Origin of the sequence: Marivita sp. (genome assembly GCF_965656765.1) — a bacterium.
Classification (GTDB): Bacteria; Pseudomonadota; Alphaproteobacteria; order Rhodobacterales; family Rhodobacteraceae; genus Marivita.
Window position 1 is genome coordinate 1 of the sequence record NZ_CBFHLV010000015.1, and the last position, 54,778, is coordinate 54,778.

Below are 54,778 nucleotides of genomic sequence, written 5' to 3' on the forward strand. Positions count from 1 at the left end.
CATTTGCGAAGCAATCAAAACGAAACCAAGCGATCTCCTGCCGCTGCATTCAGGTTATCCAGATAAGTCTTGAGCAAGGGCACCCGGTCAGGACGGAATGAACGGTCTGTAACGGTCAGCTCCGTCATGCGGTCCAACCGGAACGCCCGATACGCATCGCGCATCAGACACCACGACAGCAAGCAATGCGATTGGTCGAACAGCATGATGCTAAGTGGTTTGACCTCGCGCCATGTCGAAGTACCGTGTTTATCGGTATAGGCGAAATTAACGATCCGTTCTTGCCAGCACGCCTCTCTGAGCACGCCTGAATCGATGGTGGGCGGAGCTGGCGGGTTGAACCGATGGGCCACGAGAACCGAATGGCGCAGACGATGCGCCTGCCTTTCGGGTAGGCGTGCACGCAGCTTCATAAGTGCGCTGCGGGCGGCATCAGACAAGGCAGGGTCGCCGACAGCAGCCACCTCACGCAGACCCAGAACCAGCGCTTCAAGCTCGTCTTCCTGGAAGCCAAGCGGGGGCAAATGTACGTCTTCGATCAAGGTATACCCGAACCCTGCTTCACCATCGATCACTGCCCCCAATTCGCGCAGCGTGTCGATGTCCCGATACAGCGTGCGAGGTGACACGCTTGTCGCGTCGGCCAGCTGCGTAGCCGTTGCGGGCGCTGGCAAAGTGCGTAGCGCTTGCATCAAGTGAAAAAGGCGATGGGTGCGGCTCATGTCCCAATTGTCTTAAACAATGCTGACAAAAAGTGACAGTAGCTTGCGCTACGCAGACCTCAGCGTTCTTTGGAGGCAAATATGCTCACTCTTATCACCTATCCCGAAGGCTTTGACGAACCAAGCCTCAGCCCATTCTGCGTCAAGACCATGATCCAGTTGGACATGGCAGGCGAAGACTGGCAGCCTGATTATGCAAGCACCCCTTCCGCCACACCCTTGAGCCGTCTTCCGGCGTTGCAAACGCCCGACGGACTGATTCCGGAAAGCGGGTTCATTCAGTCCTATTTGGAAGAGCGTGGCGCCGATTTCTATCCCGGTTTGGCGACCAAAGACCGCGTGCACGGCCATGCCATCATCCGCATGATCGAGGAACACCTGCGTGTGGCACTTGCGCATGACCGTTGGTTGGTGGATGCCTGTTGGGCCAAGTTGATGCCAATTGCCTTTGGCACCGTCCCAGCCGCGGTGCGGCCCGTATTGGCCAATATGGTGCGGCGGCAGGTGCGCAATGGTCTAAAAGGTCAAGGGTTCGCTCGCATGTCCGAGGCGCAGAGGATGCAATGCCTGACACCGGATCTTGATTGCCTGACGGACATGCTGTGGGACAAACCCTTTCTACTGGCCGATCACCCAACCGCCCCGGATACGATCGCGGTGCCGGTTCTCAGCATGCTTGCCAGTTTGCCCGCAGATACGGCGATCCGCCGTGCGGTGCGCGGAAACGAAACACTGATGGGATATATCCAGCGTGGACGGGCCGCGCTTTATCCAAACCTCAGCCGTTCCGCCGCCGTCGCGTGACCTTGCGCTTGGTCTTGGCGTCTTTCTTTTTCGCCTTAGCCGCTTTGCGTTTAGGTCCGCCCTTGCCCTTGGGGCGTGTCCCGCGCCCCATACGGCCTTTGCCCGAACCGGCGGGCAGTTCCGCGTCTTGGAGCGTCAATAGCTCAAGGCCGATGCCCCCTGTGACGGGCGCTGCGTCAATCAATTTGACGGTTACGCGCTGGCCCAGGCTGATGATAATACCAGTGTCAGACCCCATCAACGTCGCTGCATCAGCATCAAAATGAAAGTATTCGTTGCCAAGTGATCGGATCGGGATCAGCCCGTCAGCACCTGTTTCGTCCAGCTTTACGAACACACCAAAGCGCGCGATGCCACTGATGCGCCCGCCGAATTCTGCTCCGATGCGGTCCGACAGGAATGACGCCAGATAGCGATCCGTTGTGTCGCGCTCTGCCATCATCGACCTGCGTTCCGTGTCGCTGATATGCTGCGCGGTTGCCTCCAACTTATCGATGTCTTCGGGCGACAATCCATCTTTGCCCCACCCATGCGCCTTGATCAGCGCCCGGTGCACGGTCAGATCAGAATAGCGCCGGATCGGTGATGTGAAATGCGCGTAATTCTGAAGGGCGAGGCCGAAATGGCCAAAATTCTCAGGGTTGTAATAGGCCTGCGTCATCGACCGCAGTGTGGCGATGTTAATCAGCTCGGCCTCGTCCGATCCGGCAGCATCGTTCAGAAGACGGTTCAACTGCGCAGTTTTGAGAACCTGTCCCTTGGCCAATGATAGGCCGGCCGCTTCGGCGGTTTCGCGCAGCGACTCCAGTTTCTCGGGCGGTGGTTCCTCGTGCACACGGAACAAGAGCGGCGTGCGTTTGGCGATCAGGGTTTCGGCAGCGGCGACATTGGCCAGCACCATAAATTCTTCGATCAGTTTATGGGCATCCAAACGGTCTGCAAAATTGACTGACTTTACCGTGCCATCCTCAGCCAGCACGATCTTGCGTTCTGGCAGGTCAAGGTTCAACGGCTGACGGCGTTTGCGCGCTTCAACCAAGGCGGCATAGGCAGCGTAAAGCGGACGGATTACATCGTCCATCATTGGCGCGACCTTGTCGTTCGGCGCGCCATCTATCCCGGCCTGAACCTCTTGATAATTCAAAGATGCGGGCGACCGCATCAAACCACGCACAAAACTGTGGCTGATCTTTTCACCATGCGCGTCAATCACCATCCGCACTGCGATACAGGCCCGTGGCACGCCTTCGTGCAGCGAACACAGATCGCCGGACAACCGGTCTGGCAACATTGGCACAACCCGGTCAGGGAAGTAGCTGGAGTTGCCCCGCTTGCGCGCCTCTTGGTCAAGCGCAGACCCCGGCGTTACGTAGTGAGACACATCCGCGATAGCGACCCAGATCACATGACCGCTGGCGTTCTTGGGGTCGTCGTCGGGATGCGCGTAGCATGCATCGTCGTGGTCGCGCGCATCACTTGGGTCGATGGTGATCAGTGGCATGTCACGCAGGTCTTCGCGTCCCTTGAGACCTGCTGGCTTCATCGCGTCCGCTTCGGCGATCACATCATCGGGGAAGCTGTCAGGGATGCCGTGTTGGTGGATCGCAATCAAGGACACCGCGCGCGGCGCAGACGGATCGCCAAGTCGTTCGGTGATCCGCGCCCGTGGCAGGCCCATGCGCCCTGCAGGTCCAGCCTGTTCTGCCTCGACCAACTCGCCGTCTTTCGCCCCGCCGATAGCATCGGCTGCGACCATCCATTCCTTGTCTGACCCTTTGTCGATTGGTTTGATCCGCCCGCCTTCAGACACCTTGGCAAAAATCCCGACCACCTTGCGCGGGTTCGATCCAATCCGGCGGATCAGGCGCGCTTCGTAATTGTGATCTTCTTCATGCACCACCTGCAGCCGGGCAAGAATGCGGTCGCCTTCACCCAAAGCCGGATCAGAGGCGCGGGGGATCACGAGGATGATGGGCTCCACCCCTTCGCCATGCCATTCCAACGCACGGGCAAACAGGTCGCCATCGGGGGTCGGTTCTTTAACCTGCAACACGCTTACAGGCGGAAGGCGATCAGGGTCGCGGTAAGTCTTCTTGCGCTTCTCAAGGTGACCCTCATGCTCAAGTTCCTTGAGCAGTCGTTTCAAGTCGATCCGCGCTGCGCCTTTGATGCCAAAGGCCTTGGCGATGTCACGCTTCGCGGTGAGGGTCGGGTTGGCGGCGATCCAGTCAAGGATGTCCGCCTTTGTCGGCAGTTTGCTCATGCGACTCAGGTAGCACGCGCATGGGAGCACGTCATGGCGAAAGTCACGCTATTCGTCGAAGCAGAGCTCCATCATGCGGTGATCGATCCCGGCATCGTCAAAGATGTCGCCATAAGCGGCAAAGCCCAGCTTTTCGTAAAACCCCAAAGCATCGATCTGCGCCCCAAGCGCGGCGCGGGTAATGCCGGGCGTTTTACGTAGGATCATCAAGGCCTCGCGGATCAGCGCAGCCCCAAGGCCGGTACCCCGCATTTCATGCAAAACACACACCCGGCCAATTTTGCCGATCTCGTCTTTCAGCACGATGCGCGCAGCACCAACAGGTTTGCCGGACGCCGTGGCAAGCAAATGGATTGCCGTCGCGTCCAATTCGTCGCGTTCCAGTTCCACGGGGACCTTTTGTTCGTCAACAAACACGTGATGCCGGACGGTAAAGCAGTCAATCGGATCCTCGACCCGTGAAATGATCGGTCTCATTGCGCGAAATAGTCCTGAAGGATGCGTGTGTAGATCGCCTTTAGCTGATGGATCTGCTCAACCTCGACACGTTCATCCACCGCATGCATCGTCTTGCCGACCAGCCCGAATTCGACAACCGGACAGTGGTTCTTGACGAACCGTGCATCCGACGTGCCGCCGCTTGTTGAGAGCTCGGGTGTTACACCTGTTTCCGTCTCAACCGCTTTGCCGATCAGATCGGACAAGGGCCCCGGAGGTGTCAAGAACGCCTCGCCTGAAATCTTGATCTTGAGGTCAGTCTTGGTTCCAAATTCGGCATCGACCTTGGCTGCCTCATCGCGGAGCCAGTAGGAAAGACCTTCGCCGGTGTGGATGTCGTTGAACCGGATGTTGATACAGGCGCGGGTTTCTGCCGGGATCACATTGGTTGCGGCATTGCCAGTGTCGATGGTCACCACTGCAAGTGTTGATGCATCAAAATGGTCCGTGCCCTGATCAAGCTCATGCGACGATAGCTTGTCCATCAGCCGTGCCATCGCGGGCATCGGGTTCAGGGCGCGATGCGGGTAGGCCGAATGCCCCTGTTTGCCGGTCAGCGTGAACCAGGCATTCATAGATCCGCGCCGCCCGATCTTCATCATCTCGCCCATGTGGTTGGGGCTGGTGGGCTCACCGACCAGACAAACGCTCATCTGTTCTTCATTGATTTCCATCCAATCCAGCAGTGCCATTGTTCCGTTAATGGCATCCCCTTCTTCGTCGCCGGTGATCGACAGGATCACGGCCCCATCAGGCGGCGTGTTTTGGACAAAATCCATCGCGGCGGCGGCAAAGGCCGCGACGCCTGATTTCATGTCAGTTGACCCGCGCCCATACATCATTCCGTCTTTGATTTCAGCTCCGAAGGGCGGCATGGACCAGTCGTCGGGATTGCCCAAAGGCACCACATCCGTGTGACCGTTGAACCCAAATGTCCGGGCGTGCCCTTTGTCACCCCAGCGGGCAAAAAGGTTGGAAACGTCGTCACGATCAACGCGGATGCAGATGAACCCGGCCTTTTCAAGCAGGCTTTGCAATAAAATTAGCGCGCCACCTTCCTCAGGTGTAACAGAGGGGCAGCGGACAAGCGCTGCGGTCAGGTCAACGGGATCAGTGTTCGACATCGGTTTGGCCCCTTATTCAGCATTTGGTCTTGGCTATCGCCAAGTTCCGCCAGAGGCAAATGTGGCGAAAAGGACGCAATTGGCTGATACCATCAAGCCAGCCTGTTCTCGCCGTGGATGACAGAAGGTGCTTTGCCGTGTTATCCGTTTGTTAACAATAATAAATGGCTTGAGGCAGAGCAGCGATCCTTTGACGGGCGTGATACGGTGAAAACACCGGTCGGGCATTTTAGCGTCAAGGATATGTGCCTCGCGTCAGTTTGAGGCAAAAATGGCGACAGGCGCAGAGCTTACATACACCACCAATGCCAGCGCTTTGGCGATGGCACAGGAAATATTCGGAAGCGGCGTTTCCGTGGTCGGGGCAAGCTATACGGGTGATAACAGGGCGTCCGCAATTTTCAGTGACGGTGATGCCTTGGCGCCGGGTGTGACACCCAGCGATACCGGCGTAATCTTGTCGACCGGTCGCGTGGACCGCTTTACGCAGTCAAGCGGTGATCCCAACCAAAGCGCGTCAACCACGTCAGGAAGCAGCGGCCCCAATAACAACAGCACGTTCAACAGTGCGGCGGGCAACAATACTTACGACGCGTCATTCCTCGATATCGACTTCATTCCTGACGAAGATCTCATGACCATGCGTTTCGTGTTTTCCTCTGAGGAATTTCCCGAATTTACGAACTCGGTCTTTCAGGATTTTGTTGGCGTCTGGGTCAACGGTCAACAGGTTGATATTCAAGCGGGCAATGGGGACGTCGATCCAGCCAACCTCAACACAACAGAAAACATCAACCTGTTCCGCGATAACACGGGTGATGACTACAACACCGAAATGGATGGTTTTACCGTAAGTCTGACGATGACCATGCAGGTGATCCCAGATCAGGTTAACTCCATCCGTATCGGCATCGCGGATGTGGGGGACAATCAATACGATTCCAACCTGCTCATTGCAGCAGATTCGGTTCAAACGGATCTTGTGGCGCAGTCTGACGCTCTGACGACAGTTGCCAACAAGACCAAGACGCTTGATGTGCTCGCCAATGACGTCAACAATTCCGGCGGCACGATGACCATCACTCACATAAATGGTGTGGCTGTCGTGGCTGGTGACAGCGTGACGCTTACAACTGGTCAAGTTGTGACTTTGAACGCGGATGGCACGTTCTCTGTCACGACGGATTCCGACCTTGAAACCGTGAACTTCACATATGAAGTCGAAAGCTCCACCGGCGAAACCGATGTTGGCTTTGTCACGTTGGCAACCGTACCCTGTTTCGTTGCTGGAACGCTGATCAACACGGAACTTGGAAAACGACGTGTCGAAGACTTGCGCCCAGGCGATTTGATCTGCACCTTGGATCGCGGTCTGCAACCCTTACGCTGGATCGGACAACGTAGCGTGGCCGCCGTTGGGGCCTTTGCCCCAGTTCGCGTGGCAGCTGGCACGTTCGGAGATCACACGACCCTGATGCTGTCTCCACAACACCGTATTCTGGTGCGTGATCCACTGGCGGATTTGGTGTTTGGCACGCCAGAGGTTCTGATTGCCGCAAAACATCTGATCAACGGCCGCACTGTTGAAACCGTCGAAGGCGGCAGCGTGACCTATGTTCACCTGCTTTTTGATCAGCACGAGATCGTCATGTCGAACGGTCTGGCCACTGAGAGCTTTTTGCCTGGCCCAATGACGATGGATGCCTTCGAGGATGATGTGGTCGATGAGATCGCCAGCCTCTTTCCGGATCTCGATTTGGAAACCGGCGAAGGCTACGGCACCGCAGCACGTCAGATCCTTAAAAAGCACGAAGCCAAGATGCTGTTTGGAACCGCGGCATGAGTTGGTTCGCGTTGCTGGACTGCGCGACCCGCGACCCGTGGGTTCGGGATGAAGTCGAGGATATTTTGGGCCGCCGCCCGCGTGCCTGCGTACCCCGCGGTTCGGTGGTTCTGGAAACCCGCCTTTCGCCGGATGGACGACCTCAGACGCTGCTCAGTTACAAACAGGATGGTACAGCACCCACAAGTTTTTCTCTGATGTCCACACCGCATGGCAGCGTTGTTCTGGTGATCGCTCAGGGTGATGACGTCGTGCACGAAGTCGTCGAACGCGGTCGTGAGGCTCGGACCGATACGTTGCAGGTGACGATCAGCTGGGATGTGACCAAGCAATTAGGGCGACTTGTCGTTGCCCGTCCGGAAACCGAGCATGTTCTGATCCGACACTTCGCCATGACACGCGCACCGCTTTTGGCTGATCTGACGGCCTTGGCCCGGCCGCAAGGCCTGACCGACATCGACCCGGATGTGATCTTTGTCGCCCTGTCCACCGACATCGAACCGGTCGGGCCGATGCCGACTCTGTCCCCTTCGGTCCGGGTGGACACAGCGCAAGGTCTGCGTTTTGCGAAATCGTTGCGCCAGGGCGATGTCGTGCGCGCTGCCAGCGGCAAGCTGGTGCCTGTTCTGCACACCATCGCCCGCGAGGTGCCGAGCCTTGGATCATTCCGCTCTGTTCGTCTTCGGGCACCTTACTTTGGCCTGACGCAGGATGTTGTGGTATCGCGCCACCAACGGCTTTTGGTCAGCGGCCCCGAGGTTGAATACCTGTTCGGCCGCGAAGAGGTGCTTATCCCCGCCTCGGCCTTGGTCAACGGATACGCTGGACATTATGAACCTGCTCCGCGTTTTGTGACATATCACCAACTGCTCTTGCCGCATCATGACGCGGTTCGCATTCCAGATGCGGCGCTTGAATCGCTCTATATTGGTCGCATGCGGCGCGATAAGACACTGCTCGACGCCTCTGTCCTAAACGACCTGCCCCGCGCACTTTTGCCCGAACATCACCGGGCCGGGTATCAGGTATTGCGCGCGTTCGAAGCGATCACACTGGCCGAGGCCCGCGCGGCCTAACCTTTGTCCTTGTCGCCGAAATAAGGTGTTACCTGCGCGACGATCACTGCGTTTTCATCTAGCGCCTTTTGCATCAGCGCGATCTCGTCGGCCTCGATGTCGTGACCCTGTTCTTTGCGCTCTTCCAATGTGCCGTAGCCGGTCACGTCCAAGGGTGCCATGTCCGCCTGTTTGAGGATCGCCACAGTTTCACGCACCGCTTCAGCCTCATCAACGCCGGACGCATAACACATCAGCCCAGCACCGGTGGCTCCTTTGGGCAGGCCATCGCCTGTCTTGCGGCCCACCTCGACCACAAGAGTATAAACCGAATGCGGTTTCTTCGGTTTTTTGGGGCTGTCGGTCATGAAACTGCCTGTCAGTAAGGGTGCGCGCTGCATGTGCCACGAAACCCGCCTCGCGTCGAGGGTTGTTGCCGCCGCCCTGCTGCGCATACTGCGGGCAAAACCGGGAGGAATGATATGAAATCCGTAAAAGACATGGTGGCTGCCGCCAATGAAGTCGTCGCACATGCACCAGCATCCGAAATAATGGGTCTACACGGTCAGGATGGAGTGACCTTTGTCGATCTGCGCGATCCTCGAGAATTGGAACGGGAAGGGATGATCCCCGGCGCATTCCACTGCCCGCGCGGTATGTTGGAATTTTGGATCGACCCAGAGAGTCCTTACGCCAAGCCGCAGTTTCAAACTGGCAACCGGTTTGTGTTCTACTGTGCGTCGGGCTGGCGATCAGCTCTGTCCGCGCAAGTGGCGCAAGACATGGGATTGGAAAATGTCAGCCACATCAATGACGGCTTTGGCGGCTGGAAAAAGGCGGGCGGCCCGGTTGGTGAGAAGCCCGCCAAAAAGGGATAAGGCGCGTGCTCGCACGCACCGCTTGGATCAATCGCGCAATAGTTCGTTGATACCCGTCTTGGAGCGTGTCCGCTCGTCAACTCGCTTTACGATGACCGCGCAATAGAGGTTGATGTTGTTCTTGGACGGCATCGACCCGGCGACGACAACAGAATAGGGCGGCACTTCGCCGTACATCACTTCTCCGGTTTCGCGATCGACGATCTTGGTCGATTGACCGATGAATACGCCCATCCCAAGAACGGACCCTTCGCGAACAATACAGCCTTCGACCACTTCGGAACGTGCGCCGATAAAACAATTGTCCTCGATGATGGTCGGACCTGCCTGCATCGGCTCAAGCACGCCACCAATGCCGACACCGCCGGACAGGTGCACGTTCTTGCCGATCTGTGCGCAGGAACCCACCGTTGCCCAAGTGTCGACCATCGTGCCTTCGTCAACATATGCACCAAGGTTCACAAACGACGGCATCAAAACCACGCCCGGCGCAATGAACGCCGATTTGCGTACAATGCAGTTCGGCACGGCGCGGAATCCTGCGGCTTTCCACTGGTTGTCGCCCCAGCCTTTGAACTTGCTGTCGACCTTGTCCCACCAACCGCCGCCTTGCGGGCCGTTATCGTGCTGTTCCATGTCCTTGATACGAAAGCCAAGAAGCACGGCCTTCTTAGCCCACTGGTTCACATGCCAGACGCCGTTGTCTTGACGTTCGGCCACGCGCAGTTGACCGCTGTCGAGTGCGTTCAGAGTATCTTCGATCGCCTCACGGGTTTCCCCACCGGTTGACGATGTGATCGTATCGCGCGCGTCCCACGCGGCCTCGATGGCGGTTTCAAGCTGTGCGTTGGACATGGATACGCTCCTCACGTGGTAATCCCCGAAATCGCCTTGCCTATAAGCTGCAAGAGGTGGACGCGCAATGTATGTGCGTGTTGGCCTAGCGGAAAATGCGATCTTGGCCTTGGTGAAAAGGGCTCAACTGCTGATCGGATCAGGCGCGATATTGCCGCCGCATACCAGAATGGCAACGCGTTCTCCGGGCGCCGGTGCATATGCGCCTGACATCATTGCTGCCAAAGCGGCTGCCCCGGCGGGTTCCACCAATAACCGATGCGCCTGCCACAAAGCTGTCTGCGCTTCGACAATCGCGCCGTCTGAGACAAGCACGCTTTCGACTCCGACCGCTTTGGCCAAATCGAAACAAATGCTCCCAATCTGGCGCGCACCAAGCGCATTTGCAGCCACGCCGGATACGGCAACATCCACAGGGCCATCCGCTTCCAGAGCGGCATGCAACGCGCAAGATGTCATCGGCTCGACCGCAACAACTTTGCGTCGGCCGCCAAGCCACGCCAACGCCCCTGCGATTAGACCGCCGCCACCCACAGCAATCAGAACCGTATCTGCTTCAAGCCCCTGCCGGTCCCATTCCCGCAATACCGTCCCCTGACCTGCGACGGTTGGCTGCGCGTCATAGGCATGAATCTGCATCGCGCCGCTTTCCGCCGCTTCGCGTTCGGCAAGCTCGAGAGCATTGGCATATTCGCCAGGCACCACAGTCAATTCCGCGCCAGTGCGTTCGATCAGCCCAATCTTTGACGCGCCGGCGATCTCTGGAACAAAAATGCGTGCCCGATGGCCAAGCTTTTGCGCTGCATAAGCCACCGCCGCTCCATGATTTCCACCCGAGGCGGCGACAACCCCCGACACTGGCACGTCCGACGCCAAAAGCGTGTTGAACGCGCCGCGTGTTTTAAAGCTGCCGGTGTGCTGCATCTGCTCTAGCTTGAGGTCGATAGGACGTCCAAAGACGGTACTGCGCAGCACAGGTGTTTCCACAACATGCCCAGCGATCCGTTCCGCCGCCGCAGTGATACTGTCCTGCCAATCCATAATTGCGTCTCTCTGGTCACTTTGGTGCGGACGCTATAGGTCTGACGCCAGTCGAACAAGGAGCCGATCCCTATGAATGATCACCGCAACAGCCCCTTCCGTGACGCTGGACTTGACCGCAGCACGGCAAGCCATGTGCCGGATACGCCGCAGACGCGATCGCCGGCCTATCGGCTGGCATTTGCCGATGATGAATTCATGTGTCGCGAAGAACTGCGCCCGGTCCGGCTCCAGCTTGAATTGCTAAAGCCACAGCTGATGCTTGATGAACACCAGATCGAGAGCACCATCGTTCTGTTCGGCGGAGCCCGCATTCCGCGCCCGTCTGAGGCTGACAAAGCGCGGACCAAGACGCTGGCCGACCTGTCGCATTTCTACGACGAGGCTCGCGATTTTGCCCGCTTGATGACCCGCAAGTCCATCGATACCAACGGCCGCGAGTTTGTCGTTGTCACGGGCGGTGGGCCAGGCGTTATGGAAGCCGGAAATCGCGGTGCGGCGGATGAGGGTGGCAAATCCATCGGTCTCAATATCGTGCTGCCCCACGAACAAGCCCCGAACGAATATGTCACGCCAGAGCTGTGCTTCAACTTCCACTACTTCGCGATCCGCAAGATGCATTTCTTGATGCGCGCACGTGCGATTTGCGTCTTCCCTGGGGGCTTTGGCACGCTGGACGAGATGTTTGAGTCGCTGACCTTGATCCAGACAGGTCGTATGGACCGGGTGCCGTTCCTGCTGTTCGGTCGGGCGTTCTGGGAAAAGATCATCAACTGGGATGCGCTTGCTGATGCGGGTACGATCAGCCCAGAAGACCTTGATTTGTTCCGCTTTGTCGAAACCGCAGAAGAGGCGGCAGAGATTATCGAAAATTGGGATCCGGCTCCGGCACGCAGCGATATTCCAGGACGCTGATCCGCGCGTCTCGCCCGCGTTAGGAGTGTGTAAAGCCTGCTTGGTTAGTCTCGCCTCGGTATTTGCTCGGGGATTGGGACGCTGCTGTTCCGTCCCCGGTAAGGGGATGTGGTGCAGTGGCGCTCTTTACGGTGACAGCGTTCAAATGGACGGGCACGTTTTACAACGCGCAGTACAACACATCCTATACTGCAACGTTTGATGACGATGATGGCGCATACCAAGGCAGCGGCGATACCACCGAAACTGTGTCGATTAACAATGGCCCCCCATCATCATCTTGGGGTCAGCCCCATAGCATCGATGTAAATTTCACGGATGTGAACGGTCAGGCACATGTCGAAACCTTCTATTTCTTCAATACGAGTGCAGAATGGTATTTCGTTCCGGCCGAGGATTCCGACTTCACCGTCGGTGCCACGCTGGGCACTTATCAAAGCCACACGGATGGTTGGAACTATTCGGATGTGGTGTGCTTTGCGAAAGGCACCCTGATTGGGGTCACGTCTGGGGCAAAACCTGTTGAGCAGCTTGAACCGGGGGATTATGTCCAGACCCTTGGTGGACCCGCCTTGCCGCTTAGGCTGAACCTGAAACGCAGTTTGTCGCCGTTTGAACTCATGGCCAACCCGACCCTGCGTCCCGTTTGCATTGAGGCGGGGGCGTTGGGCGTTGGGCTGCCGGCAAGCAAACTCTATGTGTCTCGCCAGCACCGTATGCTGGTCGCATCAGCCATCGGAAAGCGCATGTTCGGCAAAGCCAAGGTGTTAATTGCCGCGATCCGCCTAACGATTTTGCCCGGATGCTATATTGACAGCCGCCCGCGTCATCTAACCTACCACCACCTGGTTTTTGATGAACACGCCATCGTCTTTGCCAACGGTGCGCCATCGGAGAGCTTTTTCCCGGGTCCACAGGCCGTTCGGTCGTTGACTCAAAGTGCTCATCGAGAATTCACCGCACTCTTCCCCGATGCTGCACAAGGTGTTGATCTGGGAAAAGCATCTCAATGCATCCCGTCAATAAAACAGCAAAAGCAGTTGTTGCTCCGGCACCTCAAGAACGGAAAACCCCTGCTGACTAGCGAATTTCGAACACGCTGATCGCGCAGTGTGGGCACTCTGACCCACTTAGACCTTCCAAGCCCCTTTCGCAGACGCAGCACGTCCTGTATGAGCCACGCTCAGTCCAGCCCCCGACACGACACCGGGGCTGCTGGCAAGCGAAAGGAGAGCCAAATGGGCTACAGAGTCGTCGTTGCAGGCGCCACCGGTAATGTGGGGCGCGAAATGCTGAACATCCTGGCCGAGCGCCAGTTCCCCGTTGATGAGATCGCCGTGCTTGCGTCGCGCCGGTCACTGGGTACGGAGGTCAGCTTTGGCGACAAGACGCTGAAGACGCAGGATCTCGATACGTTCGATTTCACCGGCTGGGATTTTGCGCTGTTCGCCATCGGCTCGGACGCGACAAAGAAATACGCGCCCATTTCCGCCAAGGCGGGCTGCGTTGTGATCGATAACTCGTCGCTCTATCGCTACGACCCGGACGTGCCACTCATCGTGCCAGAGTGCAACGCAGACGCGATTCACGGCTATTCAAAGAAGAACATCATCGCCAATCCCAACTGCTCGACCGCGCAGATGGTTGTCGCGCTCAAGCCGTTGCACGACCGTGCCCGCATCAAACGCGTTGTGGTAAGCACGTATCAGTCTGTCTCCGGCTCGGGCAAAGACGCGATTGATGAACTATGGGATCAGACCAAGGCGGTCTACAACCCGACAGCAGATTACCAGCGCAAGGTTTATCCCAAGGATATTGCCTTCAACGTGATCCCGCATATCGACGTGTTCCTTGAAGACGGATCGACAAAAGAAGAATGGAAGATGGTCGCTGAAACGAAAAAGATCATTGATCCATCGATCAAGGTCACGGCGACTTGCGTGCGTGTTCCGGTCTTTGTCGGCCATTCCGAGGCAATCAACATCGAATTCGAAGACCACCTCGATGAAGACGAGGCTCGTGATATCCTCCGTGAATCTCCAGGCATCATGGTGATCGACAAGCGCGAAGATGGTGGCTACGTCACGCCCAAGGAGTGCGTTGGCGATTTTGCCACGTTCATCAGCCGCATCCGTCAGGATTCCACGATCGATAACGGCATCAACCTTTGGTGCGTGTCCGACAATTTGCGCAAGGGCGCCGCGTTGAACGCCGTGCAAATTGCCGAGGTCCTGGGCCGGGAAGTTCTGAAAAAGGGCTGATCCGAACGGGTTGTGAAAGCGAAAGGCGTCGCACAGTTGCGGCGCCTTTTTTGCGTCCTCATCTGCCCGATGCCTTACCGCGGCAGCGGCATCAGGCGAACCGGGCCCGCGTCCGGTTCGCAAACGCTACGAGCGACAGCATAACGGGCACCTCGACCAACACGCCGACCACAGTTGCCAACGCGGCCCCTGAATTCAGGCCAAATAGGCTGATGGCAACAGCAACTGCGAGTTCAAAGAAATTCGAAGTACCGATTAACGCGCAAGGGGCCGCGATGCGGTGTGGCACGCGCAAGGCGAACGCAGCGGCATAAGCCAGCGCAAAGATCCCGTAGGATTGGATCAGGATGGGAACGGCAATCAGTGCGATCACCTGAGGGCGGTCAAGAATGACCTGCCCCTGAAGCCCAAACAGAATCACCACCGTCGCGATCAGCCCAACGATGGACCACGGTTTTATCCGGGTCTGGAACGCATGGATACGGGCATCGCTGCCAAGGCGGACGCGTGTCCAAATGCCTGCGGCTAGCGGCAGCGCAACAAACAAGACCACAGACAGAACAAGCGTTTCCCAAGGCACAACGATATCCGTTACGCCAAGTAGAAACGCCACGATGGGCGCAAAGGCAAACACCATCACCACGTCGTTCACCGACACCTGCAAAAGCGTATAGCTCTCGTCGCCCCGGGTAAGCTGTGACCATACGAACACCATCGCGGTGCACGGTGCTGCGCCCAATAGGATAAGCCCGGCGATATACTGCTGTGCATCTTCGGGGGCGATCAGATCGGCAAATGCGACCTCGAAGAACAGCACACCAAGCGCGGCCATTGAAAACGGCTTAATCAACCAGTTGACGATCAGCGTAATGGCCAGACCTTTAGGTTGCTTGACGACATCTTTAAGGCTGCTGGGATCGACCCCAACCATCATGGGATAAACCATCGCCCAGATCAGTACGGCGACCACAAGATTGACGCTTGCCACTTCTGCTGTCGCAATCGCATCGACAAGAGCGGGAACCGCACTCCCGATGATAACTCCGCCGATCATGGCAAGCGCGATCCAAAGGGACAGGTAACGCTCAAAGACACTCATGCGATGACTCCTTGCCGACTGTGACAATCTCGTTCCGCGAAGTGACGGCTTCAAAGGAAAAACGCAACCTTCTGATCATTCTAGGATTGTCTCGATTGCGCTCAAAGAATTCACGGAACCCTTCGCTCTGTTGCGTGTTCTTCACACCAGCGGGTCCATCTTTTGACTGCCCCATTCTTGCCGCATTTGGCTCGCACCCTTTTAGGATGTGGTAAACAAATCAGTAAAGGTGCCCTCAAATGGCAGTACAATCTGTCCCCCTCACCGCCGACACATCCGCTGGTATGCCGATGCCGTTGGACAGCGAAACAGCGATGCTGCTGCGCACCGTTCTACTTCCTCATTTCGAACGCGCGACAAGTTGGGGTGATCTGTGTGATCGTCTCGCCTCAAAGGGTTACGAGATCACCTTTCGCGGCGGTCACCTTGTCCTGGCTGATGAAAGCGGCAAGCCCGTCTGCACCGGGGCGATGATCGGATCACCGCTGTCGCGTCTGGCTGAACGGTTGGGTCGCCCAAAGTTGCGCACCGATTGCACAGGCGTCAACGCGACATTGCAGAACTGATCAGACCGGTTGAAATGACCGGGTTTTGGGGTCGAAATACTCAAGCCCGCCTTCACCGATATCGGTCCAAAGCCCATGCAACGTGAGCAGATCCTGCTCTACGGCATCGCTGATGAACGGAAACGTCATCAGATTCTCCAGCGACACAATCACCGATTCCTTCTCAAGCGCGCGCACCTGACCTTCGGGTGTGTTCACTGCCTTGATGCGTTCATATCCCGGACGCAAGATATCCATCCAGCGCCCCACAAAGCTGGATTGTTCCTCAAGGTGCGGCGCATTTCCTGAACACATATCCAGACATCCCTGAACACCGCCGCAATTTGAATGGCCCAGCACAATCAAATGCGCCACGTTCAGCGCTGTCACCGCATATTCCACAGCGGCTGATGTGCCGTGGTGATCGCCGTCCGGTTCATACGGCGGCACGAGGTTTGCGATATTGCGGTGGATAAAGAACTCGCCCTGATCCGCACCAAAGATTGACGTGACATGCACTCGGCTGTCGCAACAGGAAATCACCATCGCACGCGGGCGCTGACCTTCTGTTGCAAGGCGTTTGTACCACGCTCGGTTGTCCGAATAGGTGGTGGCCTTCCAGCCCTGATACCGTTGAATGAGATATGCAGGCAGCGGCTTCGCGGCGTTCATGAATTCCTCCGCCTCTGTGTTCGTCGTTCCATGCGGGATACGTCGAAATTAATCGGAATTCGAGAGAAAAACACGCGTGAACTTACCAATTGGAAAGGCTCACCTGAGATAGAGGGCGCCGGGTCGGGGTGAGAAAGGATTTATAACGATGCAGAAAATTTCGGTTTTGCATCCGCGAGATGCGGCTTTTTTTGACGAAGATACACTAAATGCGCTCAGCCGCGATCTTGGGCCGGCCGTGGCCGAGAACATTCTGTGCCGCGCGCGCGAAGATATCGCTGCCCGGTTCATTCAAATTCGCGATGAATACGGCACGGGCAACTATCCCGGGCTAAGAAAATCGGTGCACGCAGTGATGCCAATCGCCGATCAGATCGGGCTCCCGGGTCTAACGTCCATCGGCCATGATGTGCTGCGTTGCATTGATCAGGCGGACCCAGTCGCGCTGGCCTCAACATTGTGTCGGTTCCTGCGATGTGGCGAAATGGCAATCTCTTGTGCTGAGATGGGGCTGGATCTCTCGCTCTGATTCCGCTTGCAGCGCGTGGTTAACGGCGTACCTTCGCCGCAATGTCGAAGAAGGGAAAGTCCATGACCGTTGCACTCGCGCCTGCGGGCACTGATGCGTTGCCAATATACGTTCTGGGAACCGAGGACGTGGCACTGTGGGCGGGCCAGCAAAATGACCGTGTCCGCACTTGGGTCGAAGCAAGCGGCTTTAAGGGCGGTCTGGGTGCGGCCTTGGTCATTCCCGACAAAGAGGGCCATCCCGAGGCGGCTTTGATCGGCTATGGCACCCCTGCCAGCCGCAAACGTGACCGTTTCGCACTGGCAGCCGCGATGCCCAAACTTGCACCCGGCACATACCGGATCGACAGCGGGATCGAAGAGGATCACCTTGAACAAGAGGCACTAGGCTGGCTTCTCGCCAGCTACAGTTTTGACCGCTACCGCGACAACGCCGTCGAACGCGCAACGCTGGTCACACCTCAAGGTGTTGATGCTGACCGTGTCTCGATTATGGCCGAGGCTGAATTTCTCACTCGCGATCTGATCAACACACCCGCCTCTGATATGGGCCCGGCCGAGCTTGAATCTGCGGCACGCGGTTTGGCCGAAGAACACAAGGCCGACATCTCGGTCATAACGGGCAACGCTCTGCTCGAGAGTGATTTCCCGATGATCCACACAGTGGGTCGTGCCTCTGACCGTGCGCCCAGACTAATTGACATGTCCTGGGGAACACGCGGGCCGAAGATCACGCTGGTTGGCAAAGGTGTGTGTTTCGACACAGGGGGGCTCAATCTCAAACCCGGCAGTTCGATGGGGCTGATGAAAAAGGACATGGGCGGTGCCGCCAATGTGCTGGGTCTGGCGCATATGATCATGGCGTCCGAACTTCAGGTTCGTCTGCGGGTACTGATCCCGGCAGTCGAAAACTCGGTCAGCGGCAATAGTTTTCGCCCACAAGACATTCTCAGCTCGCGCAAGGGTCTCACGGTCGAGATCAACAATACCGATGCCGAAGGCCGCCTGGTGCTGGCCGATGCCCTGACCCTCGCGTCCGAAGATGAACCGAACCTGATCGTGTCGATGGCGACCCTGACCGGGGCCGCCCGTGTGGCTGTCGGCCCAGACCTTGCACCCTATTTCACAGATGACGATGTCGCGGCTACCTCGCTTGACCTGTCATCGCGTCGGATGGGTGATCCGGTCTGGCGTTTACCCTTCCACGACCCCTACGAGTCTATGATCGAACCAGGTATCGCAGACCTCGACAACGCACCAAAAGGCGGTTTTGCCGGGTCAATCACCGCCGCCCTGTTCCTGCGTCGCTTTGTAAGCGAACACGACCGCTACATCCATTTTGACATCTACGGCTGGCAACCATCTGCCGCCCCCGGTCGCCCCAAAGGTGGCGCATTGCAAGGCGCGCGGGCACTGTTCGCAGCGCTGCCGGATATGATGGACCTGTGATGGACAGGCGGTCTCTCTGGTCGAACGGCGTGGTGGCACACAGCTCGCTCCAAGGAAAGGTTACGGCAGAACGCTTTTCCGACGGTCAAATGCACCGCGTAACAGCGCCCCCAGCCGCCGCGATCTGCAAGTCGCCAAGCGGGGACCGCGATCGTGAGCTCCTTTGGGGTCAAGCGTTTAACGTGCTCGGCACCGACAAGGACTGGGCCTTTGGATACGCGCTGCACGACGGATATGCCGGTTATGTCAATGTCTCGGCGCTGTCACCATTCATCGCCCCAGCAACGCACCGGGTGTCCGTCCGCCAGACGATGGCGCTCGCCGCTCCTGACTTCAAAGCGACGAAAGCCGAACATGTGCCACTGTCGTTGGGGTCCGAGGTCTGCGTTACCACGACCAATGATAAATGGGCCACGATCAACAGCGCGCCAAATGACCTCTATATCCCTTTCAAACATCTGACCCCGCTGGACAATAAAGATCTTGATCCCGTGGCTGTGGCGGAACGCCTGATGGGCGCACCTTACGTCTGGGGCGGCAATTCCTCTTTCGGTATCGACTGTTCCGGGTTGGTACAGATCGCCTGTCGCGCCTGCGGCATCCGGTGTCCCGGCGACAGTGATCAACAGCGTCACGGCCTGGGACACACCCTTGATCCCGGCACGCCACCAAAGCGTGGTGACCTGCTGTTCTGGAAAGGGCACGTGGGCTGGGTGTCCGGCCCAGACACGCTGTTACATGCGAATGCGTATTCTATGTCGGTGATCTATGAGCCGCTTCAAGCGGCGATCAAACGTATCGCGGACCAAGGTGATCCAATCCTACGCCACGCGCGCTTGACGCCGATCTGAAAACACCGCAAATCGTCGCTCTCTTGGTTCCGGAGCAGGCCAATGCAAGCGCGCGCGTCCATCTTTACGCCGGTCCTTATCGGCGGCTGCATCATTATCCTTGTGTCGTTCGCGATCCGAGCCAGCTTTGGCGTGTTCCAAATCCCGATTGCCGAGGAATTCGGCTGGCTGCGCGCCGAATTTTCTTTGGCGATTGCGATCCAGAACCTTGCGTGGGGTATTGGTCAGCCGCTCTTTGGCGCGTTGGCAGAAAAGATTGGCGACCGCAAAGCGATCATCCTTGGCGCACTTATTTATGCTGCCGGTTTGGTGCTGTCGTCGTTCGCGGTAACGCCCACCGCGCACCAATTCTACGAAATCCTCGTCGGGTTCGGTGTGGCGGGCACCGGCTTTGGCGTCATCCTTGCCGTTGTCGGACGCGCAAGTTCGGATGCCAACCGCTCCATGAGCCTTGCCATTGTGACCGCTGCGGGCAGCGGGGGGCAGGTCTTTGGTGCCCCGCTTGCGGAATGGATGCTGACGCTGATGAGTTGGCAAATGGTGTTCCTTTGGTTCGCCGTGGTCATCTTGTCTGTCACACTGGTGCTGCCTTTCATGCGCTCGCCCGTGCCACCAGCCAGCCGGGCGGAGCTTGAGGAAAGCATGGGCACAATCCTGGTCCGCGCCTTTCGCGATCCATCCTACACACTGATTTTCCTTGGCTTCTTCAGCTGTGGATATCAATTGGCCTTTATCACCGCGCATTTTCCGGCTTTCGTGACTGAACTGTGCGGTCCAATCCAGCCGGGTGGGATGCTACACTCCATCGGCATCACAACAACCTCTGCGCTGGGCGCCGTGTCGATCTCGCTCATCGGGCTAATGAACATCGTCGGGACGCTCACAGCAGGCTGGGCTGGAAACCGTTGGTCCAAGAAATACCTGCTGGCGGGAATTTACACAGGCCGCACTGTCGTCGCGGCGCTGTTCATCATGTTCCCGATCACCCCGATATCGGTGATCCTGTTCTCTGCCGCGATGGGCTCGCTCTGGCTTGCGACTGTACCGCTCACATCGGGCCTGATCGCCCATATCTACGGGCTGCGCTACATGGGCACGCTCTACGGCATCGTTTTCTTTAGCCACCAATTGGGCAGTTTCATGGGCGTGTGGTTGGGGGGACGGATGTACGACATCTATGGCGACTACACGTTGGTCTGGTGGATTGGTGTTGGCGTCGGCGCGTTCAGCGCAGTCGTCCATCTGCCAATCCGCGAAAAACGCCAACCAGCTCCACTCGCCACCTGAACTCAGCCCAGTTTGCGTCTTCGCTACCGGGTGTGCCAGCGATCCAGAATGTAGCGGCTTACCATCAGGTCCAGATGTGCCCCGCCGCCATTCTTGAATAGCGTGATTTCATCGTCGGACTGCCGATCAAACGCAGCAAGATCATAGTAGTCCGCGACGATATCCGCCTGTGTGATCACACCCCGCGCAATTGGGTCTTTAATCTCGCCGATATGCCCAACCGTGGTGTCCAGTGAATCGACAAACACCCGCGCCCGCGTCAGCGCAGCATCATCCGCCTCGCGCATGTCAGGCCGGTACGCCCCGATGAGATCCACATGCGTGCCCGGCCGCAGCCATTCTCCCTGTAGCACTGGTTTGGTAGACATGGTCGCGCAACTGACAATGTCGGCTCTGCCCACTGCGCCGGCCAGATCGCTCACCGCAGCAACATGATTATACTCCTCAGCCAGCCCTTCTGCCTTACGCAAGGTTCGGTTCCAGACCTCAAACCGAGCACCCGGAAACGCCGCTGAATACGCCCCGATCAAAGACTGGGCTACGGTGCCGGCTCCTACGATCAGGATCACCTCGCTGTCCGCCCGTGCCAACCGCCGCGCGGCCAAAAGACTGTCCCCGGCGGTCTTCCACTTGGTCACAAGGTGGAAATCTACCACCGCCTGCAACACACCCGCGTCGTCTGAATAAAGCGACACACCGCCATTGACCGACGGCAGGCCCTGAGCCGCGTTACCCGGAAAGATCGTTGCTGATTTCACCGCAAGGCCAAGCCCGTCGATCCAGGCCGCCCGGTTGAGAAGCGTGTCGTTCCCGCGATAAAGAAAACTATCGGCGATTTCGGCCTTCGGCAGGTCGTGCCCCGCCGCAATCGCATCCGTCAGCCCCAGCCAATCAAGTTGCGCTTCGCCTTCGGCAAAAGGGATAAATTCGGGTGTTGTCATGGCTGTCCCCTTTTTTGTTTTTCAGCGCAGCGTTTCTTTTGACGCCGCCCGCATCTCGCGTTCAAGCGCATCCAGAAACCGTGACCGATCTGCTTTCGAAAAGGCCTTGCCGCCGCCTTGCCGGAATGGATCAGCCGCCCTTAAGTCTGTCATCAGGTCACGCGTCGCCAAGACCTGTCCAATATTGCGCGCATCAAGCGCCTCGCCATTGTGCTTGAGCACCCGGGCCCCGTTCTCGACACAGCGCGCCGCCAGCGGAATATCCCCGGTGATCACCACGTCACCATGTCCGGCACGATCCGCGATCCACATATCGGCCACGTCTGGCCCGTCGGGAACGACAACCACCTCGACAAACGGATTATCCGAAAGCCGCAACCCACCATTCGATACAAGGTACATTTGCGCCTTGTGCCGCGTTGCCACGCGTTCGGCCTCGCCCTTTACCGGGCAGGCGTCCGCATCGACGAAAAGCCGGGTCACAGACCTAGCGCGTCCGCGTGAAACGCGATGTGATCTGGGATAAAGGTCGCAACAAAGAAATATGAATGATCGTATCCCTTTTGTATCCGGAAAACCCCATCCTGCCGCCGCGCCGCCATTGCGTGACTCAGCGCTTCGGGCTTGAGAAGATCAAGAAACTGGTCCGATCCCCCTTGATCCACCAACACAGGGCCGTCAAACCCAACCTCCAGCATCTGAACCGTCGCATCATGCCGCGCCCAAGCTGCCTGATCATCACCCAGATAGGCAGACAATTGTTTGCGGCCCCAATCGCTTTGGCTTGGGTTTGCGATCGGCGCAAAGGCCGACACCGACGCGAACCGCCCCGGATGGGCCATGGCCAGCGTCAACGCACCATGCCCGCCCATTGAATGTCCGGTGATCGCCTGACGGTCCAGATCAATGGCAAACTCTGCACCCAAAAGTGCAGGCAATTCTGAAGACACATAATCCCACATCTTGAAATTCGGTGCCCAGGGGTCTTGCGTCGCGTTTACATAGAAACCCGCGCCCTTGCCCAGATCATAGGCGTCGTCATCGGCCACCGTGTCGCCACGTGGGGACGTATCGGGGAACACCACTGCCATCCCTGCGTCAGCGGCAAACCCCTGGGCCGCAGCTTTGGTCATTGCGTTTTCATGTGTGCAGGTCAGCCCCGAAAGGTACCACAAGACTGGGACAGGCCCGTCCTTGGCTTGCGGAGGCATATAGAGTCCGAATGTCATGTCGCATCCGCAGGCGTCAGACGCATGGGAATACACGCCCTGCACACCCCCGAAACACCTGTTCTCCGATACCGTTTCCATGGCGCTCCCTTTCCTAAATCAGAACTTTTGAGATCACGAACGACACTGTCACAATGCTAAGTGCAGTCGAGATCAAGATTGCGGCCGACACGCGTTGCGGGGCCACGTTGTAATGCTGCGCAAGGATGAAGACGTTACCCGCAACAGGCAAGGATGCCGCCGCCACGACGACGCCCGCCTTGTAAGGGTCTGCTGGAAAAAGGAAATAAACCCCAAGCGCCACCGCCGCGGGATGGATTATCAGTTTACAAAAGCTCAACCAGCCCGCGATGTTCAAACGCTCTGCCGATTTGCTGGCCAACGAAGCCCCGATGGCAAACAGCGCCCCCGGCGTTGCGGCGGCACCGAGAATGGACAGGAATTGATTAACCGGTTCCGGGATTGGTGCACCCGTCGCGGACACCATAAAGCCCGCCACAATCGACACGATCATCGGGTTTTTCAGCAGTCCGACACCGACTGTCTTGAAGATGCGCATCGACATCCGGCCTTCGCGCGACCCAACGACAAGGATGACGATCAACGACGAAAACACCACCAGGTCAATGGTCAGGGCAAGAATGATCGGGCCAACAGCCTCTTGTCCCATCAGCAGCGCCAGCATTGGCACACCCAGAAATCCGGTGTTGCCAATAGCAGCAACTTGACCCTCAAACGCTGCGGTTTCGGTATTCATCCCGCGCAAGAATCCGACGGCCATGCCAATGCCATAAACAAAGGCTGTGCCCCATAAATAGCCAGCTGCAAGGCGCCAATCGAAAATCTCAGCAATCGACAGATTTGCGGAAAACCGGAACAGCATGGCCGACAACGCAAAGTAGAATACGAACTTGGTCAGATAGGCAGTCGCTTCCTCAGTGAAAAACCCGATCTTGCCTGCGCCGTAACCTACGGCGATCAGGGCAAAAAACGGCAAGGTCTGAAGGAAGATAGCCAGCATATGTGATGTGTTATCATGCAGACGGGTGGGGTCAATCTCGACAGGGTTCTGTTACCCACCTATATTTTGGCGTGGCTAGGGAATTCTGTTCAGGACGCTTCGCTGACATGAAAGGAACCCTGCATTGCCGACGACACGCTGCCCGCGGCAATCGAGAAGCTCTGCGCAGAAATGTCTGAGATCAACCAGAATATGAAGTATCGCATCTGGGTTCTGATGGTGGCGTAAATCAGCGCGATGGGCATTCTCTTTGAGTTTTTCTGACCGTTTCGAGGCCGAAAACCCCGTAGAAGAATCGCAACTGGCATGCTATATCTCGTGGGATGAATTCCCACGCCCCCAATATACGCGCCTCAATTCAACAGCTTGAGGAAAGCGCGATCAATCGCATTGCTGCAGGAGAGGTGGTTGAACGCCCCTCATCTGCCGTCAAGGAATTGGTCGAAAACGCAATCGACGCAGGTGCGACCCGTATTGATGTGGCGATTGCCGATGGCGGGAAAACTCTGATCCGTGTGACCGATGACGGCTGTGGCATCCCACCTGACGAACTTCCGCTTGCTTTGGCCCGCCACGCGACGTCCAAGATCGACGGATCAGATTTGCTTAACATCCACAGTTTTGGGTTTCGCGGCGAAGCACTGGCGTCGCTCGGTGTGGTCGGCCGCCTGACCCTGACCAGCCGCGCCGAAGGGCACGACGCAGCAGAGCTGTCGGTTACCGGGGGCAAGGTTGATCCGGTCAAACCAGCGGCTCTGTCTAAAGGAACCGTTGTCACCCTACGCAACCTGTTTTTCGCGACCCCTGCGCGTCTGAAATTCCTCCGCTCGGACCGGGCCGAAATGCAAGCGATCTCGGATGTGTTGAAACGTCTGGCGATGGCTGAACCGTCGGTTAGCTTTACCCTGCGCGATGTGTCGGGCGGGGGCGAGGGCCGTGTCACCTTCCGCGCCGACGCAGTGAGCGGCGATCTGTTCGATGCATTGCGCGGTCGTTTGGGTCAGGTTATGGGCCGCGAGTTCATCGAAAATGCGGTGCCTATCGACGCCGACCGCGAGGGTATTCACCTCACTGGCCTCGCCGGTCTGCCGACCTATTCACGCGGTGCGGCCGTAGCGCAGTTTTTGTTCGTCAACGGTCGGCCCGTTCGCGACAAGCTTCTGATCGGTGCGTTGCGTGGGGCTTACGCTGATTTCCTAAGCCGCGACCGGCATCCTGCGGTCGCGCTGTTCATAGACTGCGATCCACATAAGGTGGACGTGAACGTGCACCCTGCGAAATCAGAAGTCCGCTTCCGCGAACCCGGCTTGGTCCGTGGCCTCATCGTCTCGGCTCTGCGTCATGCGTTGGCCGAAGCGGGGCATCGCGCGTCGACCACAGTGGCAGGGGCAACGCTTGGTGCGATGCGTCCTGAAGAGCCTCATGGCCAACCACGCGTATATCAAATGGACCGCCCCAGTTTCGCTGCGAAACAAATCGCGTACCAAGCACAATCGCCCGGTTTTGCAGAAATGCAGCACAGCTATTCCGGGCGTGTGGTCGAAGTTGAAGAAAGCCCGGCACAGTCCGAAGAGCCCCCCCGTGAACACCAGCCATTGGGCGCTGCACGCGGGCATGTGCACGAGAATTATATCATCGCACAGACTGAGAACGGCATCGTCATCGTCGATCAACACGCCGCGCATGAACGTCTGGTCTATGAGAAACTCAAAACCCAAATGGCCGCCAACGGCGTGCCTGCACAGGCTCTTTTAATCCCTGACGTGGTCGAGATGAGCGAGGGCGATAGCGCCCGCTTACTCGACATTGCAGACGATCTCGCGAAAATGGGCCTGACTGTCGAACCCTTTGGCAATGGCGCGGTCGTCGTGCGCGAAACACCTGCCATACTGGGCGAGGTCAATTCCGACGCCTTGCTGCGCGATATCCTCGACGAACTTGACGATCAGGGCGAAGCGCGCGCCGTTCAGGACCGGATCGAAGCGATCCTGTCCCGTGTTGCTTGCCACGGCTCCATCAGATCGGGTCGGCAGATGAGGGCGGAAGAGATGAACGCTTTGTTAAGAGAAATGGAAGCGACGCCTTATTCCGGCCAGTGCAACCACGGCCGCCCCACCTATGTCGAACTAAAACTCAGCGATATCGAAAGACTGTTTGGCCGCACATGATCCAGATTGGCGATCTTACCCTCGACTTGAGCGATCCGGTCATCCTGCTGGCCTTGGCGCTGGGCGGGTTGGTTTTTGTGTTGCTCATCATGTCCCTCATGTCGGCCCGTCGCGCTGCGAAACTGAGCGAGCCGCTTGTTTACCAACTCGCGCAGGTGGGCCAACGCGTTCAAAGCCTGAGCGATGGACAGGAGCGGCTGTCCGGGGGGCTGACACATGTCAGCGAAGCGCAGGCGCAAAGCCAGACTGCGATGCTGCAACTGATGGAGCGCCGTTTGGCACAAGTGCAAGAGCAGATGAACGAAAACTTGCACGGGTCATCAAGGCGCACGGCGCAAAGCCTAGGTGACTTGCAACAACGGTTGCAGAGCATCGACAAGGCGCAGGAGAACATCACCAAGCTGTCAGGCGATGTGCTTTCGTTGCAGGACATCCTGTCCAACAAACAGACCCGTGGGGCGTTTGGTGAAATCCAGTTGACCGATATCGTCAGCAAGGCTTTGCCCAAGGACAGCTATGATTTGCAAGCGACCTTGTCGAACGGCAAGCGTGCGGATTGTCTGATCCATCTGCCGAACCCGCCCGGTCCGATTGCGATCGACAGCAAGTTTCCGTTGGAAGCCTACGAGCAGCTTCGCCGTGCCGAGACGCAGGATCAGTTGAACCGCGCGGCGCAGCAGCTTCGGCTTTCGCTGCGAAAGCACATCAAGGACATTTCCGAGAAATACATTATTGAAGGTGAGACCGCCGATGGGGCGCTCATGTTCCTACCGTCAGAGGGGGTCTATGCTGAACTGCATGCCAATTTTCCCGAAGTGGTGCGTGATGGGTTCGCGGCGCGGGTGTGGATCGTGTCACCGACGACCTGCATGGCCACGCTGGACACGATGCGCGCCATTTTGAAAGATGCGCGTATGCAGGAACAGGCGGGTGCGATACGCAAGGAACTTGGGCTGCTTTATGCAGATGTGGACCGGCTGGGCAATCGGGTGGAAAACCTGGATCGGCATTTTGGACAAGCGGCCAAGGACATCGCAGATATCAAGATCAGCGCTGATAAGGCCGGGCGTCGGGCGCGACGGTTGGACAATTTCGACTTTGAAGAGTTGTCGAAAGACGATCCAACGCCAGTTGTGCAACTGGCTAAGCCGCCGGGCGGATAGGTCAGTAATCGTACCCAATTGTTTCGCACGCGAAACATTGGGTCCGCTTCGGACCTTTTAAGGTTTTGTTAAGGTTGGGGTTTCACGCGATTTTGGCGCAAGATCTCCAAAGATCTACGACCCTGGTTTCGTCCTTGGTGATCGTCACAAACTGGTCTGACCCTATGGCATTCCAACCGTCACGCGTCGGTTCCAGCGGCTCTGATGCAAGGATATGGCTGCCGTCTTCGTTCTGTTTCACATAAAGAGTTGGCGCGCGGTTGTCGGTGGCATGCCGAAACGCATATAGCGTTTGGCCATCACTGAGTACGCAGGTTGTGCGTAAGGCTGTGGGCGCACCGCTGCCCCGGCCATGTGTGTGCAGCAGGTCTAGCACACGACGCACCGCTCCGTATGGGTCGTCCTGAAGTCCATTCGCCAGCAAGAGCAGAAATATCAGCTCTGAATCCGTTGTTCCTCGACGCGCTGCATAGAGATTATCAGGCAACGTCGCTTCCAACGGGCGGCGGATCGTTTCGATCTGGGGAACCTGTCCATTGTGCATGAAGGACCAGTTTCCAACCGCAAAAGGATGGCAGTTCACCCGAGATGTTTCGCCCGAAGTCGACGCACGCACATGAGCCAAAAACAGGGGTGATCGGATCATTCTGCACAGGCTGAGCAGATTGCCATCCGACCATGCCGGAAGCACGTCGGGATACAGGCCCATGTCCCGGCTGTCGTCGTACCATGCAAAGCCGAACCCATCGCCCTGCACAGTCAGTTTCGCCTCGGTCGCGTGGATGCTTTGTTCAAGCAGAGAATGAGATGGGTCTACAATGACCTGCGACAGCGCAACTGGCGGTCCTATATATGCGGCGAGGCGACACATTAGTGGCGCGATTCCATTTTGGCGTGCATCCTGCGAATAATGCGGCTGGCGGAGGTTTCACACATCGCCGGGATGACGGCATGGATAAGGGCGGCACCGGCCGCTACGGCAAGCCAGAATGCAAAACCAGCGGCAAAGCGCATATGCTCGAAATAAGTTTCGTCCACAGTTTCCGGGTGTTTGATGAAAACCTTGTCTAGGAAGGAGCTGGTGTCTGCCATTGATCTTGCCCTCTGTTGGTGCGTTCCGTGAGTAGGGAAAGAATGTCAAATATCGCTGGAGTATTCTTCCCAAATTTCTTAGTAAACTTGCAGGATATTGGGAAAAATTCTTGTAGAAATGCAAAGTATAGATAACTTTGACAAGTCTATCCTCCGAATCTTGCAACGGGATGCCAGCCTGAGCGTTGAGGCCATCGCCGATCAGGTCGCGCTGTCGCGCAATGCCTGCTGGCGACGGATCAAGATGATGGAAGAGGCTGGAATCATCACCGGGCGTGTGGCGCTTGCCGATCCGGCCAAGTTGGGCTGCCCGCTTGAAGTGATGGTGATGATCCGTGCCGGACAGCATGATGCGAAATGGCTTGAAGCGTTTCACAAGACGGTGCGGGCCATGCCCGAAGTTGTTGGTGCCTACCGAATGAGCGGCGATCTGGATTACCTGCTGCGAGTCCGGGTGGCCGATGTTCCCGCCTATGATGCATTTTACAAGCGCGTGATCGCGCGGATTCCGCTCTCGGATATGTCGGCCAGTTTCGTTATGGAAGAGATCAAGGAAACCACTGCCTTGCCGATCTGAAAGGGGCTGCCCGATGAGTCAGGATATCCAGACCACAGCCGAAGCTGTCGAAGCCGAGGCGCTGCCCCGTCAGGTCGACACGCATGCCAAAGGGTGCGGAGAAAATGGTGTAAAGCCTCTGCCCGACGCGGTGACCCGTAAGGCGATGAAGCAGAAAAGCGCGGCTGAATGGGCTTATGAACGGCTGATCCTGTATATCCAGAATTTCGAAGAACAGCTCGACAACGAACACGAGGTTGCGATGGGCTTTGCCGGGAATGAAACCGGTGTTCTGCGAATCGAAGGGCTGGGGTATTTTGATCCCGACATCGTCACGTTTTACGGCACAGATGCATCGGGTGGTCGAATGCAACTGATACAGCATGTATCGCAGCTGAACGTGGCGCTGCGCGCTTTGCCAATTCCGCGCGAAGACATTGAGCCGCGCCGCATCGGATTTCAGCTTGCAGCAGAACTGGAACAATCTGAGTGAACCGCGACACACTGCGCGCTTGGCATGGGTGACAGGGTCGGGCAAATCGGGTAGCGACGAGAAAACATTTGTAAGGGATGTCTCAAATGGCTGAACACAAGCACGGTACAATGGACACGACCACGCAGGAAAAGACATTTGACGGATTTATCCGCTGGTCGGTTCGGGTTGCGGTCTTTTCGATCGGGATTCTGATCTTCCTCGCGATCTTTAACTCCTGATCGACGACACGAGGCCGATATGACCCTGATGTTGCGTGCCCTCGCCGGGGTTTTTGTATTGGTCCTTGCTGGTTGTGGCGGTGGGCCGGCTGACATGCGGCCCGATGCGTCAGCCGAGGTGATCAGCAGCGCGTCTTATCGGCATCCGGGGCCACCGGCGCTCACGCTTTACACAATGATCAACAACCGGTCGGGTGCAGGCGCGCATACCAGCCTGATGATCAATGGTTCGCAGCGTGTGATCTTTGATCCGGCTGGTACTGTGCGCCTAAGCGCGGTGCCTGAGCGGGGTGATGTTCTTTATGGTATCACACCCGGCGTGGCAGATTTCTATGCGCGTGCACATGCGCGTGAAACATATCATGTTGTAATCCAGCGGATCGAAGTGTCACCCGAGGTGGCAGAACGCGCGATGCGTCTCGCGATTTCAAATGGTCCAGTCGCTTCGGCGCAATGCGCGCTGAGCACCGCTGCGATTTTGCGACAGCTTCTTGGGTTCGAGACGGTTGGATCGACCTGGTTCCCGAAAAAGCTGATGGACAGTTTCGCGACATTGCCCGGTGTGCAGACCACTAGAATTTTCGAGAATGACGATGACGACAAGGCGGTTGCCATCGCGCAGTTTGAACAGGCGGTCGTTGGTCAGTGACCGCTAAAGCACTGTGCTGAGCGTTACCAGAACGGCGGCGCCAACGCCCATTGCAGCGAAGACGTTCTTGGTCAGATACCCCACCGCAAAGGTCGCCGCTGCCGCAGTGAGTCGCGTGACGTCAGGTTCGCCGCCTGTGGCGGTCGGCCAAAGTACGAGTGGCGCGACCAATGCGGGAATCACGGCAACAGCTGTGTAGCGCAGATGCCGGAGCAGCCATTCCGGCATTGCACGGTCCCCGACCAGCCCCAGAAACGCAAAGCGCAGGCCAAAGCTTCCCAGTCCAACCGCAATGATGATTGTCCAAAGCTCGGTTGTTTCGGTCATATCTTTATCCCCAACCGCACCTCGGCCTGTGCACCCGCGATCATGCCGCCAAGGCCCGCCACCAACAGCCCTGCGTTGAACGGCAGCCATGCAAAGGCCAGCGCCAAAACGACTGACGTCAGTGCCGCGATCCGGTGCGCCGGGGTGCGCAGCATTGGTCCGATCATCGCGAGAAAGGCGATGGGCAGCGCAAAGTCGAGGCCAAGGTTGGTCGGGATGCTTTCGCCCAGCAGCGCGCCGAGCAACGTAAAGGCGTACCAAGGTGGGCAGATCGGGGTCGTGACCCCCATGAAATAAGCGAATTTCTGAGAGTTGGTCTGATCTGGCGCTTTTTCATATTCGAGGATCGACTGCGCATAGGTTTGATCGACCAAAAAATATGCTGCGATCCCGCGTTTCCAAAGCGGCAGTGGTCCCAGATGCGGGGTAATCGACGCGGAATACATCGCCATTCGCAGGTTCACGGCTAAGGCCGACGCGATGACCACCAAGGTCGGTGCGTTTTCGTTCAGCAATTGCAGCGCGGTGAATTGTGCTGCGCCTGCGATCACCACAATGGAAAAGCCCATGGTTTCGTGCACGGCCAGCCCGGCCTCGGTTGCCAGCACACCAAAGAGCATGGCAAATGGCCCGACCACGGCCAGAAACGGCAACCCGTCACGGACGCCTCGCCAGTAGCTTGACATTGCGGTCCCTGCCGCCATCACTGTGCCTCGTCTGCTGTGTTCGGACCGGACGTAGCCGTGGACGAGGGGAGATGCAATCTATGCCAGATGACTCGGGGCCGGACTATTTGATCGCTCCTGATCCGGGTGCTGCGCGCCTGACCCGTCGGGTGTTGGGCACCGATCATACAGGTGCTGAGACCGAGATAAGCGTGGTCGAGGAACGCCCTTTGACGATTTTCCTCAACAGTCAGGAAATCGTGACGGCGATGACGATTGGGGATTACCCAGAATATCTGGCGGTCGGATTCCTTCGCAATCAGGGCATGTTGCGCGACGACGATGTGGTAACGCAGGTTGACTATGACGACGACCTTGAGGTCGTTGTTGTGCGCACCGAACGGCAAACCAGCTACGAAGACAAGGTCAAGAAAAAGACCCGTACCAGCGGTTGCGCGGTGGGCACCGTGTTTGGGGATATGATGGAAGGGGTGGACAAGGTTGTGTTGCCCGCGACCGAATTGCGGACATCTTGGCTTTATGCGCTTGCGCACAAGATCAACACGACGCCCTCTTTGTACCTTGAGGCGGGAGCAATTCATGGCACCGTTCTTTGCCATCAGGACCGGCCGTTGGTCTACATGGAGGACGTTGGCCGTCATAACGCCGTCGACAAGATCGCCGGTTGGATGTTTCAGGAAGGCGTCGGGCCAGAAGATAAAATTCTCTACACGACCGGACGACTGACCTCGGAAATGGTGATCAAGACGGCATTGATGGGTATCCCGGTTCTGGCCTCGCGGTCGGGCTTCACTGCTTGGGGCGTTGAAATCGCGCGGCAGGTTGGGCTGACCTGCATCGGTCGGATGCGCGGAAAGCGGTTTGTGTGTCTCTCGGGCGAGGACCGGTTAGTGCGTGATATGGACCCCGATAGCGTCCCCGAGGAAGCCAAGAAAAGCCGCAGGAAGAGCGCGGAATGATGAAACCTCTGGGTGTCATCCTTGCTGGCGGATTGGCCACGCGTATGGGCGGAGGAGACAAGGCGTTGCTGTCAATCGGTGGCCAGACCTTGTTGCAGCGCGTGATAGACCGTTTGCAGCCGCAAGTGGCGGGATTAGCGCTCAATGCCAACGGCGATACAACGCGGTTCGATGGGTTCGGACTGCCGGTGCTGGCCGACAGCATAGCAGGGTTTCCGGGGCCTTTGGCAGGTGTTTTGGCGGGCCTTGACTGGGCCGCAGAGCAGGGGGCAGACAGCATCGTAACAGTCGCTGCCGATACGCCGTTCTTTCCCGAAGATCTGGTGGATGTGCTGCAAGCAACGGCTCAAGGCATGACCAACCCGCTGGTTCTTGCTGCGACACCGCGCGGCGAAGAGAAAACCAAATCAATGAGCCGCTCGGGCCTGATCCGCCATCCAACCTTTGGCCTTTGGCCGATAGCTCTGCGCGACGACCTTCGGGCGGCGCTTGACGATGGTATCAAAAAGGTTGTGATCTGGACGGAAAAACACAACGGGCGCGAGGCGGTGTTTGACACGAACAATGGCGATCCGTTTTTCAACGTGAACACCCCCGACGACCTGAAAACTGCAGAGGCACTGGCATGAAACTTTACGGTGTGACGGGCTGGAAGAACGCAGGCAAAACGGGGCTTATGGAACGGCTGGTGACAGAAATCACCGGGCGCGGGTTCACGGTGTCGACCGTCAAACATGCGCATCACACGTTCGACGTTGATCACCCCGGTAAAGACAGCCACCGCCACCGCGTGGCAGGTGCAACCGAGGTGCTTTTGGCATCGCGAAACCGGTTTGCGCTGATGCACGAATTGCGCGCCGAGGATGAACCAACTTTGGACGATTTGTTGTCCAAGCTTATGCCCGTCGACCTGGTACTGGTCGAAGGCTACAAACGCGACCGTCACCCCAAGGTCGAAGCGTATCGAGCGGAAACTGGCAACGATCTCATTGCCCCCGGCGACCCGACCATTCGCGCGGTGGCCAGTGACGCGCCGATGAACCTTGACCGTCCGGTGTTTGATCTGAACGACACCACGGCCATTGCCGATTTCATTCTGTCAGAGGTTGGGCTTTGACCGGATTCGATACGATTGCGATCGTTGATTGGTCAGCGGGAAAACGCAAGCCGGCGGCTCCCTCCAAGGATGCCATTTGGATCGGCGTTGCGCGCACGGGCGAGGAACAAGAGCCAGTGTATTGCCGGTCCCGCGTCGACGCAGAGGCATGGCTGACGGCGTTTATGGACGCCGAGGCGCAGGCAGGTCGGAGTGTTTTGATAGGGTTTGATTTTCCGTTTGGCTATCCTCGGGGGTTCGTGAACCATGTCACCGGATCGGATGATCCGCTGGTGTTCTGGGATTGGCTCGAAGGCCGGATCACTGACTCTGAGGCGGGTGAAAACAACCGCTTTGATGTGGCGTCTGAAATCAACCGCCTGTTTGATGGACCGGGACCGTTCTGGGGCAAACCATCCGAAAACGCCTGGCCGGACGTACCGTATCGCAAGGCGGGTATTTCTTACGATATCTGCGCCGAACGACGCGCATGCGACTTGATGGCGAAAGCATCGTCCTCCTGTTTTCAACTTTTCTTTAATCCAACTGTGGGAAGTCAGGCTCTGATGGGTCTGCCCATGCTCGCGCGTTTGCGGCGGCGTGATGGCGTGGCAGTATGGCCCTTTCAGCAATGGTCTGATGCTCAGACCGTGCTGGTCGAGGTTTGGCCGGGTCTCATCGAGGACGCGGTAAAGGAGGGTGACAACGAAGAGATACGAGATTCCCGTCAGGTGCGTTTGCTTGCGCGAGCCTTGGCTGGCCTGCCCCCTGCGCGGTTAGAGGCGATGCTTAGCGACACTGGCACTGCTGCCAGCGAAGAGGCATGGATTCTGGGCACGGGCCATGAAGCAAAGTTGAACACCGCTGCCAAGGGCGCCCAAAGCATGGCACCTCCGCCGCTACGGAACGACTGTTTTGCGTTGCCAACCGGGGTGGACTGGACTCCAGTAGATGACGCTTTGGCATTACTGCGAGACAGGATGAGACCCGTTGTTGACGTCGATTCTGTGCCGCTCATGCAGGCGGTTGGGCGGGTCTTGGCGGTGGATGTTGTTGCCAAGCGATCAAACCCGCCGCATCCGAACACGGCTGTCGATGGCTATGGCTTTTCCGGGGCGGCGATTGGCGATGGGCCACAGGTTTTGCCACTGGTCGATGGCCGTGCGGCGGCGGGTGCCCCTTTCGTAGGAACAGTGCCCAATGGTCATGCGATCCGGGTTCTTACAGGGGCCGATTTGCCCGATGGTGTGGATACAGTTGTGCTCGACGAAGACGTGCGCACCACCGAAGCGCAGGTGGCATTTCATGGCCCTCTAAAACGTGGTGCGAACACGCGGAGGGCCGGAGAGGATGTGATGGTTGGCGATGTGGCGTTGTCTGCAGGACGCGTTCTGACGCCTTCCGATCTGGCACTGTCTGCGGCTGTTGGCTATGGCGCGCTGGACGTTTGCAAACGTCTGCGGGTGGCCGTTCTATCCACTGGGGATGAGATCGTTGAACCCGGTGTGAAGGCGGCGGAAGGGCAGATTTTTGACGCCAACCGGCCGATGTTATTGAGCCTGTGTGCGGGATTTGGGTTTGATATTGTCGATATGGGTCGCGCTGCGGATGATCGAAACGCCGTGCGCACAGCATTGGATGCAGCGGCCGATCAAGCGGATGTGATCCTGACCTCGGGTGGCGCGTCAGCCGGGGATGAAGACCATGTCTCAGCGCTTTTGCGGGAAACCGGCGCGATGCAGGAATGGCGGATCGCGTTGAAGCCGGGCCGTCCGCTCGCCTTGGGTCTGTGGCAGGGCACGCCTGTGTTTGGCCTGCCGGGCAATCCGGTCGCGGCGCTGGTTTGCACGTTGATCTTTGCGCGACCAGCGATGGCAGCGCTGTCCGGGGCGGGATGGGTGGAACCGCAGGCCTTCATGGTGCCCGCTGCGTTTGAGAAGCGGAAAAAGCCGGGAAGACGCGAATACTTGCGGGCGCGCATTCGGGATGGACGGGCAGAAGTCTTCAAATCCGAAGGGTCCGGGCGCATCAGCGGTTTGAGCTGGGCTGAGGGGCTGGTCGAATTGCCAGATGGTGAAGTTCACGTGCAGCCCGGCGATATGGTGCGATACTTGCCGTATGGATCGTTTTCCTGAGCAGTCTGGGTGCGGCGAGGCATCCATTGTTTCCGCAAACGGAAACGTATCGCATTAATCAAACGTGCCAGTCACACGGCCCAGCAACATAAACGCGCGTGCAGTCCGGGTGCCTGCCAGTTCCGAAATCTCAGAGTCGGTCGCGGTTTCCTCGAACCGGGCAAAGCCTTTGTCAAAGAGACGCAGGAAATGGTGTGCGGCATCGCGGAAGATCGGATCCTGTTTCATCCGTCCCGCAGCCAAAGCCAATGACGACCGATCACGCACGCCGCCCAACGCTGCAATTGTGCGCCCCCGTTCCCCTTTGGCAAAGCGCCGCCACAGTTCGGGGCGAGCCATGTCAGGGCGCAGGTCGTCCATGTAAATGCCATCTTGGCTTAAAAGGGTCAGCACATCCTGTGCCGCCTGAACCAGTTGCGCGGATGGGCGGTCTTTCAACGCGCGGCGTAGGGCAGCAAATCCTTCCTGGTCGTCAGCGGTTTCCGGAAAATGCAGCGCGCGAATGAAATCCGAAGTCGATAGCGGCGGCTGCAGTGCCTCGGCTGGTGTGCCAAGGGCCAGCACGGGCTGGTCGCCGGTTTCTGGGTCAGGTGCAGCCGCATGAACCGCGATTTGAGCAGCACGGGTCGACGTGAACATAGCCAGTGTCGTTTCAGCCTTTTTCTGGGCGTCGGAAATCTCGTCCAGCTTTTTCACGATGGACGGATGCGGTTGCTGGTCGCGGCCGCCGGCCTGATTTTGGGTGATATAAGCATGGCGGATTGCATCAATGGCGGTTTGCAGCCGCGCGCTTTCCTCCCGCATGATCCGCGAGGATCGCGTGCCAAGAGCGGCGACCCAGATCATCCCGACAGGAAAGAAGATCACCATCAGCGTCAGCAGAAATCGAAGGCCATCCGCGCCATCATTTCCGGAAAACAAAAAGAATGCTGCGGATATGACCAGCCAAATCACACTCAGCGCCGCTGCGGTCAGTTCGATCCCGCTCAGCCCTTTCGTGATCTCTCCAGGGCGGCCTTGGATCGACGTGGGGCTGGGTCTTGGGTCGTTTTGCTGTGTCATGGCGGGGGTCCGACCCATCAAATATATTCGATTTTCAGCACTTCGTAGGATTTCTCGCCGCCAGGCGTGCGTACCTCGACGCTGTCGCCCTCTTCTTTGCCGATCAGGGCGCGGGCGATTGGCGATTTGATGTTCAAAAGGCCTTTTTCGATGTTTGCTTCGTGTTCGCCGACGATCTGCCAAGTCTTTTCTTCGTCGGTGTCTTCGTCCACGAGTGTGACCGTCGCGCCGAACTTGATCGGTCCATTCAGCTTCGTAGGGTCAATCACTTCGACAAGGCTTAGCACGCCTTCGAGCTCCTTGATCCGGCCTTCGATAAAGCCCTGTTTTTCACGCGCAGAATGGTATTCCGCGTTTTCTTTGAGATCGCCCAGTTCACGCGCTTCGGCGATTGCGCGGATCACGGACGGTCGCTCTTCGGATTTGAGCGTTTTCAATTCGGTTTCCAGCGCGGCGTGGCCCGCGCGGGTCATCGGTAGCTTTTCCATGGGGCGTTTCCCTCTTGGTCGGCAGAGCGCGAACTCTGGCACCGGTGTCACATCGGCGCGGTCTAAACATGTCACTTATCTTGGCGCAACAGTGACCTGACCCGTCGTGAAAACGCAAGGGGGCTTGGCAGTTCTGGGCGGGGTGTGGCGCATGAAAATGCAGCATTTCCCTTGGAATGCAGGCTGTAACGCGGTGTCGCAATTGACCACTCGCAGTGTGCGGGTTACGTCACCGGTCAAGTTTTCGACAGGTGAATTTCTAAGAAAGAGCCCAACATGAGCGAACACACGCGCGAAGCGATGGAATATGATGTTGTCATCGTTGGCGCAGGCCCGGCTGGTCTGTCTGCCGCGATCCGTTTGAAACAGCTTGATTCAGAGCTGGACGTGGTAGTCCTTGAAAAGGGCTCTGAGGTGGGTGCGCATATCCTTTCGGGTGCGGTTCTTGATCCGTGTGGCCTGAATGCGCTGATCCCTGATTGGAAAGAAAAAGGCGCGCCGCTGAACGTGCCGGTGAAAGACGATAATTTCTACATGCTGGGTGAGGTGGGCAAAATCCGCATTCCCAATTGGCCGATGCCACCGTTGATGAACAACCACGGCAATTACATCGTATCGATGGGCAATGTGTGCCGCTGGATGGCCGAACAAGCCGAAGAACTGGGTGTCGAGGTGTTTCCTGGCATGTCCTGTTCAGAACTGGTTTACGCCGACGATGGCAGCGTCAAAGGTGTGGTCGCGGGTGAATTCGGCAAAAATGCTGATGGCACGCCTGGGCCGGGTTATGAACCGGGAATGGAATTGCACGGCAAATACGTGTTCCTTGGCGAAGGCGTGCGTGGCAGCCTGTCGAAAGAGGTGATCGAGAAATTCGACCTGTCCAACGGCAAGGAGCCGCAGAAATACGGTCTTGGCATGAAAGAGATCTGGGAAATCGATCCGGCCAAGCACAAGGAAGGGTCTGTAACCCACACGATGGGCTGGCCGCTTGGGTCGAATGCCGGTGGTGGATCGTTCATCTATCACTTGGATAACAATCAGGTCTATGTCGGTTTCGTGGTGCACCTGAACTACGAAAATCCTCATCTTTACCCGTACATGGAATTCCAGCGTTTCAAGCATCATCCGATGGTGAAAGAGCTGCTTGATGGTGGCAAACGCGTGGCCTATGGCGCGCGTGCAATTTCCGAAGGCGGGTATCAGTCCATGCCCAAGATGGTGGCACCGGGTGTGGCGCTGTTGGGCTGTTCGGTCGGCATGGTCAACGTGCCGCGCATCAAGGGCAATCACAACGCGATGCTCTCGGGCAAAGCGGCGGCCGAGGCGGCCTACGCTGCTATCAAGGACGGCCGCGCGGCGGATGAATTGAGCGATTACGAAGCAGACGTGCGCGAAGGCGCAATCGGTCAAGATTTGATGAAGGTGCGCAATGTCAAACCGCTCTGGTCTAAGCGCGGTCTTTTGGCATCGCTGACCGTGGGCGGCTTCGACATGTGGACCAACACGCTGGGCTTTTCCGCGTTGGGCACGTTGGGTCACGGAAAATCCGATGCGGAGGCTACGGGCAAGGCATCGAAGTTTGCGCCGATCGATTATCCCAAGCCAGACGGGAAGCTGTCCTTTGATCGTCTGACCAACGTGTCGTTTGCAGCGACCAACCACGAGGAAAGCCAGCCTGCCCATCTCAAGCTCAAGGACGAAGCGATCCCCGTTGCGGTGAACCTACCGAAATACGGTGGTCCGTCAGCGCGCTACTGCCCGGCAGGGGTCTATGAATTTGTGAAGGATGAAAAGGGTGATGATAAATTCGTCATCAACTTCCAGAACTGCGTCCACTGCAAAACCTGCGATATCAAAGACCCAAGCCAGAATATCAACTGGACGGTGCCGCAGGGCGGGGACGGTCCGAACTACCCTAATATGTAAAGCAATGAGGCCGGGCAAACGCCCGGCCTTTTGCGTTGGTTGCGTGTGTGCAGGCTGCGCGCTACGCTTTTCAAAATTAGCCTTCTGCAAGGAGAGATACATGGCGCATTCGAGCATGAAGCGGCTATTGGGATCGGCAGCGCTGGCGCTTTGCCTGATGACGCCAGGTGGCGCTTTCGCCAATAGCCTTTCGGGCGATTATCTTGCAGGGCGGCAGGCCAGTTTCGCGGGCGATATTCAGGCTGCCGCGCGATACTATGGCCGTGCTGTGATGGGCGATCCGGAAAACCCTGTGATCCTCGAACGGGCTGCCTTGGCCGAGATTTCGCTGGGCGACGTTGAACGCGCGGCGGCGTTGGCGAACAAGCTCGTCAATGACGGCCACAGAAGCCAGGTTGCGCACATGGCGATTGTGGCGCAGCACGCCAAGGCCGAAGATTATGAAACGCTGATTACACAGGTGAATGACGATCGCGGCGTTGGCCCCTTGGTGGATGGCCTTTTGGTGGCTTGGTCCCAGCTTGGCATGGGCGATATGTCCGCGGCGCTGGTGCAGTTTGATGAACTTGCCAAGCAGCAAGGGCTTCGAAACTTTGCCATGTATCACAAGGCGTTGGCGCTTGGGTCGGTGGGTGATTTCGAAAGTGCGGCTGAAATCCTCAAAGATGCGGGGACAGGTGGGATGCAACTGACCCGTCGCGGAGTGATGGCCCATGTCGAAGTGCTCAGCCAGCTTGATCGCAAAGAGGATGCGCTGACCCTGATCGAAACTGCGTTCGGCGGTGATCTTGACCCCGGTCTGGCCGAAATGCGCACCGCGCTTGAAACGGGCGAGGCGTTGCCATTCACCCATATCCGCGGGTCGCGTGATGGTCTGGCAGAGGTGTTTTATACCCTGGCTGCTGCGCTTGCGAACGAAGCGAATGATGAATTTACGCTGCTGTACACGCGGATTGCGGAATACCTCCGGCCCGATCATATTGACTCGATTCTGCTGACAGCCAGCCTGTTGGACGAATTGGGCCAATCCGATTTGGCGGTCAAAGCCTATGCGGAGGTGCCGCAGGATCATCCGGCCTATCACGCTGCCGAACTTGGTCGTGCCGCCGCGTTGCGTGACAGCGACAAAGTGGATGCCGCTGTGGAAGTGCTGCAGCGTCTGTCCAAGACCCATGGCGATCAGCCCATCGTGCATTCGACATTGGGTGACACGATGCGCCAGCTTGAACGCTATGAAGAGGCTGCTGAGGCCTACACCACGGCACTGGCTCTGTTTGAGGAAGAAACCGTTAGCCAGTGGTTCCTGCACTATGCCCGCGCCATTTGTTACGAGCGTCTTGATCGCTGGGACGACGCAGAGGCCGATTTCCGTGCCGCACTGGAGCTAAACCCGGAACAGCCTCAGGTTTTGAATTACTTGGGCTATTCGCTGGTTGAAAAGAAAATCAAGCTGGACGAGGCGCTTGATATGATCGAACGCGCTGCTGCGGCCCGGCCTGAAAGCGGCTATATCATCGACTCGCTGGGTTGGGTGCTTTACCGCCTCGGGCGCTATGAAGAGGCCGTGGGTCATATGGAACGCGCGGCAGAGTTGATGCCGGTTGACCCAATCGTCAATGACCACCTCGGTGATGTGTATTGGGCGGTGGGCCGCAAGACCGAAGCGCGGTTCCAGTGGCGTCGGGCACTCTCGTTCATCGTTTATGGATCGACGGCCGAAGAGGTGGATGCAGACCGTATTCGCGCCAAGCTGGATGTGGGTCTGGATCAGGTGCTCGCCGAGGAAGGGGCACCACCGTTGCAGGTGGCGAATGACGACGGTTAACGTCTTTGCGCCAGCCAAGATCAATCTGGCACTGCATGTCACCGGCCAAAGGGCCGATGGTTATCATGTTCTTGATTCGCTGGTCACCTTTGCATCAGCAGGGGATCGGCTAGAGATTGTGACGGGCAACGCGTTGTCCCTGACAGTTGAAGGTCCCGAGGCGGCCGGGGTTCCTGCGGATATGAACAATCTCGCCCTGCGCGCTGCGGCATTGGTTCAGCGAGATGGGGTCGCGTTGCGGTTGGAAAAGTACTTGCCGTCTGCCTCCGGAATCGGTGGTGGGTCGGCTGATGCGGCCGCGGCATGGCGTGGCATGGTCTGCCTTGACGAAGCCCGCACTAAATCTTTGGCGGCTGCGCCGCTTGAGGTGCTTGGTCAGCACATGGAAGAACTGACCCGCCTAGGGGCTGATGTGCCCATGTGCATTGCCTGCAAACCTATGCGCGCCAAAGGCATCGGAGATCAGCTTGATGTCGTTCCGCTTCCGACACTTTTTGCGGTGCTGGTCAATCCGCGCGTTCCGGTGACCACGCCGTCGGTGTTCAAGGCATTAGCAGTCAAGAACAATCCGCCGATGCCGGATAGTATCCCCGCGTTTACAGATGCGGCTGCACTGATCAATTGGCTTGGCGATATGCGCAATGATCTAGAGGTGTCGGCGCTAAAGGTGCAGCCAGCCATTGGCGATGTTCTCAGCGCCCTTGCCGCCCAAGACGGGTGTGGTCTGGCGCGCATGTCGGGTTCAGGGGCTACCTGTTTTGGACTGTTCGATACCGAAGCAGCAGCAAAAAAATCTGCGCGGCGGCTTTACCACGCGCACCCTGATTGGTGGGTTGCTGGCTGCGTTCTGAGTGATCAGTTTGACGCAGCCTTGCCAAAGGTCAGTTAACTCGCGCGACCACGTAGTCGGCCAGATCGTCGAGCATGTCGCGGATCGGGTGCTTGGGCAGTGTCGCAAGAGCGGCGCGCGCCTTGGCAATCCAGTTGTTGGCCTCGGAGCGCGTCGCCTCAAGCGTGCCATGCTTGTTCAGAAGCGCAATCGCGTGCTCCAGATCGCCGTCTTCCTGACGACCTTTTTCGATGGTGCGCTTCCAGAAATCACGTTCTTCGTCGTCACCCAGCGCAACGGCTTTAATCACCGGCAGCGTCAGCTTGCGTTCGCGGAAATCGTCCCCGACATTTTTGCCTGTCGCGTCTGATCCCCAGTAATCCAGAAGGTCATCCACGATCTGAAACGCGATGCCCAATGCATCACCATAGTCGAACAGCGCCTTGATTTGCGCCTCATCCATTTCGGCAATCACGCCACCCACTTCGGTTGCTGCCGAAAACAGCGCCGCTGTCTTACCGCGAACCACTTGCAGATAGATGTCCTCGGTCGTGCGCAGATCCTGCGCCGCGGTCATTTGCAACACTTCGCCCTCGGCGATGGTGGCTGCCGCGTCGGACAAGATGCTCAGCACGCGGATGTTGTTGGTTTCCGTCATCAACTGGAACGAACGTGCAAACAGGTAATCGCCGACCAGAACGCTGGATTTATTGTCCCACAGCAGGTTCGCGGTAGGCCGTCCGCGCCGCTTTTCGCTTTCGTCCACCACATCGTCATGGAGCAGTGTCGCAGTGTGGATAAATTCGACCGTTGCCGCCAGTTTGACGTGGTTGTCGCCCTCGTAGCCGCACATCCGCGCTGCTGCGAGCGTCAGCATCGGGCGCAACCGTTTGCCGCCAGCCTCGACCAGGTGCGCCGTTACTTCGGGAATGCGCGGTGCATGTTCCGACGCCATCCGCGTGCGGATCAGCGTGTTCACCTCGGCCATGTCATCCGACAGAATTTCTGCCAGCCGATCATGCGGTTTTTGACTTGGTGTATCCAACATCATCACACTTCCTTCAGGAAGGCTCGACAAAGCGGGCCGGGTGTTCCTACATCATGGTCATGGAAGAGCTTTTGCGCACCAATGACATTACACTGATACCGCTCGCCCGAGCCGTGCTTGAGGACGAGGGTATAGACAGCTTTGAATTGGACGTAAACATGAGCGTCCTCGAAGGGTCTATCGGTATTCTACCGCGCCGCCTGATGGTGCGCAGCGATGAGCTTGATGATGCGAGACGTGTTCTGCGTGAATACGGTGTCAAGTTTGAGGACTGAACCGTTTTCGCGGGACGATCTGACCCATGATGATTTTTTGGGCGGTGCGGTGCGCCTTTGGCAACCCAAAGATGGCTACCGCGCGGGCTTAGACCCGGTTCTGCTAGCTGCATCGATCCCGGCCAAGTCGGAGGAAGCGGTGCTTGAGCTTGGATGTGGGGGCGGTGCCGCACTCGCCTGTCTGGGGGCACGGGTTGTAGGTCTGTCTTGTAAAGGCGTCGAAATGCAACCTGCCTATGCCGATCTGGCGCAGCGCAACTTGGATGACAATGGCCTGATCGGGACGGTGTATTGTGCTGATCTGTCGAATTTGCCAGCTGCAGTGAAATCGGAGCGCTTTGATCATGTGATCGCCAATCCGCCCTATTTCGAAGATTTTCGCGCGGTGGCCCCCCGCCTTGAGGATCGCGCTGTATCACGGTCAGGGGCGTTGCCCTTGGCGAAATGGGTCAGTGTGGCGTCAAAGAGGTTGAAGCCGGGAGGCGTTGCGACCTTCATCCAACGGGCCGACCGGTTGCCCGAATTGATGAGCGCATTTGTCACCAGCCTTGGCGCGCTTGAGCTTTGGCCTATTCATCCGCGAACCCACCGCGCGGCGCGGTTGGTTCTCTTGCGAGGCCGAAAAGAGCGGAGGGCGGCGTTTGTGTCGCACCCTCCACTTGTGCTGCATCGCGGCGAAAGCCACGAAAGAGACGGTGATTCGTATACAGACGTCGTGACAAAGGTTTTACGCACGCCACAGTCGTTGCCATTTCCGGATCAATTTCGCCGACAAACCCAGCATGGTTAGCCAGAATTCACTTATAGTGCGCATGCAGCGTGACAGATTTGTAAAACTGTGATGGACTGAAGATCTAGTCAGTCACAGGAGGACTTCATGAGCTTGACTTCACACCTTCAGGAACTGAAGCGGAAGCACCAACACCTGTCTGAAGAGGTCGAACAGGCCCAACGCGCTCCAGGAACAGATGACCTGGCAATCGCGTCGCTCAAAAAGCAGAAACTGCGAATAAAAGAAGAAATCGAGCGCCTCTCGTAAATGGTATTGGCCCGGGTCACTTCCCGGGCTTTTTCATGTCTGGAAGTCTTGAATCGCCTGCAGTTCGGATTGAACCAATTCGTGCCCGCCAGTATGCCAATGTTCGGCGACATCCGCGTTTTGGGCGCGCAGATAAGATAACAATGATTGCGTCAATGGGGCCGGACAGATTGGGTCGCGTTCCCCCGCAGTGATCAACCAACGGGTTGTCGACAATCCCGGATTTGGTTCTGGTGTCCAAGGGATCAACGGGTGCATGGCGATCACATCGGTAAATAGACTTGGATCTTCGAATGCGACGGCGGCGGCGATATTTGCGCCGTTGGAATAGCCGAGCGCGATTACGCGGTTTGCACCGGTCACGTTGATCTTTGACCTTATGAACTCAGCCATCGCGGTACGCCGTTCGGAAAGATCATCCATGTCGTAAACACCCTCGCCGGTGCGGCGAAAATATCGCGCCATTCCATGTTCGGATACGTCGCCACGTGGCGACACGACATGTGCGCCGGGCCAGAGCTGTTCGGCCAGACTATGGAACTGGGTCTCGTCGCCACCAGTACCGTGAAAGGTGAACACCAAAGGCGCGCCGGGCGTGCCCTTGGTTTCAGCGTGGATGTAGTCAGTCAACGATCGGCTCCAGATACTTTTCCTCCAGAACACTGCGTAAATGTTCGTGCTGGTTTGGCAGCTTGAGCGCTTCGCCAAGGTGGGCCGTGTCTTCGTCGCGGTCGAATCCGGGCTCATTGGTAGCCACTTCGAACAGCACGCCACCCGGAGTGCGGAAGTAGATCGCGTAGAAATAGTCGCGGTCAATCACCGGAGTGACTTGGTAACCGGTGTCCATAAGCGCCTTGCGTACCTCTAGCTGTTTCTCTCGGTTGTCGACGGAAAACGCGATGTGGTGAACGGACCCGGCGCCCTGATCCGCGCTGGGAGCGTTAACCTGACTGATATCGATCACGTTCGCCTCGTTGCCGTTGGGTACGTGGAAGCGCGTGATGTTGTCTTGGCAGTCCAGTTCCTCGTACCCCATGAACCGAAGCAATTCGGCGCTGGCCCCGGCATCGCTTAGCCGCATGTCGGCGCTATGAAATCCCCGGATCGCGACTTCGGCAGGAACGCCATTGTTTGTCCACGGATCGCGGGAATCGTCGTCCGTTTCCACGAGTACAAAGCCATCGCCATCCGGCCCGTCAAAGCGCAAACGGTTTTCGCCGAACGTGGTCTCTGACTTGATGTGTTTAACATCAAAGGTGGCAAGGCGGTCTTGCCAATAAGGCAGGCTCCCCTTGGGAACGGCAAAGCCGGTGATCCCGACCTCACCCGTCCCGGGGTTGCCGCGGCGGGCGTTTGGAAACGGGAAATAGGTCATTACAGTGCCGGGCGTGCCGACTTCGTCACCATAATAAAGATGATACACTTCGGGCGCGTCGAAATTTACAGTTTTCTTGATACGGCGCAGTCCGAGGGTCTTGGTAAAGAACGCGTTGTTTGATTGCGCCCCACTGGCGATTGAGGTGACGTGGTGCAGTCCGTTTATCTGGTTTAGCATCTCAGAACTCCCAAAATGATGCGGTCTCGACCGCTTTGGGAATGTAACTAGCTATATTCCTGCGCACATAAACCCACGCGAACGCGCTGTTTTTGTGCAAATTCGCACTTAACTCTGTCGGGAAGCCATTGCCGCAACGGCGGCCCCGATGGTGATCAGGATAGCTGCCGCAACCAATTGCCACGATGCTTGCGCAAACCCAGCCCCGATCAGGACCAGCGTGGACAAGAGAGGCGCGGCATAGCTGGCAACACCCAAAAGCTGAATATCGCCACGTTTGACTCCGATGTCCCAGACATAGAATGCCAACCCAACCGGACCCAAGCCCAATGCTGCGACCGATATCCAGCCAAAGACGTTTTGCGGCCAAACGGTTGTTTCGAAGAGCAGATGCGCGGGAACCGATAATAGCGCCGTCAATACGCAGAACACCGCCACGGCTTCGGTTGGGGTGGTGCCCAATCGGCGTGATAGTACGGAATAGCTGCTCCATGTGAGGGCACAAACCCCGGCCAGAATCAGGCCCGGCGTTGCTGCAGCTTCAAAGCTGAAACCGTTGCGTAACACGATCAACGCCGCGCCGGCAAAAGAAACCAACGCGCCGAAAATATGGCCTGCGCGAAGCCGTTCACCGGGCAGCAGGCCTGAGAATAAGACGATGAACAGAGGCCACAGATAAGCGATCAGCCCGGCTTCGGCAGGTGGTGCCAATCGTAGTGCGGAGTAATAAAGCGCGTGGTATCCAAAAAGCCCGGCAGTTCCGAACACATAGATTGTCCAAGGCACGGCCCGCAAAACCGACAGCCGCCCCCGCACAATCACCCAGATCACACCCACCGTGCCACCAATCGCAAACGTCAACGCATTGAGCAGGAAAGGCGGAACCGGGGCAGATCCTGCTGTGAACAATGCCAAGAGCGCCCAAAGCAGGACGGCGATAAACCCAATGGCTGTGGCGGTAGTGCGGTTCATCTGTGTTCCGCTAAAGCGCTGTGCGAGAAAAGAAAAGGCCCGCACGACTGGCGGGCCTTTCCGAAAACTGTGGATCGGCAATCAAACGAAGAACTGCGCCCCGTTTGCCGAGATGGTCGAGCCGTTGATGAAGCCTGCATCGTCGGACGCAAGGAACGCCACACAACGTGCGATTTCTTCGGGTTCACCGAGGCGACCCGCCGGGATTTGGCTGATGATCGATTCGCGCACCTTTTCTGGAACAGCCATGACCATTTCCGTTGCGATATATCCCGGGCAAATCGCGTTTGCGGTAATACCAGCGCGCGCGCCTTCCTGTGCCAGTGATTTCACGATGCCAAGGTCACCCGCTTTTGTTGCGGCATAGTTCACCTGTGCGAACTGGCCCTTTTGCCCGTTGATTGATGAAATCACGATGATCCGGCCGAACTTGCGTTCTCGCATGCCGGGCCAAACCGGGTGAACGGTGTTGAATACGCCAGTGAGGTTGGTGTCGATCACTTCTTTCCACTGGTCGGGCGTCATCTTGTGGAACGGGGCGTCGCGGGTGATGCCCGCGTTGGCGACAACCACGTCTATCGGGCCCAGATCGGCCTCGACCTGTGCGATCCCGGCTTTGGAAGCGTCGTAATCTGCGACGTTCCACTTGTAGGTTTTGATGCCGGTTTCTTCGGTGAATTTCGCGGCCTTCTCGTCGTTGCCGGCATAGGTCGCGGCGACCTCGCAGCCTTGAGCTTTGAGCGCTTTGGAAATGGCTTCTCCGATACCGCGGCTTCCGCCGGTGACGAGTGCTACACGTGCCATGGTTGTCTCCTCCTGGGTGTTCTGACTTGGTAAGGTTGTTATACTTGCGGTGAAAAATGCGCAACATTATTGCGCAAAGATTTCTTGGTGCGAAAATAGGCTACGAAAAAGGGGCGCACATGGCGCCCCTGTTCGTCGCCTCGAATTGGATGGATCAGGGACGTTCAACGCAAAGGGCCACGCCCATGCCGCCACCGATGCAAAGGGTCGCGAGACCCTTCTTTGCATCACGGCGCTGCATTTCGAACAGCAGCGTGTTCAGAACACGCGCGCCGGAGGCACCGATGGGGTGACCGATAGCAATCGCGCCGCCGTTGACGTTCACGATGGCCGGATCCCAGCCCATGTCTTTGTTCACGGCACATGCCTGAGCTGCGAAAGCTTCGTTCGCTTCGACCAGATCAAGGTCGCCGACCGACCAGCCTGCCTTGTCCAACGCTTTGCGCGATGCGTAGATCGGGCCAACGCCCATGATCGATGGGTCGAGACCGGCTGTGGCATAGGATGCGATACGGGCCATCGGGGTGATGCCGCGTTTTTGGGCATTTTCTTCGCTCATCAGCAATACGCCTGCTGCGCCATCGTTCAAGCCCGAGGCGTTTGCCGCTGTGACCGATCCGTCCTTGGTGAAGGCGGGGCGCAGTTTCTGCATTGCTTCCATCGTTGCGCCGTGGCGGATGTATTCATCCTTGTCGACCACGATGTCACCCTTACGCGTCTTGATGGTGTAAGCGATCACCTCGTCATCGAACTTGCCAGCTTTTTGCGCAGCTTCTGCTTTGTTCTGAGATGCGACAGCGAATTCATCCTGCTGGTCGCGGCTGATCTGCCACTTTTCAGCGACGTTTTCTGCCGTTTGGCCCATGTGATAGCCATTAAAGGCATCCCACAGACCGTCGCGGATCATGGTGTCGATATACTTCATATCGCCCATCTTGTGACCCTGACGCAGATTTGCGGCATGGGGCGACATGGACATGTTTTCTTGACCACCGGCGCAGATGACGTCTGCATCCCCCAGCATGATGTGCTGCGCACCCAATGCCACGGCGCGAAGACCGGATCCGCAAACCTGATTAAGACTCCATGCGGCGCTTTCCTGTGGCAGGCCAGCATTGATATGCGCCTGACGCGCCGGGTTTTGGCCCTGAGCAGCCGTGAGCACCTGGCCCAAGATCGTCTCGGACACGGCCTCTTTTTCGATGCCTGCACGTTCGACCAGCGCGTTCAGAACGGCAGAGCCCAAATCATGTGCGGGTGTGTTTGCGAAAGAGCCGCCGAACGACCCAACAGCCGTACGTGCGGCGGATGCGATAACGACGTTGGTCATAATGTCCCTCCACCAAAGTCATGGTTCAGACGTGATTCCGTAGGGATTATCGCGCAATTGCGTCTACGGGTCGGAACCCATTAACGCGTTCTCGTAAAGCAACGGTAGACATTCGCATACCGGACAGGGTGTCTCAGGTCAGAAACGCATGGCGGGGTTGCCCTAGCGTCATGCCGTTCGGCCCGGTGGGATCAATGCATCACGTTTTTGGCCGTAATCGGACGCCAGGGGGGATCAACCGTTGGTGCGCCGAAATAATAGCCTTGCAGAAAATCGACCCCCAGGTCTTTCAACGCAAAGGCATCAGGTGCGGATTCAACGAATTCGGCGACAGTGAACATGTCAAACTGCTGTGCAATGGCGATGATCGCACGGGTCAGCACTTGATTGTCTGGATCAGTTGCGATGCTACGAATGAACTGGCCGTCAATTTTCAGAATGTCGAATTGGAATTCCCGCAGATATCGCAGGGCAGTATAGCCGGCGCCAAAGTCATCAAGCGCAAAGCTGATCCCAAGGCGTTGCAGATCGCGCATTGCTTGGACCACGAGTTCCGGCACCAACATCGCCGACGCCTCGGTGATTTCGAGAATGAGTCGTTCAGCTGCAGAAGGATCACGCGATAACCCGCGCTCCAGAACCTTGCGCCATTTCGGGTACCCAATAGACCGGGCCGATAGATTAATGGCAAGGCGAATATCCGGATTTTGCGCCAGTGTCCGCAGCCCGTGCTCCAAGGCCAAACAATCCAATAAACGGCCGCTTTCGCGTTCTTCGATGGCATCTATGAATTGTCCGGCGGGAATGATGCGCCCTGTAGGGTCGGTGACCCGGATCAATCCTTCGTAGATGGCGACGTGATCTTGTCGCTGAGCATGAACAATCGGCTGAAAAGCCAGACACACCTCACGATGTTGAACGGCGTCTTCGACGATCTGCAGGATGTTTTGATCCCGTGTCTGCACGGCGGTGTCCAACGGCGAAGACCCTATCGTTCGTCGCATAGCTTTCCCCATTTGGTGGTTTGAGGAACTGTGCCTTATGTGTCTTAAACAAGGTTTAATGACTGCCCTGGATTTGCGAGTTGACTCTGCAAGAGGCCGCCGTATAAGCGCGACTTCATTGGTGTTGGTGGCCCCCGCAAGGGGATGCCTGTCATGGGTTTCGCACCCAAGAGGACAACGCCCTTCATAGTCGCCTTTCGGGGCGTCGATTCAAGAAGGAGATCAGCCGTGACAAAACGCACGTCTGCCAAGTACAAAATTGACCGCCGGATGGGTGAAAACATCTGGGGTCGTCCGAAATCCCCGGTGAACCGTCGTGAATACGGCCCCGGCCAGCATGGCCAGCGTCGTAAGGGCAAGATGTCCGATTTTGGTCTTCAGTTGCGCGCTAAGCAAAAGCTTAAGGGCTACTATGGCGACCTGACCGAAAAGCAATTCCGCCGCATCTACGGTGAAGCCGAGCGTGTCAAAGGTGACACCGGCGAAAACCTGGTGGGTCTGCTCGAGCGTCGTCTGGATGCTGTCGTCTATCGCGCCAAATTCGTCGCGACTGTTTTCGCCGCGCGTCAGTTCGTGAACCATGGTCACGTTCTAGTTAACGGCCAGCGCGTCAACATCCCGTCCTACCGGGTCAAAGAAGGCGACGTGATCGAGGTCCGCGAGAAGTCCAAGCAGATCGCCGTTGTTCTTGAAGCCACACAGCTGCCCGAGCGTGACGTGCCCGACTATATCGAGGCCGACCACTCAAAGATGAAGGCAACCTTCGTCCGCACTCCGGGTCTGAGCGACGTGCCGTACCCGGTGATGATGGAACCGAACCTCGTCATCGAATACTACGCTCAGAACTGATCTGGGCAACTGTACGGGTCGACCGTACGAACCTTACGTTTGAAAGCCGCCCTGTTGGGGCGGCTTTTTTCGTTGCGGGTTTCAGATAAAGGTGTTGGACAAAAGAAAAAGGCCGCGCAAACCGCGCAGCCTTTTTTCCAATCGAGACTTTTTGAAAGACCGATTACATCCAGTAAACATCCCGGAACACGTGGCGCACGATGTCTTCACGACGAATGCCTTTGGCAGACAGTGCGTCGTCGGACAGTGCTTGAAGACGCTCGACTTCGCGAACGCGGCAATTTGCTTCTGCGACTTGGCTCAACCCGCGGGTCAGGCCATCAAGTAAGCTGGAAAAGAAACCCGGCTTTTCGCCGTGGTAGGACTGTGTGAGTGCCATGATATGCCTCTGCATTGCTTATTTCTTACTCACTGGAATGTAAGTCGTTGAAATCGTGTTGAGTACCATCGCTTTGGAATACCCGCCACGCTCTGAGCGCATAACGCCGCACTGCAGCATTTGTCGAAAAGTGGCGGTTTCAAAATTTTACCAGTTGATAAAATTTTTGGCTCGTGAGAGCGTTCCACAACAGTTCAAGCTGACCTCGGAGTGTGAAGATGGACGCCAGAGCATTGAAAGAAGGGGTTGTTTCGGCCCGGTTGGACCCGGACGCGCTGAGTGCGGGTTTTGCCGATTTGCATGCGCCTTTGGGGGATCACGAGGCCTTGGTTGCTGCGGACCGGTGTTATTTTTGCCATGATGCGCCTTGCGTGACCGCCTGCCCAACCGACATCGACATCCCTTTGTTTATCCGCCAGATCGCCACGGGCACGCCGGAAGCGGCGGCGAAGACTATTTTGACGCAGAACATTATGGGCGGCATGTGCGCCCGTGTTTGTCCCACGGAAACTCTATGCGAAGAGGTCTGCGTGCGCGAAGCCGCCGAAGGTGAGCCGGTGCAAATCGGCCGTTTGCAGCGCTATGCAACGGACACTCTCATGGAACAGGGGGTACATCCTTTCTCCCGGGCGGCCTCGACCGGCAAACGCATTGCTGTGGTCGGGGCCGGACCCGCGGGATTGGCTTGCGCGCACCGCTTGGCCATGCACGGGCATGACGTTGTTGTGTTTGATGCACGGCCCAAGGCGGGTGGTCTGAATGAATACGGCATTGCTGCCTACAAAAGCACCCAAGATTTTGCCGCGCGCGAGGTAGACTGGCTTCTCCAAATCGGCGGAATCGAAATCCGCAACAATATGGCGCTGGGCCGCGACGTGGCGATGGCGGATCTTCGGTCTGACTATGACGCGATTTTCCTTGGTATGGGGCTTGGCGGTGTAAACGCGCTGACCGCGCCGGGGGCTGACAAAGAGGGCGTGCTGGACGCGGTGGATTTCATCTCTGACCTTCGGCAGGCCACTGACTTGAGCACCTTGCCGGTTGGCCGGGATGTTGTGGTAATCGGTGGTGGCATGACAGCGGTGGATGCGGCCGTTCAATCCAAGTTGTTGGGCGCATTGAACGTTACGATTGTTTATCGCCGAGGGCGTGACCGGATGAATGCGAGCGTTTGGGAGCAAGATTTGGCTGCGGCCAAAGGCGTGCGGATCGTGACCAATGCCGCTCCAGTCGCTGTGCATGGCAATGGGGCGGTGCGTGAGATTGAATTTGAATTCACCGACGATAATCTGACGCCGACTGGTCAGACATTCCGCCTTGCCGCCGATCAAGTGTTCAAGGCGATTGGACAAACACTGACGGGTGATGACCTGCCTGATCTGGATGGGCGCAAGATCGCCGTGACTGGACCGGGCCGCACGTCTGTCGACGGTGTTTGGGCTGGCGGTGACTGTACTGCCGGTGGTGAAGACCTGACTGTGACGGCCGTTGCCGAAGGGCGCGATGCCGCCGAAGATATCCATGCCGCGCTGACGCGCACCTGATCCGGGAGGTTCCGATATGGCTGACCTGACAACCGAATTTGTGGGCATCAAAAGCCCCAACCCATTCTGGCTGGCCTCGGCGCCCCCAACGGACAAGGAATACAACGTCCGCCGTGCCTTTGAGGCCGGATGGGGTGGCGTCGTTTGGAAAACACTGGGCGAGGCCGGGCCTCCGATCGTAAACGTCAACGGCCCGCGCTACGGCGCAATCTGGGGTGCGGATCGGCGGTTATTGGGGCTGAACAACATCGAGTTGATCACTGATCGCCCGCTTGAGGTCAACCTGCGCGAAATCAAGGCAGTCAAGCGCGATTACCCCGACCGCGCGATGATCGTATCGCTCATGGTGCCCTGCGAGGAAGCGGCTTGGAAAGCGATTCTGCCGTTGGTCGAGGAAACTGGAGCGGATGGAGTTGAGCTAAACTTCGGCTGTCCACACGGTATGTCAGAACGCGGCATGGGCAGCGCGGTTGGGCAGGTGCCCGAGTACATTTCCATGGTAACGCGATGGGTTAAGCAGAACACGCGCATGCCCTGTATCGTGAAGTTGACGCCAAATATTACAGATGTTCGAAAGCCTGCGATGGCAGCGCTTGACGGGGGTGCGGATGCGGTCAGCCTGATCAACACGATTAACTCGATCACGTCGGTCGATCTGGACCTGTTCGCGCCAGAGCCGACCATCGATGGCAAGGGCGCGCATGGAGGTTACTGTGGGCCTGCGGTGAAACCCATAGCCCTGAACATGGTGGCCGAGATTGCACGGACGCCCGAGATGCGCGATTTGCCGATTTCCGGAATTGGAGGCGTCACCACGTGGAAGGACGCAGCCGAGTTTATGGCCCTGGGCGCGGGCAATGTGCAGGTGTGTACGGCAGCCATGACCTATGGGTTCAAGATCGTACAAGAGATGATCTCGGGACTGTCTCAGTATATGGACGAAAAGGGTATGACCGCCACCTCTGAATTGGTGGGCCGTGCGGTGCCGAATATCAGCGACTGGCAGAACCTGAACCTGAACTACGTCACCAAGGCGAGGATTGATCAGGATCTGTGTATTTCGTGTGGTCGTTGTTTTGCCGCCTGCGAGGACACATCACACCAGGCAATTGCCATATCCGAGGACCGCGTTTTCACAGTGAAGGATGATGAATGCGTCGCGTGTAATTTATGTGTGAATGTATGTCCGGTCGAGAACTGCATCACGATGGAAGAGTTGGCGATTGGCGCGATGGATGAGCGAACGGGCCAGCCTGTTGCTGCGGAACATGGCGACTGGACGACCCATCCGAACAACCCGGCTGTGGCGCAGGCAGCCGAATAGTCATGGGCGTTTTTTGCGTTTTTTCTGCACGCGCTTAACAGAATTTTATGGGTGACCAAAGAATCTTCGTACGAAGATTCTAAACGACGGCTCATAAAATTCTGGGGGCGGGTGACAGCATGCAAGCGTGTTGTAGGTCACGCACCAAACCCAGTGGAAAATTGGCAGCCGAGAAAACGATCAGCCGATGCGCGTGATCGGCTGAGAATGGCAAACGATTAAGTAGTCCGTGCCGACATCAAAAAGCTGGAACCCTCGCGCCTGCACTTCAGCGCGCAAAAGTGTCAGACCAACCTCCCGGTGGATGGCCCCTTTCTTACGTCGCACAACACCTTTTCGGGCGACCGCCTCAGCGCTGAATAACTGATCTCTCCACGCCGGATTGTAGGACGTCGGCGACTCGAATGGGTGATGCATCAACATGCCTGCAGCTTTCACACAGAAGGTTAAGGCCTTGTGAACGCCATTATGGTTTAAGGAGCTTTTCGAACATCGCCTCGACAAAGGCATCCGCCCCGCGGGCGCGTTTGTCGTCGCCGGGCAAAAGAACCGCAATCTGCGCTTCAAAATCGGCGTAGTGCTGAGTCACCGCCCAAATAGAAAAAATGAGATGCGCCGGGTGCATTTGCGCCAGTTTCCCGGCGTGCATCCATTTGGTGATCATTCCGCATTGCTTGTCGAACAGCGGCTTCAGTGTGCTTTCAAGATGGGGCAGCATGCGAGGTGCGCCTTGGACAATCTCATTGGCAAACAGGCGCGACTCGCGTGGGTACAACCGGCTCATTTCCATTTTTCGGCGGATATAGCGCAGGATTTCCTCAAGCGGCTCTCCGTCCGGGTTCATCGCGTCCAACGGGCTTAGCCATTCCTCCATGAGCGTGTTCAAAAGGTCGATGTGGATCGCCTCTTTGCTCTCATAGTAATAAATCAAATTTGGCTTATGCATGCCGCATGCGTCGGCAATCTGGTCAAGCGTGGTGCCGCGAAACCCATGTGTGGCGAACAATCCAAGGGCTGCGTCGCGGATGCGTTTGCGGTTCTCGGTTTGGATGCGGCTGGGCTTTCGGGTGGCGGTGTTCACGGTCGATTTCTTTCTTGC

General features: G+C 57.5%; 59 protein-coding genes. 31 read left to right on the forward strand and 28 right to left on the reverse strand.

Translation table 11 applies throughout. The features are described 5' to 3' along the window. Positions 1 to 14: 14 nt before the first annotated feature. Entirely contained in the window at positions 15 to 722 is a 708-nt protein-coding gene (locus ACTG4M_RS06375; RefSeq protein WP_439122810.1) for a helix-turn-helix transcriptional regulator, read from the reverse strand. Between the two features lie 81 nt (positions 723 to 803). Here ACTG4M_RS06375 and ACTG4M_RS06380 point away from each other — a divergent pair, with 81 nt between their 5' ends. Then, positions 804 to 1,526: a glutathione S-transferase family protein gene (locus ACTG4M_RS06380; protein ID WP_439122811.1), complete on the forward strand. Its 723-nt coding sequence runs from the start codon at positions 804 to 806 to the stop codon at positions 1,524 to 1,526. Here ACTG4M_RS06380 and rnr read toward each other — a convergent pair. Genes rnr through dapE form a run of 3 tightly spaced genes read right to left on the reverse strand, consistent with a single transcriptional unit; the run spans position 1,501 to position 5,411 of the window. Next, a complete protein-coding gene (gene rnr, locus ACTG4M_RS06385) occupies positions 1,501 to 3,789 on the reverse strand; it encodes a ribonuclease R (protein WP_439122812.1) in 2,289 nt (762 codons plus the stop codon). The two genes, ACTG4M_RS06380 and rnr, sit on opposite strands and share 26 nt — an antisense overlap. Before the next feature lie 48 nt (positions 3,790 to 3,837). Further along, a complete protein-coding gene (locus ACTG4M_RS06390) occupies positions 3,838 to 4,266 on the reverse strand; it encodes a GNAT family N-acetyltransferase (RefSeq protein WP_439122813.1) in 429 nt (142 codons plus the stop codon). Continuing rightward, on the reverse strand, positions 4,263 to 5,411 hold the full coding sequence (gene dapE, locus ACTG4M_RS06395) for a succinyl-diaminopimelate desuccinylase (protein WP_439122814.1): 1,149 nt from the start codon (positions 5,409 to 5,411) through the stop codon (positions 4,263 to 4,265). Before dapE ends, ACTG4M_RS06390 begins: the two co-directional genes overlap by 4 nt. 271 nt (positions 5,412 to 5,682) lie before the next feature. On the opposite strand from dapE, the gene ACTG4M_RS06400 reads away from it, so the two are divergent. Together ACTG4M_RS06400 and ACTG4M_RS06405 are read left to right on the forward strand one after the other, a co-directional pair. Beyond that, complete coding sequence (locus ACTG4M_RS06400; protein ID WP_439122815.1) at positions 5,683 to 7,254, forward strand: Hint domain-containing protein; 1,572 nt, start codon at positions 5,683 to 5,685, stop codon at positions 7,252 to 7,254. Further along, positions 7,251 to 8,330, forward strand: coding sequence for a Hint domain-containing protein (locus ACTG4M_RS06405; RefSeq protein WP_439122816.1), 1,080 nt, complete (start codon positions 7,251 to 7,253; stop codon positions 8,328 to 8,330). Before ACTG4M_RS06400 ends, ACTG4M_RS06405 begins: the two co-directional genes overlap by 4 nt. Here the strand turns inward: ACTG4M_RS06405 and ACTG4M_RS06410 are convergent. Next, complete coding sequence (locus ACTG4M_RS06410) at positions 8,327 to 8,677, reverse strand: hypothetical protein (RefSeq protein ID WP_439122874.1); 351 nt, start codon at positions 8,675 to 8,677, stop codon at positions 8,327 to 8,329. The two genes, ACTG4M_RS06405 and ACTG4M_RS06410, sit on opposite strands and share 4 nt — an antisense overlap. A 114-nt stretch (positions 8,678 to 8,791) precedes the next feature. Here ACTG4M_RS06410 and ACTG4M_RS06415 point away from each other — a divergent pair, with 114 nt between their 5' ends. Continuing rightward, positions 8,792 to 9,187, forward strand: coding sequence for a rhodanese-like domain-containing protein (locus tag ACTG4M_RS06415; protein ID WP_439122817.1), 396 nt, complete (start codon positions 8,792 to 8,794; stop codon positions 9,185 to 9,187). Positions 9,188 to 9,214: 27 nt separating this feature from the next. Here the strand turns inward: ACTG4M_RS06415 and dapD are convergent, their stop codons facing one another. Beyond that, complete coding sequence (gene dapD / locus ACTG4M_RS06420) at positions 9,215 to 10,042, reverse strand: 2,3,4,5-tetrahydropyridine-2,6-dicarboxylate N-succinyltransferase (RefSeq protein WP_439122818.1); 828 nt, start codon at positions 10,040 to 10,042, stop codon at positions 9,215 to 9,217. A gap of 123 nt (positions 10,043 to 10,165) precedes the next feature. Then, a complete protein-coding gene (locus tag ACTG4M_RS06425; protein ID WP_439122819.1) occupies positions 10,166 to 11,083 on the reverse strand; it encodes a threonine/serine dehydratase in 918 nt (305 codons plus the stop codon). Positions 11,084 to 11,155: 72 nt separating this feature from the next. Between ACTG4M_RS06425 and ACTG4M_RS06430 the strand changes: the two genes are divergently transcribed. The 3 genes from ACTG4M_RS06430 to ACTG4M_RS06440 all read left to right on the forward strand — a co-directional run bounded on the left by ACTG4M_RS06430 (position 11,156) and on the right by ACTG4M_RS06440 (position 14,259). Further along, a complete protein-coding gene (locus ACTG4M_RS06430; RefSeq protein WP_439122820.1) occupies positions 11,156 to 11,998 on the forward strand; it encodes a TIGR00730 family Rossman fold protein in 843 nt (280 codons plus the stop codon). A 116-nt stretch (positions 11,999 to 12,114) separates the two neighbouring features. Beyond that, positions 12,115 to 13,101: a Hint domain-containing protein gene (locus tag ACTG4M_RS06435; protein ID WP_439122821.1), complete on the forward strand. Its 987-nt coding sequence runs from the start codon at positions 12,115 to 12,117 to the stop codon at positions 13,099 to 13,101. Positions 13,102 to 13,236: 135 nt separating this feature from the next. Then, on the forward strand, positions 13,237 to 14,259 hold the full coding sequence (locus ACTG4M_RS06440) for an aspartate-semialdehyde dehydrogenase (protein WP_439122822.1): 1,023 nt from the start codon (positions 13,237 to 13,239) through the stop codon (positions 14,257 to 14,259). Between the two features lie 91 nt (positions 14,260 to 14,350). Here the strand turns inward: ACTG4M_RS06440 and arsB are convergent, their stop codons facing one another. Beyond that, on the reverse strand, positions 14,351 to 15,358 hold the full coding sequence (gene arsB / locus ACTG4M_RS06445) for an ACR3 family arsenite efflux transporter (protein ID WP_439122823.1): 1,008 nt from the start codon (positions 15,356 to 15,358) through the stop codon (positions 14,351 to 14,353). A 239-nt stretch (positions 15,359 to 15,597) separates the two neighbouring features. Here arsB and ACTG4M_RS06450 point away from each other — a divergent pair, with 239 nt between their 5' ends. Beyond that, the gene (locus ACTG4M_RS06450) at positions 15,598 to 15,924 is read left to right on the forward strand and encodes a hypothetical protein (RefSeq protein WP_439122824.1); all 327 of its coding nucleotides are present in this window, start codon (positions 15,598 to 15,600) and stop codon (positions 15,922 to 15,924) included. Here the strand turns inward: ACTG4M_RS06450 and ACTG4M_RS06455 are convergent, their stop codons facing one another. Continuing rightward, positions 15,925 to 16,575, reverse strand: coding sequence for a carbonic anhydrase (locus ACTG4M_RS06455; RefSeq protein ID WP_439122825.1), 651 nt, complete (start codon positions 16,573 to 16,575; stop codon positions 15,925 to 15,927). Positions 16,576 to 16,723: 148 nt separating this feature from the next. On the opposite strand from ACTG4M_RS06455, the gene ACTG4M_RS06460 reads away from it, so the two are divergent. The 4 genes from ACTG4M_RS06460 (at position 16,724) to ACTG4M_RS06475 (ending at position 20,690) form a co-directional block, all read left to right on the forward strand. Then, positions 16,724 to 17,104 carry a hypothetical protein gene (locus ACTG4M_RS06460; RefSeq protein ID WP_439122826.1) on the forward strand — a complete coding sequence of 127 codons (381 nt, stop codon included), beginning with the start codon at positions 16,724 to 16,726 and terminating at the stop codon, positions 17,102 to 17,104. A gap of 62 nt (positions 17,105 to 17,166) precedes the next feature. Beyond that, on the forward strand, positions 17,167 to 18,552 hold the full coding sequence (locus ACTG4M_RS06465; protein ID WP_439122827.1) for a leucyl aminopeptidase family protein: 1,386 nt from the start codon (positions 17,167 to 17,169) through the stop codon (positions 18,550 to 18,552). Beyond that, a complete protein-coding gene (locus tag ACTG4M_RS06470; protein ID WP_439122828.1) occupies positions 18,552 to 19,403 on the forward strand; it encodes a C40 family peptidase in 852 nt (283 codons plus the stop codon). The genes ACTG4M_RS06465 and ACTG4M_RS06470 overlap by 1 nt, the downstream gene beginning before the upstream one ends. A gap of 42 nt (positions 19,404 to 19,445) precedes the next feature. Then, a complete protein-coding gene (locus ACTG4M_RS06475) occupies positions 19,446 to 20,690 on the forward strand; it encodes an MFS transporter (RefSeq protein WP_439122829.1) in 1,245 nt (414 codons plus the stop codon). A 23-nt stretch (positions 20,691 to 20,713) separates the two neighbouring features. Here the strand turns inward: ACTG4M_RS06475 and ACTG4M_RS06480 are convergent, their stop codons facing one another. From ACTG4M_RS06480 to ACTG4M_RS06495, 4 genes are read right to left on the reverse strand one after another with little or no spacing between them, the layout of a single operon-like run. After that, positions 20,714 to 21,631, reverse strand: a complete 918-nt coding sequence (locus ACTG4M_RS06480) for an ornithine cyclodeaminase family protein (protein ID WP_439122830.1) — start codon at positions 21,629 to 21,631, stop codon at positions 20,714 to 20,716. Between the two features lie 21 nt (positions 21,632 to 21,652). Next, on the reverse strand, positions 21,653 to 22,114 hold the full coding sequence (locus ACTG4M_RS06485; protein ID WP_439122831.1) for a YaiI/YqxD family protein: 462 nt from the start codon (positions 22,112 to 22,114) through the stop codon (positions 21,653 to 21,655). Further along, positions 22,111 to 22,941 (reverse strand): S-formylglutathione hydrolase, encoded by an 831-nt coding sequence (gene fghA / locus ACTG4M_RS06490; RefSeq protein ID WP_439122832.1) that lies wholly within the window; start codon positions 22,939 to 22,941, stop codon positions 22,111 to 22,113. Before fghA ends, ACTG4M_RS06485 begins: the two co-directional genes overlap by 4 nt. A gap of 13 nt (positions 22,942 to 22,954) precedes the next feature. Then, positions 22,955 to 23,881 (reverse strand): AEC family transporter, encoded by a 927-nt coding sequence (locus tag ACTG4M_RS06495; RefSeq protein ID WP_439122833.1) that lies wholly within the window; start codon positions 23,879 to 23,881, stop codon positions 22,955 to 22,957. Between the two features lie 323 nt (positions 23,882 to 24,204). Between ACTG4M_RS06495 and mutL the strand changes: the two genes are divergently transcribed. Next, a complete protein-coding gene (mutL, locus tag ACTG4M_RS06500) occupies positions 24,205 to 26,049 on the forward strand; it encodes a DNA mismatch repair endonuclease MutL (protein ID WP_439122834.1) in 1,845 nt (614 codons plus the stop codon). Beyond that, entirely contained in the window at positions 26,046 to 27,212 is a 1,167-nt protein-coding gene (locus ACTG4M_RS06505) for a DNA recombination protein RmuC (protein WP_439122835.1), read from the forward strand. The genes mutL and ACTG4M_RS06505 overlap by 4 nt, the downstream gene beginning before the upstream one ends. Positions 27,213 to 27,294: 82 nt before the next feature. Here ACTG4M_RS06505 and ACTG4M_RS06510 read toward each other — a convergent pair whose 3' ends face one another. Together ACTG4M_RS06510 and ACTG4M_RS06515 are read right to left on the reverse strand one after the other, a co-directional pair. Next, positions 27,295 to 28,083 (reverse strand): class II glutamine amidotransferase, encoded by a 789-nt coding sequence (locus ACTG4M_RS06510; protein WP_439122836.1) that lies wholly within the window; start codon positions 28,081 to 28,083, stop codon positions 27,295 to 27,297. Further along, complete coding sequence (locus tag ACTG4M_RS06515) at positions 28,083 to 28,304, reverse strand: DUF6356 family protein (protein WP_439122837.1); 222 nt, start codon at positions 28,302 to 28,304, stop codon at positions 28,083 to 28,085. Before ACTG4M_RS06515 ends, ACTG4M_RS06510 begins: the two co-directional genes overlap by 1 nt. Positions 28,305 to 28,422: 118 nt before the next feature. On the opposite strand from ACTG4M_RS06515, the gene ACTG4M_RS06520 reads away from it, so the two are divergent. The 4 genes from ACTG4M_RS06520 (at position 28,423) to ACTG4M_RS06535 (ending at position 30,223) form a co-directional block, all read left to right on the forward strand. Beyond that, positions 28,423 to 28,881: an Lrp/AsnC family transcriptional regulator gene (locus tag ACTG4M_RS06520; RefSeq protein WP_439122838.1), complete on the forward strand. Its 459-nt coding sequence runs from the start codon at positions 28,423 to 28,425 to the stop codon at positions 28,879 to 28,881. Between the two features lie 13 nt (positions 28,882 to 28,894). Continuing rightward, complete coding sequence (locus ACTG4M_RS06525) at positions 28,895 to 29,353, forward strand: DUF6173 family protein (protein WP_439122839.1); 459 nt, start codon at positions 28,895 to 28,897, stop codon at positions 29,351 to 29,353. Between the two features lie 86 nt (positions 29,354 to 29,439). Then, complete coding sequence (locus tag ACTG4M_RS06530; RefSeq protein ID WP_439122840.1) at positions 29,440 to 29,574, forward strand: aa3-type cytochrome c oxidase subunit IV; 135 nt, start codon at positions 29,440 to 29,442, stop codon at positions 29,572 to 29,574. A 19-nt stretch (positions 29,575 to 29,593) separates the two neighbouring features. Further along, a complete protein-coding gene (locus ACTG4M_RS06535) occupies positions 29,594 to 30,223 on the forward strand; it encodes a hypothetical protein (RefSeq protein ID WP_439122841.1) in 630 nt (209 codons plus the stop codon). A 3-nt stretch (positions 30,224 to 30,226) separates the two neighbouring features. Here the strand turns inward: ACTG4M_RS06535 and ACTG4M_RS06540 are convergent, their stop codons facing one another. Both ACTG4M_RS06540 and ACTG4M_RS06545 read right to left on the reverse strand, forming a co-directional pair. Continuing rightward, a complete protein-coding gene (locus tag ACTG4M_RS06540; protein WP_439122842.1) occupies positions 30,227 to 30,550 on the reverse strand; it encodes an AzlD domain-containing protein in 324 nt (107 codons plus the stop codon). Then, positions 30,547 to 31,254 carry an AzlC family ABC transporter permease gene (locus tag ACTG4M_RS06545; RefSeq protein ID WP_439122843.1) on the reverse strand — a complete coding sequence of 236 codons (708 nt, stop codon included), beginning with the start codon at positions 31,252 to 31,254 and terminating at the stop codon, positions 30,547 to 30,549. The genes ACTG4M_RS06540 and ACTG4M_RS06545 overlap by 4 nt, the downstream gene beginning before the upstream one ends. Before the next feature lie 62 nt (positions 31,255 to 31,316). Between ACTG4M_RS06545 and ACTG4M_RS06550 the strand changes: the two genes are divergently transcribed. From ACTG4M_RS06550 to ACTG4M_RS06565, 4 genes are read left to right on the forward strand one after another with little or no spacing between them, the layout of a single operon-like run. Further along, positions 31,317 to 32,195 (forward strand): formate dehydrogenase accessory sulfurtransferase FdhD, encoded by an 879-nt coding sequence (locus tag ACTG4M_RS06550; RefSeq protein WP_439122844.1) that lies wholly within the window; start codon positions 31,317 to 31,319, stop codon positions 32,193 to 32,195. Next, entirely contained in the window at positions 32,192 to 32,824 is a 633-nt protein-coding gene (gene mobA, locus ACTG4M_RS06555) for a molybdenum cofactor guanylyltransferase MobA (RefSeq protein WP_439122845.1), read from the forward strand. The genes ACTG4M_RS06550 and mobA overlap by 4 nt, the downstream gene beginning before the upstream one ends. Further along, complete coding sequence (gene mobB, locus ACTG4M_RS06560; protein ID WP_439122846.1) at positions 32,821 to 33,312, forward strand: molybdopterin-guanine dinucleotide biosynthesis protein B; 492 nt, start codon at positions 32,821 to 32,823, stop codon at positions 33,310 to 33,312. The genes mobA and mobB overlap by 4 nt, the downstream gene beginning before the upstream one ends. Then, the gene (locus tag ACTG4M_RS06565; protein ID WP_439122847.1) at positions 33,309 to 35,426 is read left to right on the forward strand and encodes a molybdopterin-binding protein; all 2,118 of its coding nucleotides are present in this window, start codon (positions 33,309 to 33,311) and stop codon (positions 35,424 to 35,426) included. The genes mobB and ACTG4M_RS06565 overlap by 4 nt, the downstream gene beginning before the upstream one ends. 54 nt (positions 35,427 to 35,480) lie before the next feature. Here the strand turns inward: ACTG4M_RS06565 and ACTG4M_RS06570 are convergent, their stop codons facing one another. Together ACTG4M_RS06570 and greA are read right to left on the reverse strand one after the other, a co-directional pair. Beyond that, positions 35,481 to 36,488, reverse strand: coding sequence for a hypothetical protein (locus ACTG4M_RS06570; RefSeq protein WP_439122848.1), 1,008 nt, complete (start codon positions 36,486 to 36,488; stop codon positions 35,481 to 35,483). Positions 36,489 to 36,505: 17 nt separating this feature from the next. Continuing rightward, positions 36,506 to 36,976 (reverse strand): transcription elongation factor GreA, encoded by a 471-nt coding sequence (gene greA, locus ACTG4M_RS06575; RefSeq protein WP_439122849.1) that lies wholly within the window; start codon positions 36,974 to 36,976, stop codon positions 36,506 to 36,508. A 276-nt stretch (positions 36,977 to 37,252) separates the two neighbouring features. Here greA and ACTG4M_RS06580 point away from each other — a divergent pair, with 276 nt between their 5' ends. The 3 genes from ACTG4M_RS06580 (at position 37,253) to ACTG4M_RS06590 (ending at position 41,616) form a co-directional block, all read left to right on the forward strand. After that, the gene (locus ACTG4M_RS06580; RefSeq protein ID WP_439122850.1) at positions 37,253 to 38,902 is read left to right on the forward strand and encodes a 4Fe-4S dicluster domain-containing protein; all 1,650 of its coding nucleotides are present in this window, start codon (positions 37,253 to 37,255) and stop codon (positions 38,900 to 38,902) included. Between the two features lie 100 nt (positions 38,903 to 39,002). Then, positions 39,003 to 40,727 (forward strand): tetratricopeptide repeat protein, encoded by a 1,725-nt coding sequence (locus ACTG4M_RS06585; protein ID WP_439122851.1) that lies wholly within the window; start codon positions 39,003 to 39,005, stop codon positions 40,725 to 40,727. Continuing rightward, positions 40,714 to 41,616, forward strand: coding sequence for a 4-(cytidine 5'-diphospho)-2-C-methyl-D-erythritol kinase (locus ACTG4M_RS06590; RefSeq protein WP_439122852.1), 903 nt, complete (start codon positions 40,714 to 40,716; stop codon positions 41,614 to 41,616). The genes ACTG4M_RS06585 and ACTG4M_RS06590 overlap by 14 nt, the downstream gene beginning before the upstream one ends. On the opposite strand, the gene ACTG4M_RS06595 is transcribed toward ACTG4M_RS06590, so the two are convergent. After that, positions 41,609 to 42,607, reverse strand: a complete 999-nt coding sequence (locus tag ACTG4M_RS06595; protein ID WP_439122853.1) for a polyprenyl synthetase family protein — start codon at positions 42,605 to 42,607, stop codon at positions 41,609 to 41,611. The genes ACTG4M_RS06590 and ACTG4M_RS06595 overlap by 8 nt on opposite strands. A gap of 56 nt (positions 42,608 to 42,663) precedes the next feature. On the opposite strand from ACTG4M_RS06595, the gene ACTG4M_RS06600 reads away from it, so the two are divergent. The 3 genes from ACTG4M_RS06600 to ACTG4M_RS06610 all read left to right on the forward strand — a co-directional run bounded on the left by ACTG4M_RS06600 (position 42,664) and on the right by ACTG4M_RS06610 (position 43,918). After that, entirely contained in the window at positions 42,664 to 42,879 is a 216-nt protein-coding gene (locus ACTG4M_RS06600) for a putative signal transducing protein (RefSeq protein ID WP_439122854.1), read from the forward strand. Then, on the forward strand, positions 42,869 to 43,669 hold the full coding sequence (locus tag ACTG4M_RS06605; protein WP_439122855.1) for a tRNA1(Val) (adenine(37)-N6)-methyltransferase: 801 nt from the start codon (positions 42,869 to 42,871) through the stop codon (positions 43,667 to 43,669). Before ACTG4M_RS06600 ends, ACTG4M_RS06605 begins: the two co-directional genes overlap by 11 nt. Before the next feature lie 87 nt (positions 43,670 to 43,756). Next, positions 43,757 to 43,918 carry a YdcH family protein gene (locus ACTG4M_RS06610; protein WP_439122856.1) on the forward strand — a complete coding sequence of 54 codons (162 nt, stop codon included), beginning with the start codon at positions 43,757 to 43,759 and terminating at the stop codon, positions 43,916 to 43,918. Positions 43,919 to 43,951: 33 nt separating this feature from the next. Here ACTG4M_RS06610 and ACTG4M_RS06615 read toward each other — a convergent pair whose 3' ends face one another. The 6 genes from ACTG4M_RS06615 to ACTG4M_RS06640 form a co-directional block, all read right to left on the reverse strand. Further along, a complete protein-coding gene (locus ACTG4M_RS06615; RefSeq protein ID WP_439122857.1) occupies positions 43,952 to 44,548 on the reverse strand; it encodes an alpha/beta hydrolase in 597 nt (198 codons plus the stop codon). Then, positions 44,541 to 45,473 carry a VOC family protein gene (locus ACTG4M_RS06620; protein ID WP_439122858.1) on the reverse strand — a complete coding sequence of 311 codons (933 nt, stop codon included), beginning with the start codon at positions 45,471 to 45,473 and terminating at the stop codon, positions 44,541 to 44,543. Before ACTG4M_RS06620 ends, ACTG4M_RS06615 begins: the two co-directional genes overlap by 8 nt. Positions 45,474 to 45,581: 108 nt before the next feature. Beyond that, on the reverse strand, positions 45,582 to 46,445 hold the full coding sequence (gene yddG, locus ACTG4M_RS06625; RefSeq protein WP_439122859.1) for an aromatic amino acid exporter YddG: 864 nt from the start codon (positions 46,443 to 46,445) through the stop codon (positions 45,582 to 45,584). 81 nt (positions 46,446 to 46,526) lie between these two features. Next, positions 46,527 to 47,249: an acetoacetyl-CoA reductase gene (phbB, locus tag ACTG4M_RS06630; RefSeq protein ID WP_439122860.1), complete on the reverse strand. Its 723-nt coding sequence runs from the start codon at positions 47,247 to 47,249 to the stop codon at positions 46,527 to 46,529. A 154-nt stretch (positions 47,250 to 47,403) separates the two neighbouring features. Further along, positions 47,404 to 48,579: an acetyl-CoA C-acetyltransferase gene (locus tag ACTG4M_RS06635; protein WP_439122861.1), complete on the reverse strand. Its 1,176-nt coding sequence runs from the start codon at positions 48,577 to 48,579 to the stop codon at positions 47,404 to 47,406. 191 nt (positions 48,580 to 48,770) lie between these two features. After that, on the reverse strand, positions 48,771 to 49,583 hold the full coding sequence (locus ACTG4M_RS06640) for an EAL domain-containing protein (RefSeq protein WP_439122862.1): 813 nt from the start codon (positions 49,581 to 49,583) through the stop codon (positions 48,771 to 48,773). Positions 49,584 to 49,811: 228 nt separating this feature from the next. Here ACTG4M_RS06640 and rpsD point away from each other — a divergent pair, with 228 nt between their 5' ends. Continuing rightward, positions 49,812 to 50,432: a 30S ribosomal protein S4 gene (gene rpsD, locus ACTG4M_RS06645; RefSeq protein WP_439122863.1), complete on the forward strand. Its 621-nt coding sequence runs from the start codon at positions 49,812 to 49,814 to the stop codon at positions 50,430 to 50,432. Positions 50,433 to 50,595: 163 nt separating this feature from the next. Here the strand turns inward: rpsD and ACTG4M_RS06650 are convergent, their stop codons facing one another. Further along, positions 50,596 to 50,811 carry a DUF1127 domain-containing protein gene (locus ACTG4M_RS06650; RefSeq protein ID WP_439122864.1) on the reverse strand — a complete coding sequence of 72 codons (216 nt, stop codon included), beginning with the start codon at positions 50,809 to 50,811 and terminating at the stop codon, positions 50,596 to 50,598. Between the two features lie 218 nt (positions 50,812 to 51,029). Between ACTG4M_RS06650 and ACTG4M_RS06655 the strand changes: the two genes are divergently transcribed. Together ACTG4M_RS06655 and preA are read left to right on the forward strand one after the other, a co-directional pair. Continuing rightward, positions 51,030 to 52,355: an NAD(P)-dependent oxidoreductase gene (locus ACTG4M_RS06655; RefSeq protein ID WP_439122865.1), complete on the forward strand. Its 1,326-nt coding sequence runs from the start codon at positions 51,030 to 51,032 to the stop codon at positions 52,353 to 52,355. A 16-nt stretch (positions 52,356 to 52,371) separates the two neighbouring features. Further along, positions 52,372 to 53,679 (forward strand): NAD-dependent dihydropyrimidine dehydrogenase subunit PreA, encoded by a 1,308-nt coding sequence (gene preA, locus ACTG4M_RS06660; RefSeq protein WP_439122866.1) that lies wholly within the window; start codon positions 52,372 to 52,374, stop codon positions 53,677 to 53,679. 466 nt (positions 53,680 to 54,145) lie between these two features. On the opposite strand, the gene ACTG4M_RS06665 is transcribed toward preA, so the two are convergent. Further along, positions 54,146 to 54,760, reverse strand: a complete 615-nt coding sequence (locus ACTG4M_RS06665; RefSeq protein WP_439122867.1) for a TetR family transcriptional regulator C-terminal domain-containing protein — start codon at positions 54,758 to 54,760, stop codon at positions 54,146 to 54,148. Positions 54,761 to 54,778 lie beyond the last annotated feature (18 nt).

Coding starts and splice junctions, on each gene's coding strand:
- ACTG4M_RS06375 (WP_439122810.1), bottom strand. CDS start 722: ATGAGCCGCACCCATCGCCTTTTTCACTTGATGCAAGCGCTACGCACT.
- ACTG4M_RS06380 (WP_439122811.1), top strand. CDS start 804: ATGCTCACTCTTATCACCTATCCCGAAGGCTTTGACGAACCAAGCCTC.
- rnr (WP_439122812.1), bottom strand. CDS start 3,789: ATGAGCAAACTGCCGACAAAGGCGGACATCCTTGACTGGATCGCCGCC.
- ACTG4M_RS06390 (WP_439122813.1), bottom strand. CDS start 4,266: ATGAGACCGATCATTTCACGGGTCGAGGATCCGATTGACTGCTTTACC.
- dapE (WP_439122814.1), bottom strand. CDS start 5,411: ATGTCGAACACTGATCCCGTTGACCTGACCGCAGCGCTTGTCCGCTGC.
- ACTG4M_RS06400 (WP_439122815.1), top strand. CDS start 5,683: ATGGCGACAGGCGCAGAGCTTACATACACCACCAATGCCAGCGCTTTG.
- ACTG4M_RS06405 (WP_439122816.1), top strand. CDS start 7,251: ATGAGTTGGTTCGCGTTGCTGGACTGCGCGACCCGCGACCCGTGGGTT.
- ACTG4M_RS06410 (WP_439122874.1), bottom strand. CDS start 8,677: ATGACCGACAGCCCCAAAAAACCGAAGAAACCGCATTCGGTTTATACT.
- ACTG4M_RS06415 (WP_439122817.1), top strand. CDS start 8,792: ATGAAATCCGTAAAAGACATGGTGGCTGCCGCCAATGAAGTCGTCGCA.
- dapD (WP_439122818.1), bottom strand. CDS start 10,042: ATGTCCAACGCACAGCTTGAAACCGCCATCGAGGCCGCGTGGGACGCG.
- ACTG4M_RS06425 (WP_439122819.1), bottom strand. CDS start 11,083: ATGGATTGGCAGGACAGTATCACTGCGGCGGCGGAACGGATCGCTGGG.
- ACTG4M_RS06430 (WP_439122820.1), top strand. CDS start 11,156: ATGAATGATCACCGCAACAGCCCCTTCCGTGACGCTGGACTTGACCGC.
- ACTG4M_RS06440 (WP_439122822.1), top strand. CDS start 13,237: ATGGGCTACAGAGTCGTCGTTGCAGGCGCCACCGGTAATGTGGGGCGC.
- arsB (WP_439122823.1), bottom strand. CDS start 15,358: ATGAGTGTCTTTGAGCGTTACCTGTCCCTTTGGATCGCGCTTGCCATG.
- ACTG4M_RS06450 (WP_439122824.1), top strand. CDS start 15,598: ATGGCAGTACAATCTGTCCCCCTCACCGCCGACACATCCGCTGGTATG.
- ACTG4M_RS06455 (WP_439122825.1), bottom strand. CDS start 16,575: ATGAACGCCGCGAAGCCGCTGCCTGCATATCTCATTCAACGGTATCAG.
- ACTG4M_RS06460 (WP_439122826.1), top strand. CDS start 16,724: ATGCAGAAAATTTCGGTTTTGCATCCGCGAGATGCGGCTTTTTTTGAC.
- ACTG4M_RS06465 (WP_439122827.1), top strand. CDS start 17,167: ATGACCGTTGCACTCGCGCCTGCGGGCACTGATGCGTTGCCAATATAC.
- ACTG4M_RS06470 (WP_439122828.1), top strand. CDS start 18,552: ATGGACAGGCGGTCTCTCTGGTCGAACGGCGTGGTGGCACACAGCTCG.
- ACTG4M_RS06475 (WP_439122829.1), top strand. CDS start 19,446: ATGCAAGCGCGCGCGTCCATCTTTACGCCGGTCCTTATCGGCGGCTGC.
- ACTG4M_RS06480 (WP_439122830.1), bottom strand. CDS start 21,631: ATGACAACACCCGAATTTATCCCTTTTGCCGAAGGCGAAGCGCAACTT.
- fghA (WP_439122832.1), bottom strand. CDS start 22,941: ATGGAAACGGTATCGGAGAACAGGTGTTTCGGGGGTGTGCAGGGCGTG.
- ACTG4M_RS06495 (WP_439122833.1), bottom strand. CDS start 23,881: ATGCTGGCTATCTTCCTTCAGACCTTGCCGTTTTTTGCCCTGATCGCC.
- mutL (WP_439122834.1), top strand. CDS start 24,205: ATGAATTCCCACGCCCCCAATATACGCGCCTCAATTCAACAGCTTGAG.
- ACTG4M_RS06505 (WP_439122835.1), top strand. CDS start 26,046: ATGATCCAGATTGGCGATCTTACCCTCGACTTGAGCGATCCGGTCATC.
- ACTG4M_RS06510 (WP_439122836.1), bottom strand. CDS start 28,083: ATGTGTCGCCTCGCCGCATATATAGGACCGCCAGTTGCGCTGTCGCAG.
- ACTG4M_RS06515 (WP_439122837.1), bottom strand. CDS start 28,304: ATGGCAGACACCAGCTCCTTCCTAGACAAGGTTTTCATCAAACACCCG.
- ACTG4M_RS06520 (WP_439122838.1), top strand. CDS start 28,423: ATGCAAAGTATAGATAACTTTGACAAGTCTATCCTCCGAATCTTGCAA.
- ACTG4M_RS06525 (WP_439122839.1), top strand. CDS start 28,895: ATGAGTCAGGATATCCAGACCACAGCCGAAGCTGTCGAAGCCGAGGCG.
- ACTG4M_RS06530 (WP_439122840.1), top strand. CDS start 29,440: ATGGCTGAACACAAGCACGGTACAATGGACACGACCACGCAGGAAAAG.
- ACTG4M_RS06535 (WP_439122841.1), top strand. CDS start 29,594: ATGACCCTGATGTTGCGTGCCCTCGCCGGGGTTTTTGTATTGGTCCTT.
- ACTG4M_RS06540 (WP_439122842.1), bottom strand. CDS start 30,550: ATGACCGAAACAACCGAGCTTTGGACAATCATCATTGCGGTTGGACTG.
- ACTG4M_RS06545 (WP_439122843.1), bottom strand. CDS start 31,254: ATGGCGGCAGGGACCGCAATGTCAAGCTACTGGCGAGGCGTCCGTGAC.
- ACTG4M_RS06550 (WP_439122844.1), top strand. CDS start 31,317: ATGCCAGATGACTCGGGGCCGGACTATTTGATCGCTCCTGATCCGGGT.
- mobA (WP_439122845.1), top strand. CDS start 32,192: ATGATGAAACCTCTGGGTGTCATCCTTGCTGGCGGATTGGCCACGCGT.
- mobB (WP_439122846.1), top strand. CDS start 32,821: ATGAAACTTTACGGTGTGACGGGCTGGAAGAACGCAGGCAAAACGGGG.
- ACTG4M_RS06570 (WP_439122848.1), bottom strand. CDS start 36,488: ATGACACAGCAAAACGACCCAAGACCCAGCCCCACGTCGATCCAAGGC.
- greA (WP_439122849.1), bottom strand. CDS start 36,976: ATGGAAAAGCTACCGATGACCCGCGCGGGCCACGCCGCGCTGGAAACC.
- ACTG4M_RS06580 (WP_439122850.1), top strand. CDS start 37,253: ATGAGCGAACACACGCGCGAAGCGATGGAATATGATGTTGTCATCGTT.
- ACTG4M_RS06585 (WP_439122851.1), top strand. CDS start 39,003: ATGGCGCATTCGAGCATGAAGCGGCTATTGGGATCGGCAGCGCTGGCG.
- ACTG4M_RS06590 (WP_439122852.1), top strand. CDS start 40,714: ATGACGACGGTTAACGTCTTTGCGCCAGCCAAGATCAATCTGGCACTG.
- ACTG4M_RS06595 (WP_439122853.1), bottom strand. CDS start 42,607: ATGATGTTGGATACACCAAGTCAAAAACCGCATGATCGGCTGGCAGAA.
- ACTG4M_RS06600 (WP_439122854.1), top strand. CDS start 42,664: ATGGAAGAGCTTTTGCGCACCAATGACATTACACTGATACCGCTCGCC.
- ACTG4M_RS06610 (WP_439122856.1), top strand. CDS start 43,757: ATGAGCTTGACTTCACACCTTCAGGAACTGAAGCGGAAGCACCAACAC.
- ACTG4M_RS06620 (WP_439122858.1), bottom strand. CDS start 45,473: ATGCTAAACCAGATAAACGGACTGCACCACGTCACCTCAATCGCCAGT.
- yddG (WP_439122859.1), bottom strand. CDS start 46,445: ATGAACCGCACTACCGCCACAGCCATTGGGTTTATCGCCGTCCTGCTT.
- phbB (WP_439122860.1), bottom strand. CDS start 47,249: ATGGCACGTGTAGCACTCGTCACCGGCGGAAGCCGCGGTATCGGAGAA.
- ACTG4M_RS06635 (WP_439122861.1), bottom strand. CDS start 48,579: ATGACCAACGTCGTTATCGCATCCGCCGCACGTACGGCTGTTGGGTCG.
- ACTG4M_RS06640 (WP_439122862.1), bottom strand. CDS start 49,583: ATGCGACGAACGATAGGGTCTTCGCCGTTGGACACCGCCGTGCAGACA.
- ACTG4M_RS06650 (WP_439122864.1), bottom strand. CDS start 50,811: ATGGCACTCACACAGTCCTACCACGGCGAAAAGCCGGGTTTCTTTTCC.
- ACTG4M_RS06655 (WP_439122865.1), top strand. CDS start 51,030: ATGGACGCCAGAGCATTGAAAGAAGGGGTTGTTTCGGCCCGGTTGGAC.
- preA (WP_439122866.1), top strand. CDS start 52,372: ATGGCTGACCTGACAACCGAATTTGTGGGCATCAAAAGCCCCAACCCA.